Raw genomic sequence first — 57671 nt, forward strand, 5'->3', positions numbered from 1 at the left:
CCGCAGCTGATCCTGACGGCAGGTCAGCAGGCCCGTTATGACCGTGAACGCGTCACTGATCCGCAGCCCGTCGACACTGAAAGCCAATTGGCCTGGCGTCAGGGCTGGCTCAATTATTCCCGTACGCCCCTCGCCGATGTGATTAACGACCTTAACCGCTATTACCCGGGGCGAATCATGTTGCTTAACGATGAGCTGGCCGCGAAGACCGTCAGCGGCAGCTTCCCCAGCCGCGACCCGCAGGCCGTGCTGGCAGCGTTGAAGTCCGTCCTTGGTTTTGAGCAGTTCGAAGCCCTCGGGCGGGTCATTGTGATCCGTTGATTGCACGCGAGCGGTTGAGGTGTTTCGTATTCAAACGGGATTGATTGATGTGAAAAGGTGGTGTGGCGTTTCGGTGGTAGTGGTCTGGAGCGCATGCGCCCAGGCAGCCGTGCCGGCCTACGACTTTTCGATCCCGGCCAAACCGCTGCCTCAAGCACTGAGGGATTTCAGTCGGGTCACGGGGCAGGGCGTGATTTACACCCAGGATGCGCCCTACGCGGTCGATGCTCCTGCGTTGATCGGCTCATTCAGTGCGGAACAGGCATTACGCCTGCTCTTGAGTACGTCCGCCCTCACATTCCGCCGCGCCACCGACGACACCTTTACGCTGCAGTCCCCGCCAGCCGAGGGCGCGGTCACCCTTGGCGCGACGCAGATCGCGTCCACTCGTAGCGCCGTTTACAGCTATCAGCCGCCCGCCGTGGCATCAGTGATGCGCAGCACAACCCCGTCGCTGGAAAGCCCGCAGGCGGTGAGTACCGTTCCTGCGCAGGTGCTGAGCGATCAGGCTCCGCGCAACCTCGACGATGCGCTGGCCAACGTGAGCGGCGTGACCCAGGGCAATACCCTGGGCAGCACCCAGGACACGTTGATGAAGCGCGGTTTTGGCGACAATCGCGACGGTTCGATCATGCGCGATGGCATGCCGGTGGTGCAGGGCCGCAACCTGAATGCGACGGCCGAACGCGTCGAAGTCCTCAAAGGGCCGGCGTCGCTGTTGTATGGCATTCAGGACCCGGGCGGGGTCATCAATGTGGTCAGCAAGCGCCCGCAGTTGCCGTCGGCCAACGCCCTGACGGCCCGAGCTTCAAGCTACGGCTCAGGCAAGAACGGCAGCGGGGCAACGTTCGATAGCACCGGCGCCATTGATGGCGCTGAAGGGGCGTCGGCCGGGCTGGCGTATCGCCTGATCGTTGACCACGAAGACGAAGATTACTGGCGCAATTACGGCGTGCACCGTGAGTCGTTAGTGGCGCCGTCCCTTGCCTGGTATGGCGATGACACCGAAGTGCTTGCGTCCTACGAGCACCGGGAATTTCTCTCGCCGTTTGATCGCGGCACGGCAATCGACCCGCGCACCAACCGTCCGTTGAACATCCCCGCGACCCGCCGTCTGGACGAGCCCTTCAACAACATGGAAGGGCGCTCGGATCTGTATCGATTCGAGGTCGATCACAGCTTCGATGACACCTGGAAAGCCCACGTCGGTTACAGCTACAACCGTGAGACCTACGACGCCAGTCAGGTGCGGGTGACCGCCGTCGATCCGGCCACCGGCACACTGACCCGCTCCATCGACGGGACCGGCAACGCCCTCAGCACTGATCGCTTCACCACCCTGACCCTGAATGGCGATACGTCATTGGCCGGCATGCGGCATGAACTGCTGATCGGCGTCGACGACGAATACCGAAAAGTCGCGCGCGGTGAACTGATCCGCCAGAAAAGCCAAAGCACGTTCAGCTACGTGAATCCGGTGTATGGCCGGGAAGCAGAGGGCACTCAGGTCAGTGCGGCGGACAGCCATCAGCTCGACATCCTGCGCAGCGACTCGGTGTTTGCTCAGGACTCCGTGCACCTCAGCGATCGCTGGATTTTCGTCGCGGGCGCGCGTTACCAAGTGTTTGATCAGCAGGCTGGTAAAGGCTCGCCGTTCACACGCAACACCGATTTGAACGGGCAGAAGTGGATTCCGCGAGCGGGCCTGGTTTACCGCTACAGCGATGAACTGTCGGTGTATGGCAGCTACACCGAGGCCTTCAAGCCCAACTCCAGCATCGCTACGCTGGCGGGCGGCACCGTTCTGGATTCGGCGACGCTGCCTGAAGAATCGAAAGCGTGGGAGCTGGGCGCCAAGTGGGATTCTTCCGATGGCATCAGTGCGACACTGGCGCTGTTCGACATCAGAAAACGCAATGTGCTGGTGGCGAATTTCGACTCGCTGACGGCGAACACGGTGTATACCACGGCGGGTCAGGTGCGCTCTCGGGGGTGGAACTTGACGTGAGCGGGCAGCTGTCAGAACGCTGGAGCCTGATTGGCGGTTATGCCTTCACCGACGCCTGGGTGGTTGAAGACCCGACCCTGAAAGGCAACCGCTTGCAGAACGTACCCCGGCACAGCGGCTCGGTCTCGGCGGTGTACGACTTTGGCGCCGTGCTGGGCGCGGACCGGCTGCGCGCGGGAGCAGGTGCCCATTACGTAGGCCAACGCGCCGGCAATCCCGACAACGACTTCGACCTGCCGGGCTACACCGTCGCCGATGCCTTCGCGACTTACGAAACCCGTCTGGATGGGCAAAAAGTGAAGTTTCAGCTGAACGTGAAAAACCTCTTTGATCGCACTTATTACAGCTCGGCGGTAAGTCGTTATTTCGTGTCGCTGGGGGATTCGCGGCAGGTGGTCATGGCGACGACGCTGGAGTTTTAACGCGACTCAAACGCAGCCCGGTACTCGCCCGCCGTTGCGCCGACTGACTGTTTGAAGCGGTTGCTGAAATGGCTGGCGCTGGCAAAGCCGCATTCAAGCGCAATCTCGCCCAACGGCTTGCGCGGTGAGCGCAGCAGTTCCCGTGCCCGGTTGAGGCGCCGGGCGAGCAGGTATTGATGGGGCGGGAGGCCGAAGCTTTCGCGGAACATCCGCGCGAAGTGGTATTCCGACAGCGCGCACATGCCCGCCAACTGGCCGAGGCTCAAGGGATCGGCAAGATTCTGCTCGATAAACTCCACCAACTGACGGCGCAAGTGTGGGGCCAACCCGCCCTTCAATCGCAACCCTTCGCGCAGTCCTACCTGGCGCAGGACCATGTGATCGAGCAGTTCATAGGCCAGGCTGCTGGTGAGCATGCGTTCGCCCGGCTCGCACCAGTCCATGCGGATCAGACGATGAAAGCGCTCGGCCTGCAGCGGATCGTCCAGAAACGTGTGCTCCTGCAACGCCAGCTGGCGCGGCTCGCGATCCAGCAGCGTGACGCAATTGAGGGCGAACTGTTCGGGGCTGATATACAGATGCGCCAGACGGATTTCACCGTTCACTACCCAGGAAGATTGATGGCCGGCGGGCAGTGTGCAGATCTTGTCCGGAGCGCCTTTTCGGTCTGGCTGATCGCGGCGGAAGGTTCCGGTGCCGCCGTCGATGTAACACGACAGCGTGTGGTGCGTCGGCGCGTGATAGTTCTGCGCGTCATGGCGGTTGTTCCACAGGGCCGCCATCACTCCGTCGCCCAAGGGCGCGCACTTTTCCAGCTGCGCGTGGGGCGAGCTGTTCAGGGATTGAAAAACCTGGATGGTTTCGAGTGACGACATAGGGGCTCCTCTACGACTCGCATCCTACTCCGAGCGCTGCCACCTGCCAGCGGGGCGATGATCAAATGCGCAAGTTTCTGCAAGTGGGCGCATCGGCGCGCCGCCAGACTGAGGCTTCACTGGGGAGCCTGACATGAACATCACGTTGTATCTGCTGACCGTTTTGATCTGGGGCACGACCTGGATTGCCTTGAAACTGCAACTGGGCGAAGTCGCCATTCCCGTGTCGATCGTCTACCGTTTCGGCCTTGCGGCGCTGATCATCTTCGCGTTGTTGCTGGCGACCGGGAAATTGCAGAAGGTCAATCGTCGCGGCCAGCTCATCTGCCTGGCGCAAGGGCTGTGCCTGTTCTGCGTCAACTTCATGTGCTTCTACACCGCCAGCCAGTGGATCCCGACCGGTCTGGTGGCGGTAGTGTTCTCCACCGCGACACTGTGGAACGCCCTCAACGCCCGGATATTTTTCAAACAGAAAATCGCGCGCAACGTCGTGTTGGGCGGGACGCTGGGGCTGATGGGCCTGGCGTGCCTGTTCTGGCCGGAGTTGGCCGGGCACAGCGCCAGCCGCGAGACCTTGATCGGCCTGGCACTGACCCTGCTCGGCACGCTGTGTTTCTCGGCGGGCAACATGCTTTCCAGCCTGCAACAGAAGGCCGGCCTCCGTCCGCTGACCACCAACGCCTACGGCATGCTGTATGGCGCAACGATGCTGTGCGTGTATTGCGTGCTGAGCGGTACGCCGTTCGGTTTTGAGTGGAACGCGCGGTACATCGGCTCGTTGCTGTATCTGGTGGTGCCGGGGTCGGTGATTGGCTTTACGGCTTACCTCACCCTGGTCGGCCGCATGGGGCCGGAGCGCGCGGCGTATTGCACGGTGCTGTTTCCGGTGGTGGCGTTGAATGTGTCGGCGTTTGCCGAAGGCTACCAATGGACCGCCCCGGCGTTGATGGGGCTCATGCTAGTGATGGCCGGGAATGTGCTGGTGTTCAGGAAATCGAGGGTGGTTACGCCGGTGGGTGCGAAACTGGCCTGAGAGGCTGGCTGGCACGGAGCGCCGGGAGCGGCATTCCCACGGGGGCCGTGTGAATGAGCACGGACGGGCCTGAGAGCGTTGATCGTTCCCGCGCTCTGCGTGGGAATGCAGCCTGTGACGCTCCGCGTCATCCCCGCTGAAATGGCGCGGAGCGCCGGGAGCGCCATTCCCACGGGGACCGTGGGAATGATCATCAGAGCTGTGACACTCAGCCCTTCCACACCTGCGCATTCACCAAATCCTGCGGTTTCTCGCCGAGCAGCGCGGCGCGCAGGTTTGTGTAGGCGCGGTCGGCCATGGCCTGGCGGGTTTCGTCCGTCGCCGAGCCGATGTGGGGCAGCGTCACCGCGTTGCTCAGGGCGAACAGCGGCGATTCAGACAGCGGCTCTTTCTCGTACACATCCAGCCCGGCGCCACGAATGGTGCCGTCCTGCAGCGCCTTGATCAGCGCCGGTTCGTCGACGATCGGGCCGCGGGCGATGTTTACCAGAATGGCGCTCTTTTTCATCAGTGACAGTTCGCGCGTGCTGATCATGTGCTGGGTCTTTTCGCTGAGCGGCACCACCAGACAGACGAAATCCGACTCGGCCAGCAGTTGGTCCAGCGTACGAAATTGCGCACCCAGTTCCTGCTCGAGGGCGGTCTTGCGGCTGTTGCCGCTGTACAGGATCGGCATGTTGAAACCCAGACGACCCCGTCGCGCGACCGCCGCGCCGATGTTCCCCATCCCCACGATGCCCAGCGTCTTGCCGTAGACATCGGTACCGAAATGCGGCGCCTCGATGCTGCGCTTCCAGTTGCCGGCCTTGGTGTAGGCGTCCAGTTCGGCGACGCGGCGGGCGCTGCTCATGATCAGCGAGAAGCCCAGATCGGCGGTGCTTTCCGTCAGCACGTCGGGGGTGTTGGTCAGCATGATGCCGCGTTCGGTGAGGTAGCCGACGTCGTAGTTGTCGTAGCCGACCGAAATGCTCGACACCACCTCCAGCTGCTTCGCGCTCTCCAACTGCTCGCGGCCCAGCGTGCGACCGGCGCCGATCATGCCGTGGCTGTGGGGCAGGGCTTCGTTGAACTGCTCGTTCAGATCACCCTTTTTCGGATCGGGGATGATCACGTTGAAGTCTTGCTGCAGGCGCTCGGCCATTTCCGGGGACACGCGGCTGAAGGCAAGGACGGTCTTTTTCATCGGATAGCTTCTCTCGGCAGGTCAGAAGGGCAATGCGTAGCACGCTAACATTCTTGCCGAGGGATTGGCAGGGTCACCGCCGTTGCGCATGGATGATGACTAAACCGTCTCCGGCAACACATGGGTCTGAAGGTCCGCTTCATGGGCGGCCATGATTTCCGGCAGCGAGCCGCGCAGGTACTCGACCCAGGTTTTGATCTTCGCATCCAGGTACTGCCGCGACGGGTAGATCGCGTACAGGTTCAGCTCGTGAGACCGGTACTGCGGCAATACCCGCACCAGCGAGCCATTACGCAAACCTTCGATCGCCGAGTAGATCGGCAGAATCCCGATGCCCATGCCGCTGCTGATCGCCGCCTGCATGGCGTCGGCCGAGTTCACCAGAAACGGCGAGTTGCCGATGGTCACGGTTTCCTGACCTTCGGGGCCATCAAACGCCCACTTCTCCAGCGGGAACACCGGGCTGACCAGACGCAGACAGGCGTGATTGAGCAAGTCAGCCGGTCGATGCGCCATGCCGAATGCCTTGATGTACGCGGGCGAGGCACACACGATGCTGTAGGTGATCCCCAGTCGCTGGGACACGAAGCCCGAATCCGGCAGCTCGCTGGCGAGGACGATGGACACGTCGTACCCCTCTTCGAGCAGGTCCGGGACGCGGTTGGTCATGGTCAGGTCGAACGACACGTCCGGGTGATTGCGCCGATAGCGGGCAATCGCGTCGATAACGTAATGCTGACCTACGCCGGTCATTGAATGGACTTTCAATTGTCCGGAAGGGCGCGCATGGGCGTCGCTCGCTTCGGCTTCTGCTTCTTCCACGTAGCCGAGGATCTGCTCGCAACGCAGCAGGTAACGCTTGCCCGCTTCGGTCAGGGCGATGCGTCGCGTGGTGCGGTTGAGGAGTCGGGTTTGCAGGTGTGCTTCGAGATTGGAGACAGCGCGCGAAACGTTTGCGGTGGTGGTGTCCAGTTGAGCGGCGGCAGCGGTGAAGCTGCCCGCTTGCGCCACGCAAGTGAAGGCGCGCATGTTTTGCAGAGTGTCCATTGGCCGTTCTCAGGTGAGATAGCAAATTGTGACATGAAGTAACTGATCCATGTCAGCCATACCAAAGGATTATCTCCTGTTCGGTAACAAAGATTCGCAGAAGTCCCGGCTTATCGCCGGACTAGACGCCCCCTAGAATCGCCGCATCATCGATTCCCCTCCATTAGGTAATTGCAGCAGTGCCGCGTCGTCTCGTCAGAGGGCTCAAGCCCCTCAGTGTGTGGGCTTTAACGTTACTCATCAGCGGCTGCATCGGAACTGGCGGAATCGCCCCACAAGGCACAGCGTTGTCGTCCGACGCGCTGGCCACCGACGACGCCATCAAGGCGGCCGACAAAGACGCCCACTGGCCGGCCGGTCAGTGGTGGCGCGCCTATGGCGACGAACAACTCAATCGCTGGATCGAACTGGCCGCGCTGGGCAGCCCCAGCCTGGCGATCGCCGCTGCGCGCGTGCGTCAGGCCAAGGCCATGGCGGGCATCGCGGAGTCGGCGGAATCCCTGCACATCTCCGGTGACAGCACCCTGAAACGCCACAACTGGCCGACGGATCAGTTCTACGGCCCGGGCGAGCTGTCGAACACCAGCACGTGGGACAACAACGCGTCGCTGGGCCTGAGTTATTCCCTTGATCTGTGGGGTCAGGAGAGCAATCACTCCGAACAGGCGATGGACATGGCGCACTTGAGCGCGGCCCAGGAGCGTCAGGCGCAGCTGGAATTGCAGGACAACATCGTCCGCGCCTACATCCAGCTGTCGCTCAATTACGCCCAGCGTGACATTGCCGAAGCGACCCTTGCGCAACAACAGCAGATCGTTGAACTGGCCCAGCGTCGTCTGAAAGGCGGCATCGGCACCCATTTCGAAGTCAGCCAGGCGCAAACCCCTTTGCCTGAAACCCATCGTCAGATTGACGCCCTGAACGAGGCCATTGCCCTGAGCCGCAATCAGATCGCCGCGCTGGCGGGCAAAGGCCCGGGCGAGGGCGCGAGTTTGCAGCGCCCGACGCTGTCACTGAACGCGGCGTTGAAGTTGCCGTCGGCGCTGCCCGCCGAATTGCTGGGGCAGCGCCCGGATGTGGTCGCCAGTCGCTGGCGAGTGGCGGCGCAGGCGCGGGGCATTGATGTGGCCCATGCCGGGTTTTATCCGAACGTCGATCTGATGGGCAGCCTCGGTTACATGGCCACCGGCGGTGGCATGCTGGAGTTCCTCGCCGGCAAGAAATTCAATTACAGCGTGGGCCCGGCGATCACCTTGCCGATCTTCGACGGCGGGCGTCTGCGTTCGGAACTGGGCGTGGCGTCGGCAGGCTATGACGAAGCCGTCGCGCAGTACAACCAGACCCTGGTGATGGCGCTGAAGAGCATTTCCGATCAGCTGATTCGTCGCGAATCGATGGACAAGCAGCAAGCGTTCGCCGATCAATCGGTGGCCGCCGCGCAGAAAACCTACGACATCGCGATGGTCGCCTATACACGCGGCCTGACCGATTACCTCAATGTGCTCAACGCGCAGACGCTGTTGTTCCATCAGCAGCAGGTCCAGCAACACGTCCAGGCCGAACGCCTGACGGTGCACGCGGAATTGGTGGTGGCGCTGGGCGGCGGCTTGATGGCCGGCAATGACTCGCCGACGCCGGAAAAGACCGCTGCGCCGAAAACGCCTGTGTCGCTGGCGGTGTTCGATAAATGATGCGCTTCGGCAGGGCCTGGCGATGAACGCTACATTTAACTGGCTCAAATCCCTCGAATGGCGGCGCGGCCTTAATGACTGGGCGCGCAGCGATGGCGTGACGTGGATCTACATCGCCAAAGTGCTGACCGCGGCATTTCTGACCTACTGGATCGCCATGCGCCTGGAACTGCCGCAGCCGCGTACGGCCATGATCACCGTGTTCATCGTCATGCAGCCCCAGAGCGGTCAGGTGTTCGCCAAGAGTTTCTACCGCTTGCTTGGCACCGTCGCCGGTTCCGTGGTGATGGTCACGCTGATGGCGCTGTTCGCGCAAAACAGCGAGCTGTTCCTCGGCAGTCTGGCGATCTGGGTCGGCTTCTGCTGCGCCGGGGCCGCGCGCTATCGCAACTTCCGCGCCTATGGTTTTGTGCTGGCCGGCTACACCGCCGCGATGACCGGATTGCCAGCGCTTGCTCACCCGGACACCTCGTTCATGGCAGCAATGTGGCGTGTCCTGGAAATTTCTCTGGGCATCGTCTGCTCGACATTGGTCAGCGCCGCGATCCTGCCGCAGAGCGCCGGCGCAGCGATGCGCAACACCTTGTACCAGCGCTTCGGCACCTTCGCCCAGTTCGTCATCACCGGCCTGCGCGGCGAGAGCGATCCGGCGTCGTTCGAAGCCAGCAATGTGCGCCTCATCGCCGATGCCGTCGGGCTCGAAGGCCTGCGCGCGGTCACCGTGTTCGAAGACCCGCACATGCGTCGCCGCAACGGTCGACTGAATCGCCTGAACAGCGAATTCATGACCATCACCACGCGCTTCAACGCCTTGCATCAGTTGCTCGAACGCTTGCGTCGGCGCGGTCTGACGCCGGCGGTTCAGGCCATCGACCCCGGCCTGAATTCCTTGACTGGATTGCTAGAGCCTTTCGCCGGGCGCGCGCTGACCAACGCTGACGCCGCGTTGCTCGCCAATCGATTGAGCGTGTACAAGGCCGACCTGCCCGAGCACGTGCGCAGCCTGCGCGCCGCGTTCGTCAAGACCGAGCCCGGCGACGACGACCTGCTGGATTTCCACACCGCTTACGAGTTGCTGTATCGCTTCGTCGACGACATGCACGACTACGCTCAAACCCACGCGTCCCTGGCCGATCACCGCCATGCGCGGGAAAAGTGGGTCGAGCCCTTCGTGTCCACCACCAGTTGGCTGTCGTCGCTGGCCTCCGGTGTGCGCGCGACTTTCATCCTCGCGGTCATGTCGGTGTACTGGGTGGCCACGGCCTGGCCGAGCGGTGCGTCGATGACCCTCGTGTCCGCCGCCACGGTGGCGCTTTCCGCGACCACGCCGAACCCGAGGCGCATGTCGTTTCAGATGGCGTGCGGGACATTCCTGGGCGCCGTGCTGGGCTTTTTCATCACCTTTTACGTGCTGCCGCGCATCGATGGTTTTCCGCTGTTGTGCATGGTACTGGCGCCGGTGTTCGTGCTCGGCACGTTCCTGACCACACGGCCGCAGTGGGTCGGCTACGGACTGGGGCTATTGATTTTCTTCAGCATCGGTTCGGCGCCGGACAACCTCACGGTCTACAACCCCTATGCGTTCATCAATGACTACATCGCCATGGTCCTCGGCATGCTGCTGTGCGCGGCGGCGGGGGCGATCATTCTGCCGCCGAACAGTCGCTGGTTGTGGCAGCGGCTGGAAGGCAATCTGCGTCAGCAAGTCAGTTTCGCCATCAGCGCGCCGCTGCGCGGGATCCGTTCCAGCTTCGAAAGCCGCACCCGCGACCTGATGCATCAGGCCTATGGCCTGGCCGCCGGCAAACCCGAGGTGCAGCGCAACCTGCTGCGCTGGATGTTCGTGGTGCTGGAGATTGGCCACGCGATCATCGAGTTACGCCGCGAGCAGGACATCCTGCCGGTACACCCCAGCTACGCCGAATCGCAACCCTGGCGGCAGGCGATTCGTGCCATGGGCCGCTCGCTGATTCGGCTGTTCATCCAGCCTGATCGCCACAATCTGGCGCGCAGTCTGTCGGCCGTCGACCACGCCATCGTCTGCGTGCAGAACACTGACGAGCCCTTCGCACCGCACTTCGACACCTCGGCGTTGCGCCGGGTGAAAAGCTACCTGCACTTCATCCGCACCTGCCTGCTGGATCCGCAATCGCCGCTGGCAGGCGCCACGTCAGAGCAGGCATCTGTGGCCTCGCCGCAAGGACAACTCAATGCCTCGTGAACTCGCCTTCCACGGCGTTTACATGCCGACCGTGACCGTCATGTTTCTGGTCGCGATGGTGCTTTCCTGGGCGCTGGACCGCTTCATGTCCGGGCTCGACCTGTACCGTTTTTTCTGGCATCCGGCGCTGCTGCGTCTGAGCCTGTTCAGCTGCATTTTCGGCGCCATGGCGCTCACTGTTTACCGTTGAGGCACGTTGGTTGAGATGAAAAAGCTCTTCAGTCTGATCGCAACTTTGTTGATTCTGGCCCTGGCCATCTGGATCGGCCGGCTGCTGTGGATTCACTACATGGACACGCCGTGGACCCGCGACGGCCGGGTGCGCGCCGACGTGATCAACGTCGCCGCCGATGTCAGTGGCGTGGTAATCGATGTGCCGGTGAAGGACAACCAGCCGGTGAAAAAAGGCGACCTGTTGATGCAGATCGACCCCGAACATTATCAACTGGCGGTGAAGCAGGCCGAGGCGATGGTGGCGTCGCGCAAGGCGACGTGGGAGATGCGCAAGGTCAACGCCAATCGACGCAAAGACATGGACGCCCTGGTGATCTCCGCCGAAAGCCGCGAAGACGCCAGCAACGTCGCCACCTCCGCCCAGGCGGATTACCAACTGGCGGTCGCGCAGCTCGAAGCCGCGCAGTTGAACCTGCAGCGCACCAAGGTGCTGGCGGCGGTGGACGGCTACGTCACCAACCTCAACGTGCATCGCGGCGACTACGCGCGCATCGGTGAGGCGAAGATGGCCGTCGTCGACAGGAATTCGTTCTGGGTGTACGGCTTCTTCGAGGAGACCAAGTTGCCCCACGTCAGGATCGGCGATCCGGCGGACATGCAGTTGATGAGCGGGGAGGTGATGAAGGGCCACGTCGAGAGCATCGCCCGGGCCATCTATGATCGTGACAACCCAGAGAGCCGCGAACTCATCGCTGACGTTAACCCGACCTTCAATTGGGTGCGGCTGGCCCAGCGCGTACCCGTGCGCATTCACTTGGACCACGTGCCGGAAGGCGTTGTGCTGGCGGCGGGGATCACCTGTACGGTGATTGTGAATCCTGAGCAGGAAGGTTCGGTGCAGTAGCGCCTGAGATCCATGGAGGCTGAACGTAAGCCTTCGCGAGCAAGGTGGAGCGCCACCCCGGTTGCTCTCACAGCCTCGGGGTGGACTCGGCATCTCTTACCAGCTCACAGCTTCGAGTAGACGCAAGACTTGTGGGAGCGAGCTTGCTCGCGAAGACTTCAGCCCGACAGCTAAAAATGCTGCGGATGTACTGGCCCCTTCGCGAGCAAGCTCGCTCCCACAAGTCTTGCATCGACCTCAGGTTAGTACGCGCCTGAGTGGGCTTGCTGTGGCAGCTAAGCCTTCTTATCCAGCTTGAAGCGCTTGCTCAGAATCCATTCGAGCAGTGCCTTGGGCAGCAAATGTTCCATGAGTGGCAGCGCGCGGCTGCCGTTGCCGGATCGCAGCAGACGCGGTGGATGGCTGCGTTGCACGGCGGTAAGCACGTCGCGGGCGAAATCGGCGGCGGGTGTCGGATTGCCCTGTGACGCATTGGCTCTGGCGCGGATGCCTTCACGCCACGGCCACCACGGTGAATGTTCGTGAATCACCTGCTCGGCCTCGTGGCTGGCGTTTTGCGCGAACCGGGTGTCGATGGCGCCTGGCTGGACTTCCATCACGCGGATGCCGAAAGGCGCCAGTTCCATGCGCAGCGCGTCGGTCATGGCATGGACGGCGGCCTTGGACGCGCAATACGCACCCGCGAACGGCGTCACCAGCACGCCCGAAACGCTGCCGATATTCACCACCAATCCCTTGTTGCGGCGCAGTGTTGGAAACAGCGCGCGCGTCACGCCGACCACGGAAAACACGTTGGTTTCGAACTGCCTGCGCATGGCCTCGACACCGCCATCCAGCAACGGGCCAATGCCACCGTAGCCAGCGTTGTTGATCAGCACGTCGAGCCCTTTGCCCTGTTGATCCAGCTCGGAGACGAGTCGATCAATCGCAGCGCTGTCATTAACGTCCAGCGTGACAGCGCGGAAACCCGCAGCGGTCAGTGATTCCACATCCGCCGGCTTGCGTGCGGTTGTCCAGACTTCATGGCCTGCCGCTTTGAAGGCATCCGCCATGGCGCGGCCGATGCCGCTGGAACACCCGGTGATCAACACCACAGACATGGTTCAGTCCTTGAATAAAGGGAAGGGCGGCGCTCAGCCGGAGAACGTGCCTTGCAGGCGTTCGGCACGAAACTCCAGGGTCTGCGGCCGATAACCCGGGCGCAGCGGCGGCATTGGCAGACAATCTTGCCATTGGCTGCCGGGCAACAAATCGCCCGGCCCGCGATAGCGCGGCGCGGTGTAGGTGTCTTCGGCCAGATTGACGGTATCGCCCGGCGCGTAGGCCGCGATTTTCCAGCGCAGTTCGGTCAGCGAAACCTTATTGCCGTTATCGATCAGCACCAGCAACGGCCGACCTGTCGGGCACTGCTGCGGCATATAGTTCACGCGCAGTTGCAGACGCTCCAGGCGCTGCCCATCGCGGCTGTCTTCCCAGACCACAAACGCGGCCACCACGCCCAATCCGACCGCTGCTGCCAGGGAAACGGGCAGGGCTCTGGAGGGGTAGCGCAAAAGCAGGACCAGCCAGGTGAACAGGAGTACGGCGCCGAAAATCATCGTGTCGATCTCGCGAGTGCAGATGCGGGCATCGTACCGAAAGGGGAGGGGATTGGGCTAATGGATATAGCTCAACCCGAACCGTCCAGCGCAACCGTCCAGTCGGACCGGCGGTTAGTCAGAAATCCGGAGCCACACTAGTCTTACGGTATTCCTGCAACGGATTGCACAGGTCATGGCTCATTCCTGCCCGCTACATACCCATACTCCGACACTCACGGTAATAGAGCCGCGCAGGCTGCCGGTTCGTACGGTGTCCTTTTATCGGGCTCAAACGGATGCGCCCATGACCGCGCGGGTTGACCGCCTTGCCTATGACCCCGCAGGAAGGCAAACGGCGCGTTGGGACCCACGACTATGGGCTGCCGCCGATCTGGCATCGGACGCGACGAGCAATGTGAGTGTGGTCTTGTCGCTCAGCGGGGAGCGGCTGCTTTATGAGAGCGTCGATGCGGGGTGGCGCCTTCAATCAGTGGGGGAAGGTGGGCAGCGTGACGGGGGCTGGGACGGACGCGGAATGGTTCAGCGGGTCGACTACGACCAGCAGCTGCGGCCGATCGCCTTATTTGAAGAACAGTGCGTACGGGACAGTACGGCACGAACCTGCGTCGAGCGCTTGAGCTATGGAGGGCCGGATGACCATCACGCCAACCAATGCAATCAACTAGTCAGGCATTACGATCCGGCCGGCTCGCTGTGCAATACGTCGTTCGATATAAACCGGAATGCACGCTCGCAGGCGCGGCGTTTTCTCAATGATCCGAACATGTCCAGTTGGCCTGACTCCGACGAAGCTTGCGACCAGCTTCTGGAGCCCGGAGACGGCGCCCGGATGGCCTGGCGATTCGCTCCCACAGGCGAAATGTTCGAACAACGCGATGCCATGGGAAACACCCGGTTTTTTGCCCAGACGGTCGCCGGGCTGCTCAAGCAAACCCGCTTGCAGCTGGCCGGCCTGCCAGCGGAAACGCTGGTGGGCGATATTCAATACGACGCTTTCAATCGCGCGGTTTCAGAAACAGCCGGAAATGGCGTGGTCACCTCTGCGGCGTATTCAACACAGGACGCTCGTCTGGTGAACGTCCAGTCGACGCTTCCCGGTGGAGAAAGACTGCAGGATCTGCATTACGCCTACGATCCGGTCGGCAACGTGATCAGCATTGAAGATGCTTCGCTCCCTAAAAGCCATTTCATCAATCAGCTCACCAAGCCCATCAGCACATTCACGTACGACACGCTGTATCAGCTCATCGAGGCCACCGGTCGGGAGCTGGCGTCGGTCAATCGAGGCCCGGATCGTGCGGTGTTTCAATCGCCGATAGACCCCTCCCGACTGACGAATTACCGGCAGCACTACGAATACGATGCGGGCGGCAATTTGCTCAAGCGCAGTCACGTTGGCGTGCAAAATCATTCGCAATGGCTGGCGGCGGCCCAAGGTAGCAACCGGTGTCTGGCTCAACTGACTGACACGCCGCCAACTGACGCCGAGATTGCTGCCGCATTCGATGCCAACGGTAATTTGCAGCGGCTGGAGCCCGGGCAAAACATTGAGTGGAACCCGCGTAACCAGTTGCGCAGGGTAACCCTGGTGGCCAGGCCTTCGGGACTGGATGACAGTGAGGTTTACGTCTATGACGCGACCGGTCTGCGTGTGCGCAAGATTCGGACTGTTCGGGCTAGAAACGTCGTCCATTTGAACGACGTACGTTATCTGCCGGGCTTGGAAATCCGCGCCAATAGCGCGACTGGCGAAACGCTGCACGTCATCACCGCTCCTGGCGGACGCAACGCGGTGCGGGTTCTGCACTGGGCAGAGGGCAAGCCGGAAACGATAGACAACGATCAGATGCGTTACACGCTGAGTGATCACTTGGGGTCAAGCCTGTTGGAGTTGGATCAGCAATGCCTATTGATCAGTCAGGAAAGTTATTACCCCTTTGGAGGCACAGCCTGGTGGGCCGGCCGATGCCAAATTGAAGCGCACTACAAAACCGTGCGTTATTCAGGAAAAGAGCGGGACGCGACCGGGCTTTACTACTATGGCCTGCGGTATTACGCACCGTGGCTGATGCGCTGGATCAATCCGGATCCGACGGGTGAACAAGGCGGGGTCAATCTGTTTTGCTTTTGCAGTAACTCACCGATCCGCTATCGCGACTCCCAAGGCGCAGCCCCTTACGATGTTCCTCAGGTCGTGGTGGTAGCCGCAGGAATGGGGGATTTCAGCCAGGTACATCTGGCGAAAATGAGGCAGGCGCTGGACGCTGCAGGTTATCTGGTGGCTGGAACGCGTGATCAACTTCGCGAAGTGTCACCCAGCCAGGATGTAGTCGAGGCGTTCGACGCGACGTTTGGTGAACTGCCGGCACCCATTCGCGCTGAAACGAAAGAGGCCGTCGCAGAAAGCCTCGACAGTTATTGGAACATGTTGACGGCATTTGGTGAGCCGCACGCGGAGCTGGATATCGAGCTTTTTGACGGTCCATCCATGCTTATGGGACGTACTTCATTTGGGGGAGAGTTTCAGGATGATGTCCAGAGCTTTGGCGTTTCACGCTCCCATCTTGACCAGGATCATGTGCTTGAAGTTGCATGGACGTTGATCCATGAAACTACCCATGCAGTCAATTTCACCGTTGATACCCATTATTACAAGCACCCAAAACTTGAGGCCAATGCTAACGCTAAGGCTGTGCGAGGCTGGAGCAAACAAATAAGAAAGTCCTTGTCGCGAGTTGTCAAATCAGGTCCTTCCGAGAAGCATGGCACTGTTCCTGTTTACGCGACCAGCATGCAGGGGTTAACAGATGACGCGGCTAACCGGCATCAACGCAGGGCCACCTTTGTGGGCAATGGCGGCGTGAGATCCTCGCTGTTACAGATGAATGCAGACACTTTTCCCGCGTTGGTCAACGCAACCCGATTTCCTGAAAGATGGTTGCGCAAGCAGATCTGACAAATACGCAGATCAAGACGGGAGGAGCTCGACGCGCGCCCCGATCAATCATGTCAGCCCGGTGAAGCGGATCATCACTGGGATGGGCGTGGAAATCGAAAGCAGGTTTAGTACGATCAGTTGCCGCGCTCACAGGCGCTATTCGCAGGCGACGGCACTGCCGAGACGTGCATCGAGCGCCTGAGTTACGGCGGACCCGAGGCGCCGTGGGCCAATCAATCATGCCAGTTGTTGCGTCATGATCCGGCGGGCTCGCTATCGGGCATCGCATTCGACCTGAATGGGAATCTGTTCGAGCAGTGCGATGCGAAGGGCAACATTCAGTCATTTCGCGTGACTGTGGCCGGTCAGCCCAGGCATGTTCGTTTGCAGTCGGCAGGGACACGGGCAGAGGTTGGAGGGATAGCGCAGAAGCAGGACCAGCCAGGTGAACAGAAGTCCGGCGCCGAAAGTCATCGTGTCGATCGCGCGATTGCAGATGGTGGCATCGTACCGAAAGGGGAAGGGATTGGGCTACGGTGGTTCTTCTGCTTCCACTTCAACCTGTATGGACTTCTAGCATCGGTCATCCCTTCGTCTACGAACAAAGGCGGACGGGGCCGAGCAGAGGCCGGCTTGCCGCCCGGTGTCAACAGATTACTGCACGCCTACAAGTTATTTTGCTCTTCACGCAACTACGTCATAGCTCTGGGAGAAGGGCGTTTCAACAATGCCGATATAAGGTTCTTGTGGATCCTGAACTATGTACCAGAGCCTGGCACGCACCCTTACCTTATCGCCGACCTCAAACAATTTGAATGGAGCCACCTCAATCTGAATAGGCTTGTTTGGGATAAAGGGTCTCTGTTCAGAATAGGGCCCTAGGTCGTCTTGATTAAGAAGAGAGAACTCAATTAAGTATGGAAGCCCGTAACCTGAGTCGCCTAAGTCATATTCAACGGTTATTGTCTTCCCCGAGACTATTCTGCCGTCCGGCAGCGAGGGGGCCGGATAGACTTTTTTGCTTCAGCTCGTGTAATCATGATCATTCCTTGGTAGCGAAGGTTTAGTTTCAGCGCTTCTAAGTTAAAACATCGGAGTGATTGTGTGTACTGTCATAAATGACAGTACTCAATACCATTTCGCGATGAATATACAAGCTGCTGGAAGAATCCTGTCATATGCGCACAGCGAACGTTCATCCTTGCGCGTCCGCCTTCTCGGTCTGCACAAAAAAGCCCCCGAAAACCCTCTGCGGATGGGGAATACGCAGAGGATTGACGGGGGCTAGTATTACGGGGTGAAGCGGTATTAACGCGCGATGGTCTGGGTCTTCACGCCGGCTTCGATGCCTGGGGTGGAGCGGCCGTAGACGTCTTCGAAACGTTCGATGTCATCTTCGCCCAGGTAGCTGCCCGACTGGACTTCGATGATTTCCAACGGGATCTTGCCCGGGTTGCGCAGACGGTGAACCGAAGCAATCGGGATGTAAGTCGACTGGTTCTCGGTCAGCAGGAACACGTTGTCGTCGCAGGTGACCTGAGCGGTACCCGATACAACAATCCAGTGTTCAGCGCGGTGGTGGTGCATCTGCAGCGACAGGCTGGCGCCCGGCTTGACGGAGATGCGCTTGACCTGGAAACGGCCGCCCATGTCCACGGAGTCGTACGAGCCCCACGGGCGATAGACTTCGAGGTGGTTCTGGGTTTCGCTGCGGCCTTGCTCGTTCAGCGTGTTGACCAGTTGCTTGACGCCCTGAACCTTGTCTTTGTGCACGATCATCATGGCGTCTTTGGTTTCGACGACAACGATGTTGTCCAGACCGATCACGGTCACCAGTTTGCCGTTGCCCTGAATCATGCAGTTGCGGCTGTCCTGAATAACGACATCGCCTTTGGCAACGTTGCCGTTCTCGTCTTTGGCGTGCACGTCCCACAGGGACGACCAGCAGCCGACATCGCTCCAGCCCGCATCAAGCGGTACGACGCACGCGCGCTGGGTTTTTTCCATGACGGCGTAGTCGATGGAGTTGTCCGGGCAGCAGGCAAAGCTTGCCTCGTCCAGGGAGATGCTGTCGCCTTCGTGTTTGCTGCGCTCAAGGGTCAGCAGGCAGTTGTCGTAGATGTCCGGATCGTGCTTTTTCAGCTCTTCCAGATAACGGCTGGCGCGGAACAGGAACATGCCGCTGTTCCAGTAGTAACCGCCGGCCTGGACGAATTCCTGGGCGCGTTGTTCATCAGGCTTTTCAACGAACTGCTGCACGCGGCTGACGCCTTCTGGCAGCAGGGCATCGGCGGTGGACTTAATGTAGCCGTAGCCGGTTTCAGGCTTGGTCGCCGGAATACCGAACAGCACCATTTCGCCGCGTTCTGCAGCGACGGTGGCCAGGGCCAGTGCGCGTTGCAGGGCTTTCTGATCGTCGATCACGTGGTCGGCTGGCAGTACCAGCATCAGCTCGTCGCGACCTTCATTGGCCAGCATCATCGCGGCGATGGCGACAGCAGGCGCGGTGTTGCGACCAAACGGTTCCATGATCACGGCCTGAGTTTCCAGACCCAATGCACCGAGCTGCTCGGTGACGATGAAGCGGTGGTCCTTGTTGCACACCACAACCGGGTGCTGCATGCCGTCAAACTGCAGACGCTCGACGGTTTGTTGGAACAGGGTGTGTTCGCCGGTCAGCGCTAGGAACTGTTTTGGAAACTGTTTACGCGAAAGAGGCCAGAGTCGGGAACCGCTACCACCTGACAAGATCACTGGAATCATTTTGTTTCTCCGTTAAGCAAAAATCGTTCGAATGGGCTGTAGGTCTTTTCGGTCTTTCTGGTTTTTGTCTTGCATCGCTCGGCATCCTCTTGGCTGTCTGCTTGCTCCGCAGTGCCTGACGCCGAACGCTTAATTCCGTAAATCCGTGGCTGCGCGCGGTTGATCACGCGCGCTGCCGGCGGCCTCTCGGCCAGATTCAACGCTTACTGAGTGCCCGTCGGGCGTTTGACCCAGACTGGCGACAAGCTGCTGCCGCTGCCGGTGACGTAGAGAACGGCGGCTTCACCGCGCTCCAGTGCAACCGGCTTCAGGTCGGCCACTTTCTTGTCGCCGTCGAACAGCGCGAAGCTGACTTTGACCGGGTTGATTTCACGCTCGCCGGTGCCCTTGGCAGACACAGCCTTGACCACGTCGGTCTTGCCGTCAGCGGTTTTCAGGGTCAGCGACTTGTCACTCAGGTTCTGTACGCGAACCAGGGACTTCTGCTTGTTCTTGAACGGAGGCTCTTCAACCAGCTGCGGCGCGCCCGAAGTGTTGTTGACGATGGTGTAGTAGTGGTCGCTGGCCAGTTTCACCGGCAGGGACTGGCTGCCGACTTTGGCGGTGTAGTCGCCCTGTGGCATGAAGCCGAAGTCACTGCTGGCCAATGGGCCGATTTCGTTGAGGCTGGTGTTGCCAACGCTGGCGGAGATTTCGCTGCTGCTGGCGTTGTAAACACGCACGAAGGTCGAGCCTTTTGGTGCGGTCGGGCCATACAGCGCGGCGTCGCCACCGGCGAATGCGGAAAGGGATACGAAGCCCAGGCTCGCGGCCAGCACGCAGGTTTTCAGCAGGTTGGTTTTGCTCGAACGAACTGGCATTGGGTTCTGCGAAGTCATAGTCAAAGAGTCCTCTCAGTTTTGCGCCCGGGTGGGCGACTTGGAGTTGTTGGCGTTGTCCGCCAGATTCTGTTGGGGGTCACGGGCCTTTTTGAGTTCAGCGATCCACTGTGGGTCGAACTCGGTCAGGTCGTTGTGAGCGGGCAGGTAGCGTTCCGGGAATTCCCAGATCAGCACCTGCGGCGGGCTGCTTTTGAAGGCGTCGGTCTGCAGATACTTGAGCATCGGCAGGATCGGGCCATGGCCGTCTTCGGCGTAATTCACGACGTCTGCGTGCAGGGCCTGTTTGAGCGCACCGGCGAAGTTCCAGTTCGGGTTGGCGCTGTAGCTGGTGCCGACCAGACCCACCGCAACCGAGTTGTCCGCGAACAGGGCATCACCGCTTTCGGCGTCAGCCTGGGCCGGGTTGGTGCTGCGCTGCTGCAGGTCATCCGGCTTGGGCAACAGGTTGGTGAACAGCGGGTCCAGCGGCAGGAAGTTGGTCAGATCGCCCTTGTAGGGTTCGGTCGACTTGGCTTCGGTGACGAAGTTCTGCGGTTCAACGTTCAGCGGCACTTGCTTGCTGATCACGTCCCCCAACTGCTGGGCGACGATTTCCGCGCCCATTGGCGTCCAGTGAGTGTCGGTGCGCAGGAATACCTGGCCCTTCTCCTTGGCGCTTTGCAGCGGCGTCAGCAGATCAGGGGCAAGGATGCCGGCCTGATTCACCTGGGCGTGGAACTGCTGGTACAGATCGGTGTGCAGCGTGGCCGGTTTGTTGTCACCGACGTGCTCGGGGTACAGACGGGTCTTGGCCGGAACAATCGCCAGCACCAGTTGCGTGCCTTGCTTTTTCAGGGTGTCACGCACGCCCTGAATGATCGCCAGGTTGTCGGCTTCGTTCTGCTCGCTGTTGGCAACGGCGTCGAACTCTTCGTCGGTGTACAGCCACTGGTCTTTGCCCAGGATCACGCCCGGACGACCTTCGTTGAACACCTTGTAGTCCAGCGCCGCCCAGAGGTTGGTGCCCAGGCGCTTGATCGGGAATTCTTCGTCGTAGTGGGTTTCCACCGCTTTGGTCCAGTGGCCATTGAGCACGGTGGTTTCTTTCGACGTCGAGAAACCGACGAAGCTGCGCAGCGACCACAGGCCCAGCACCAGCAGAATTGCCAGGAACAGGAAGATGTAGAGGAAACGTAATGAACGGGTCATGTCAGGCTCCTCAGAACTGGAAGTAAAGGAACGGCGAGAAACTGGCCGCCGAGAGTTTCAGGATCGATGCAACGAACATCAGCAGGATCAGGGCGCGCATGACATAGCGCGACCAGTCGACGGTCCAGTAGGCAGGCTGAACCTGCGCTTCGGTGCCGACGATGTAACCCGGTTGATGAATGCTGCCTGGCTTGTCGCCCGGCACGGCCTTGATCAGGCCTGGCTCGGCAGCGGCAGGGCCATCGGCCTGCACGGCTTTGTCAGTCGGCTTGGCCGGGGCGCGGTTGCGGTAGAAGTCACGCAGGCCGAAGAAGGCCAGAGTGATGTACGCCACGACCAGGGTTGCCACTTGCAGGCCGGTGAGGCTGGCACGGTTGAGTTCCGACAGACCGAGATCGCCGAAGCTGAACATGGCGCCATACATACGAGCGGCTACGTGCAGGTTTTCCGAGCGGAAGATGACCCAGCCCATGACCACCAGCAGGAAGGTGAACGCCCAGCGAACGACGTTGAACGTGCGCGGTGCCGTGTTCAGGCCGATGGCCTTCTCGATCGCCAGCCACACACCGTGCCAGGCACCCCAGACGATGTAAGTGATGTTGGCGCCGTGCCACAGACCGCCCAGCAACATGGTCAGGAACAGGTTGCGGTAGGTCGCGACCTTGCCGCCACGGTTGCCGCCCAGCGTGATGTACAGATAGTCACGCAGCCAGGTCGAGAGGCTGATGTGCCAGCGACGCCAGAACTCGGTGATCGACTGACTGATGTAAGGCTGTTTGAAGTTTTCCATGAAGCGGAAACCCATCATCAGACCCAGGCCGATGGCCATGTCGCTGTAGCCGGAGAAGTCGAAGTACAACTGAGCGGTGTACGCCAGCGCGCCAAGCCATGCGTCACCCGTCGTCGGATTCTGGAGGGCGAAGCAATGATCGGCGACCACTGCCAGCGTGTCGGCAATGAAGACTTTCTTGATGAAACCCTGCATGAACCGCGTGCAGCCTTCGGAGAACTTGTCGAGGGTGTGCGTGCGGTTGTTGAACTGATCGACCAGGTCGCGGAAGCGCAATACCGGGCCTGCAATCAGGTGCGGGAAGATCGCCACGAACGCTGCAAAGTCGATGAGGTTGCGCGTTGCCGGCGTGTCGCCACGGTAGACGTCGATGATGTAGCTGATGGACTCGAAGATGTAGAACGAGATCCCGATCGGCAGCAACACGTGGGTGAGGATGAACGGCTCAAGGCCGATCGACGTCATCATTGCGTTGATGCTGTCCACGCCGAAGTTGGCGTACTTGAAGTAGCCAAGAATGCCCAGGTCGACCACCACGCCGAGCAGCAGCCAGCGCTGTGCGGGTTTGGTTCTGACCCCGGCGGCACCTACGCGCAGGCCGATCCAGTAGTTCCACAGCGTCACACCTGCGAACAGTGCCAGGAAATCCACTCGCCACCACGCGTAGAACACGTAGCTGGCGACCAGCAGCAGCAGGTTGCGATAGCGTTGCCCGCTCAGGTAGTACAAGCCGAGAAACACCGGCAAGAACAGGAACAGGAACACGTTGGATGAGAAAACCATCCTTTATCTCTCCATTTGTCCAACATCAAGGGCCGAAGCCCCCCAAACCCCCCACGAAAAATGGAGGGGTGAAACATGTTCGGTTTAACCCGGAACTACCCTGTGGGAGCGAGCCTGCTCGCGAATAAATGGGTGCCTCTCAAGGCCCCTTCGCGAGCAAGCTCGCTCCCACTTCAGCCTCTGCTGCTCTTACGAACCACCCTTGTCGCCCTTGTCACCCTTGTCGTGCGTTGGGTCATAAGTGCGGGTCAGGTCGCCGCCGAGGCGGAAGTTCTTGAACGGTTGCATCTTGTGTTTCTGCTCAAGGACATCCGGGCCGCAGTCGTACAGCGAGCAGTACGGTTCAAGCCAGGCGAATTTCATGTCGGTTTTCAGGTCCGTCATGTCCTGCTTTTCGCCATCGCGGGCGGCGAATTCACTGCCTGAGTTCTTCACGCCAGCCAGCACGCGATCACCCAGACGCTTGAGGGCCCCGTTGTTTTCCTGACGCAGATCGACACCGTTGGCCTGGGCGAAACTCGCGATCATGGCCAAAGGCGGAAGTGCGTAGTTGTGGTACGCCAGCGCACGCTGTTTGCGCTTCAGTTCGTTCGGCAGGAACCCTTGCGGATCGACCTGATTGGCGCCGATCTTGAATTCCTTCACCGCCCAATCGAACAGGTCCTGGCGATTGGTCGCGACTGCCGTGGACATCACGGCCCAGGCCGCCCAGTACGAGTGGTTGTTAGTCTTGTCGAGCGGCAGATTGTTCCAGTCGCTGACGACGTGATCCGCCAATTTGCTGAACCAGGCTTCGATCACCTGCGCTTCCTGCTGGCGGGTGGCCAAAGGATGCGATTCGGAGAACTTCAGGCGCAGGTAGGCGGACGACATGCTGCCCAGTGCCCATTTGCGCATCGACTTGCCGGTGTGGTTGAAGTCGGTGGATTCCAGCGCATCGGCTTTGGCCCAGGTGGTCAGCATGTTGAGCGCGCAATCGAGCTGCTCCGGACGACCGTCGCGCATGTACTGCATCACCACTTTGCTGGTGGCGCGCTCCATGCTCGTGATGTCTTTGGTCGCGTCACGGAAGGCCTGGTCCGAAACCATGTTCAGCGTGGCGCGGGCCTTGTCCGAGCCTTCGTATTTGCTGCGAAACTGCAGCGGGCCGGTATAGGGTTGCGGGATCGAGTCACAGCTGAACTTGCCCTGGCCCGTCTTGAATTTCTCGACACCTTCGTAGTAGCCCTGCGGCGGCACGAGTGTCGACGCAGCGCTGGCGCCTGTGGCGAACAGCGCCGAAGACATCATCGCCAGCGACAGAAGGGTAGGGAGCATCAGTTTTGGAGTGTGCATAAGAGCCTCATAACCCGGCTTGCGCGGTTTGATGCGCGACATTCGGGAACACGTTGCGTTTGCATACTTTCGCTTCGACCTGCTGTGGCGCAGTGCCCGCTTCGGGACCCTGCACTTCCAGTGCGAGCAATTGCTGGTCAGCCCAGTCCTTGTCGTCGCGCAGTTCGAAGGAGAAGCGCCCGTCGGTTTCAGATGTTTCAGGTTTTTCGATCTTCAAGTCTTCATGGCGACCGTTCATGTACCAGAGGCGCGCCTGAAGGGTTTTCACCGAGTTGTCGGCGAACTTGATGTCGATCTGATTACTGCCGTTGCGCACATCCTTGATGCCGTTTTTGCCGTTGACCAGCAACTCGTTGATCCCTGGTTTAAGGGTGGTGCTGGCGCTCATGACCGCCGGTTTGCCTTCACAGCCGTTGTCCAGCAGCGACATCATCTGGCGATAGATGGTCTCCTGGTCCAGGCGGTAAAGCGGCGAAAATTCCCAGATGAGAATCTTCGGTGGGTGTTTCTGGAAGTCTTCGCTGCCCAGGTACTGCAGCATCGAACCTTCAAGGCCGCCGCCCGGGAAGGCGACGTTCAGCACATCAGCACCAATGTATTCCTGCAAAAAGCCGGAGAAGTTGTAGTTCTTCCCGCTGTGACTGGTACCGACCAGCGTGATTTCCGGGTTACCGGAGTCACCAAACAGGTCGCCGTCGGCGGCTTCGCCTTTGGGTTCCGTCTCGAACTGGTCCATGTACTGGATGGCATAGCTCGTGCCGCACAATTGACCGGCCATATTGTGAAGAGTGCCCTTCTTGCCCATGCGACCTGACAAGTGGGTCTCGAATTCCCGGCGCGGAACGCCTGCAAAAGCCTGCATCTTCTTCACGGAGTCAGCGACGATTTTTGCTGTGCGCTGAGCGCCATACGGCGTCCAGTGCTGGTCACCGCGGAAGTAGAAATCGTGGGCCTGTTGCTCGTTGGTCAACGGCGACAGGTCCGGCACGGTGTAGCCCATTTTTGCGAAACGGCCGAGCATGGCCTGGTAGTTGCGCAGCGCAGTGTTGTAGTCGAACTTGTCACGCTCAGCCGGGAACAGCTTGTTGCGATCAACCAGCCCGCGGGTCGGCTGATACACGACCACCAGCTCCACACCCTTGCTCTTGAAGGCATCGTGCAGCATTTGCATGCGGCGATAGCCTTCAGGCGTGGTGTCGAATTCGGTGCGCAGATCTTCACGGGTCCGGAACAGCCAGTCGCCCTGCGCCTGGACCAGGGTGGTGAAGTTTTGCTGATAACGGCTGACGTAGTTCTTCTCGTCATGTGCCTCAGGGCACAGGCTGCAGCAAGGCTCGGCCGTGAAGCTCGGGGCAGTGGTGTCCGCTGCATACGCGCCATTGCTGGCGGCGAACAGTGCAGCGGTCAGGCCCGAGAGGCTGAGCAGTTTGATCAAATGTGCGTGCATAGAAATATCTTCCTCAGTCCCGGAGTTGTTTCTGGCTTTCGACCGGGTCGATCAACACGGCTTTCTGTTGGCGCACCAGCAGATCGAGGATTTCGTCCTGACGTTCGCCCAGTACACCGTTGAAGCTGATCCCGCTGGATTTGGTCGGTGCAAGCATCGAGACCTTGTACAGCTCGACACTCAGAGGCGAGTCGATGGACAGGGGGCCTGAACCGTTGGAGGTCAGTTCGCCACCGACGAGGACCAGCGAGACTTCAGCATCGAACGGGTCGAGCTTGATGTCGCGGTCAGTGTCCGACAGGTCCTTGATGTGGCCGTAGACGCCCATCAACCCGTTACCGATGGCCAGGTTGTCGTACAGCTTGATGTTGGTGCTGTTGCGAACCCGGATGCCGTGACGCTTGTTGGCGAACACACGATTGCCCCACAGCAGGTTGTCGGCACTTTCATACAGGGTGATGCCGTCGGTGTGGTTGCGGTAAATCTCGTTGTATGCCACCAGATTGTTCACGCTGTTACGGTCTAGGACGATGCCGGACAGGTGGTTGTCGTAGGTTTTGTTGTTGATGATGAAGCTGTCGTTCACCTCACGGGAGACGATGATCCCGTGCTTCTTCTTGGTCCCGTACACCGTGTTTTCGGCAATGATCAGACCGTGGGAACGGTCATGGGGGTCGATGCCATAAATGATGTTGTCGTGGTAGGTGCTGCCCTTGACCACGAAGTCGCGGGTTTCATAGCAGTAGAAGCCGTACCACATGTCCGAGAATTCAGAATTCACGATCCAGCCGGTTGGCTCGGCGCGGTTCATCTGAGCCTTCATGTTCGGCGTGTACTGGGAAATACTGATGCCGTACGACTTGCTGTTGTTGTAACCCAGGCTCGCCACTTTGGTGTTGAACATGTAGGTCTGGGTGCCGCCCCAGGACAGCAGAAACGGACGGAATTCCTTCGGCGCCTTGAACGTCGACGGCCCGTTGGCTTTCTCGCTCCAGCCGGTCAGCTTGGTATCGGACATGAACAGCAGATTGTCGTTGACCAGAAACGCACCGGCGTCCTGAGACAGGCGCAATTCGGTGGTCTTCTTGTCAACTTCCAGGATGCCGTTCTTGCCGACGACGATCGGCAGACGCGCCAGAAACACGCCCGGCGAGGTTTCGCTCAGGTACTGCTTAGGCACCTTCTTCGCCAGTTCCTGCAGGGTCATGTAGCCGTCTTCGATGAAGATCGCCTGTGGGATCCCGTGCTGACGGGCTACCCATTCGGCCATCTTGTTGTCACCGCCAACGAACTCCTTCAGCGAGTCTTCCAGCATCATGCGTTTGATCGCGACCTTGCCCGGTTTGCTGCGCACGATCTTCTTTTGCATGGCCTGCAGGGTGTAACCCGACAGGTCAGGCAGCTTTGGTTTGTCCATCAACAGTGGCTCGACGGGCGGGCTGCTGATGGAGTAGGTCTTGGCCTCATGCAGGCCTTTGACCACTTCTTCCTTGGTGTCGGTCGGATGCGCCGCAGGGGCGGGGACCGGCAGCGGGCTATTGGCCATGGCCGCAGTGCTGGCGAGCAGCAAGGCGCTGCTCAGCACAGCGCTTTCCAGCAGGGCATACGGCCATGCCCGGTGACGCAATCTGCTTGCTTGACTGTTCATCTCATTGCACTCCTATCGCGGCTTGCATCAGAAGCGCCAGATGACGTCGACGATGGCGCGGTGCATGTAATCGTCCACACCGCTGTGATACGCATCGCCCGGTTTGAACACGCCCGCACGCAGACGAATCAGCGCCGATGGCTCGTCGAACGATTGGCTCACCGCAGCCGGTAGCAGGCCTTGCTTGAAGTACTTGGTGACGACAAGGTCCATTTCCTGGCCCAGGTCCTTACGGCCGTCTTCGAGCGGCAGTGAGGCAAAAGTACTGACGCCATCGGCGTCGACATTTTCCTGAGCAGGGTTCACACCCGCGCCGCCGATACCCGAGTGGCCGTCAACGCGACGGAACTTGTGGTAGATCAGCGAGGCGTCGTATTCGTCCTGCATCTGCCAAGAAGCGAACAGCGAGCCGGACTCTACGTTGGCCATTTCGCCCTGGAACGCTTCGCCGAAGCGATGCACGCGCGAGCGGGTACCAGTCCAGTTGGAGCGGTTGCTTTCAAGCCCGTTCTGCTCGTAGTTCTTGCTGGCGCGGGAGTAGGCGCCGCCCACCTGCCACATCGGGTCCAGTCGGAAACGCAGGCCCAGGTCAGTCGCCCAGCCGTTGACGTTTTCGTTGTTCTTGTCACCTGCCACGTACTGATCGCCAACAGGGTCGTAAGTGGTGCCGATGCGGTCACGATCGCCGGTCAGCCAGGTCAGGCTGCCCCAATAGTTGACGGTGTTCAGGTTGCGATAGTTGTACGCATCGCTATTGGCCTGCAGACCCAGCCAGGTCAGGTCGCCACGGGTGGTCTTGTCCAGATCGTCGATGGCTTCGCCCTGACTTTTCAGGCTGCCGCCGTCATGACTGTGGTGAGCACGAATGCCTGCCCATTGTCCTGGCGTCCACTGGTACTCCACGTCGCCATAAAGGTGCGAGCGATCTTTGTCCTGCGCCGACAGATCGGTCAGGTCGGTGCGGTATTCACTGAAACGCTGTGCGGCACCCACTTCTGCCTTGAGCAGGGTGGTGTCGAAGGTCCAGTTCACCGCTTCGATGTTGACGTCGTGCCACTGGCCATCGTCATTACGCAGGCGCTGACGACCGACTTTGAGTATCTCGCCAGGGTAGGGCGTGAAACCGCTATAGCCGATCCAGAACTCACGCAGCGCAGCGTAACTGTCGTCAACCTTGCGGCTGTTTGAGGTGCTGCGCGAACGCTGAGCGCTCTGACCGTTTGAGTCAGTGACCTGCTGATCCAGCGGGTCGGTCTGAATGGTGTCGGTCGCGGTGACGACCTGGCCCATCGCGTAACCGCTCCAGTTGCCCCACTCGCCATATGCCCACGGGCGCAGATCCAGACCGACACCGTTGACGTCGCCACCGCTGCGGGTGCCGAGGTCACGGTCGTCTTCCATCTGGCCCGTCGCTTTGACTTCGATGCCGAAATTCTGAGTGTCGGTCAGGGCCGCCAGTGTCGGCGTGGCCCAGATCAGGGAGAAGCCCAGACCGAATCCGGCCGCCATCAGAGGGTTCAACTTAAGCTTCATAGAGGTGCGTCCCCGCCGTCTTTTTCTTCTTGCAGTGTCTGCAAGGCCAACGCGTTTTGAGCGGTTGTGCCGCGGACCTGCTGTTCTCGCTGGAGAAGGCTCTGCGCCTGGGCGCGCTTCTCAGGCGGCAATTGTTCGTTCAGTTGTTGCGCAAGATCCGTCGCTTGCGGCGTGCCTTGAGCCAGTGCCAGTTGGCCGAAGACCCATGCGTTGACCGGATCAGGCTTGATACCTTTGCCTTGCGAGAACAACTGCGCGAGGGCGAAGTCGGCGCTGTTCTGGCCACCGCGTGCGGAGGTCAGCAGTTGGTCGACAGCTTTCTGCGGGTCTGGATGGCCCAGATAACCCCGACGATAAAGCTGACCCAGGTAGTAATGCGCGGAGATTTGCGTCGCAGCCGCCTTGGTCAGGTGCTCTTCGGCTTTCTTCGCATCCGGCAAGACCAGCTTGCCTTCGTAATACAGTTTGCCCAGCAGCAACTCGGCGCGCGGTTGATCCGCAGCACGGCCGTTGTCCAGGTATTCCATCATCTTGTTGACGTCACCCAGTTCGGGGAAGTCGTACAGCAATTGCGCCAAGCTGACCCACGAAGCGGGGTAACCGGGGGCAACTTTCTCCAGCAGCGACTGCGCGGTCTTTTCGTCCGGCTTGCCGAGGGTCGAATCTGCCAGCACGCGAGCGACGCTGTCGACCCGCATGGCAGGCACGCTGCCCATGGCGTAGCCGCTTTGCATTTGCTCGATCAGCGCAGCCTGTTTGTCGGCTTCGCCGCGCTTCTGGTAGACCGTCGCCAGCTCGGTGTAGCAAACGTCAGTGGTGCGCAGCGCTTGCTTGCAGATGCTTTCGACTTCACCCAGATGCTGGTCGTAGGTCCCTTGGGTGCGATACAGCAGCACCTGGGCCAGACCCGCTTCCGGATAACCGCCAGCGCGCCATTCGTTGATCTTCTGCTGCGCGTTCACGTTAGGGAACGTGTGCGGGTATTGCAGATAGAGCATCGCCAGGGGAATCAGCGTGCCGGCTTCGCCATTGGCGAAGGCCTTCTTCAACAAGCCCTCGGCTTCACGTTGCTCGGCTTCGGTGGAGTTCGGCTTGACCGCCAGCAACTTGCCCAGGCGCGATTGCGCCCGTGGCGAAGTGGCCGCTGCAGCGCGATACGTCGCCTCGGCCTGCTTGATCAGCTCCGGATCGCGGGTACCCACCTGGATATCCGCGAGGCCGACCTGTGCATCGCTATAGCCCAGGTCCGCCAGTTGCCGATAGTTTTGCTCCGCCATCGCGGTGTCGCCGCGTTTCAGGGCTTCGTTTGCCAGGCGCTGATCGGGCAGGCCGGCACAGCCGCCCAAACCGATAGCGATCGCCAGGCTCAACAATGTAGGGGCTGACAAGCTTCGTAGTGGGCTAGCCATGTTTAGAAACCTGCCGCCGTGGCTTTATCGATCAACCAGTTCAGCGACGGGCCACGAGTGCTCACCACTTCAACCGGGCGACCGGCCAGGTTGCTGTTGATGGCTTCATCAGGCTGGATCTGAACGCGGATGTCGGAAGACAGGTCAGCAGGGCTCAGGGCCGTGGCGCTGACGATCTTGCCGCTGTGGTCGCCGTCTTCGCCAGCGACCTGGAAGGTCACGCGAGCGCCCGGCTGTACATCGGCGAACTGACGGTAGGTAAAGCGAGCATCGACATTGGCGGCGACGTTGCGCGGGACCATCTGGAAGATCACCTGACCTTTGCTCGCGTACTGACCGTCGGCGACCAGTTGCTTGGCCACGACGCAATCGCATGGGCTGGTCATGGTGCCGGCCAGTTGACGACCGAACAGCTCTTCGATTTTGGCCGGCTGCATTTCGTCCGGGTCCAGGTTGCCTTTCAACATGTCCAGCATGCTGGTGTTGAAAGTCGCCAGCGGAGCACCTTTGGCGACGTTGCCGTTCGGAGCGACCAGGCTGGTCACGGTGCCTTCGCGGGGCATCGTCACATCCAGGCTCGGCACGCTGACCAGGCCAGACGTGGAGTGGCTGACGAAATACATGCCGTAGACCGATTTGGCGACGAAGCCGAAAGCAATCAAACCGACGGCGAAGATACCGACGCTGAAGGTCACGGCGCGCAGACGACCGAAAGCGCTCAGGCCGCTGCCGCTGTCCTTGGATTTGCGTGCCTTGGTGAAGTTGTCGCGCTGCAGGGTCGCAAGCACTTCACCCATGCTGATGAGATCGCCCGACAGGTGCGACGTGATCAGGTGACGCAGGGTCGAGATGTCCTGGGTATCCAGATTCTGGAACTGGCAGCCGACACGGCCGGTGCTCGAATCGATCGTGCGGACCTGCAGGGCCACGTCCATTGCCAGACCGAGGTTATCGATCAGGAACTGCAGGCGACCCTTGATGACCTCACCGACGCTTGGGCGCAGGTTGGCAGGAGCAACAAAGCTCAGACCGCCTGCAGAAAGGTCTTCGACACGCACCAGCGGAGCGTTCGGCTGACCATTGAGCAGTCGCAGTTTGGCCGGGATCTTGACCCGTGCGTGCTGACGCTGGGCTTCGGATTCATGTACGACATTGGCATTCACGGCTGTATTCATGGTGGTAATTCCTGATTAATCGAGTTGATCCATTGTTTCGGTCAGAGGCCCGGTCAGACCATTGTCAGCAGCACGGCAACGAAGATGCTGCCAGCCGAGAAAGTCATGGTCCGCGACGACCAGGTGTTGAACCAACCCTGGAAGCTGGCCATGTCGCGGCTCAGTTTTGTGTCCTGGCGGGTCCAGGACTGTCGGTCCAGACGGAAGAAGACGTAGATCTTCATCAGTGCGCCGACGATCTGGTTGTAATAGAGAATCATCGGATAGGCAGGACCGATCTTGTGTCCGCTGCAAGACAGCAGGAGCGTCAGGATCAGACGGGTGATGCCGATCCACAGCAGGTACGCCAGCAGGTATTCGATACCGAATTTCAGGCTCGCCAGCATGGCGACGGTCAGGCCGAGGATCGACGTCCACATCGACACGCGCTGATCGAACAGCACGATGCTGGTGAAGACGCCGAGACGACCAACGCCAAGACCCAACGCGCGGGAGTTCTGTCGAAGGTTGTTGCCGTACCAGCGGTACATCAGCTTGCGGCTGGCCTTCAGGAAGCTTTTTCCGGCGGGTGCTCAACCGTGTTGATCGCGGCATCCGGCACGTAGAACGTGTCGTAGCCAAGGCGCATCAGGCTGAACCAGCTGGATTTGTCGTCGCCGGTCAGGAACTTGAAGCGGCCCAGACGCCAGTGCTGCAGCGAGTCGCTTTCCACGTCGGCGATAAACGCCGGGTCCGTCACCACGGTGGCGCGGAACACCGACATACGGCCGGTCATGGTCAGCACGCGCTTGGACAGCGCCATCGAGCACATGTTGATGTGGCGCTGAGCGAAACGCAGCTTGTGCCACTCGCTCATGATGTAGCCGCCACGTACTTCACAGAACTCGTTGGTGGTCAGGCCGCCGACGTTGCCGAACAGCTGGAACCACGGCACGGTTTTCTGCACCACGCCCTCAGCCAGAACGGTGTCGCCGTCGATCACCGCAACCACGGCGCGGTCGTCCGGCATGTGGCGGGAGATGGCGCGGAAACCGAACGCCAGACCGTCACGCTTGCCGGTACCGGCGATGCGCACGAAGTCGAGCTTGACGTGCTCCGGCGGGTTGTACTTGGCCCACAGTGCCTTGACCAGCAGCTCGTCGGACATTTCCACCAGGGAGCACACGATGGTGGTCGGGAAGCCGCAGTTGATGGCTTCGCGGATCACCGAGCTGTACACCTGAGCGGTGGTCAGCGCATCGATACGAAAGCTGGTGACCATCAGGAACACGTGGGACGGATCGGCTGCCTTGCCCAGCTTGCGCACTTTACGGCGCAGGTGCGGGTAGACGATGTACAGGAAGATCATGCCGCGCACGAAGTGCGTTGCGCCCATCGAGTAGCGCCAGATGCCGACGATACCGATCAGGAAAATGAAATCTTTGGAATGCGAGTCAAACAGCGATGCAGGCAGCGCCATGGCAATGGCAGCCAGCAAAGTTAGATAAAACAGCCAACCTGCGGCCTGGAGGAAGCCGTGCTTCAGCCTTTGCATAGTGTGTATCCCTAAGTCAGTTGCAACCTCAAGCCGCAAGCTTCAAACCTCCCGTCGCAGGCGCTGACGCCCGGGACGGGAGGGATGAAGCCTGAAACTTGCAGCTCGTGGCTTGCAGCTCGCTGTGTGTTACCAGCAGATACCTTCGATTTGACCGTTTTCGGTGGTGGTGCCTTTCATGAAGCCCACCAGGTCAATGACACGCTTGCCGGCTGGCGCGTTGTTGGCGAGTGCACGGAAGCGCTCGTCGCGGTTACCCAGGATGATCACGTCGGAGTTGTTGATGACCGCGTCGAAGTCCGAGTTCAGCAGGGACGAAACGTGCGGGATCTTGGACTCGATGTAGTCTTTGTTGGCGCCGTGAACGCGAGCGTATTCGACGTTGCTGTCGAAGATGCTCAGGTCGTAGCCCTTGCCGATCAGCATTTCTGCCAGCTCGACCAGTGGGCTTTCGCGCAGGTCATCGGTGCCGGCCTTGAAGCTCAGACCCAGCAGGGCAACCTTGCGAGTGTTGCTGGCAGCAACGATGTCGAAAGCGTTCTGAACCTGGGAAACGTTGCTGCGCATCAGGGAGTTGAGCAGGGAGCTTCAACGTCCAGGGTGCTGGCGCGGTAGGTCAGGGCGCGGACGTCCTTCGGCAGGCAGGAACCGCCGAAAGCGAAGCCTGGGCGCATGTAGTACTGCGACAGGTTCAGAGCCTTGTCCTGGCAGACCACGTCCATCACTTCACGGCCGTCGACACCGACTGCCTTGGCGATGTTGCCGATTTCGTTGGCGAAGGTGACCTTGGTCGCGTGCCATACGTTGCAGGTGTACTTGATCATCTCGGCAACGGCGATGTCCTTGCGGATGATCGGTGCGTCGAGTTCTTCGTACAGGGACTGCAGAACGTCACCGGACGCTTTGTCGAATTCGCCAATGACGGTCATCGGAGGATGGTCGTAGTCGGCGATCGCGGTGCTTTCACGCAGGAATTCAGGGTTGACCGCTACGCCGAAGTCGACGCCGGCTTTCTTGCCCGAGCAGTCTTCGAGGATAGGGATAACAACGTTTGCGACGGTGCCCGGCAGAACGGTGCTGCGCACGACGATGGTGTGACGGGTGCTCTTGTCACGCAGTACGAAGCCGATTTCGCGGCAGACGGACTCAATGAAGTCCAGCTCCAGATCGCCGTTCTTCTTGCTTGGCGTGCCGACGCAGATCATCGACAGGTCAGTGTCGCGAATGGCTTCGGAGAAATCGGTGGTGCCGCGCAGCTTGCCGGTCTTGATGCCGGTTTCCAGCAACTCGCCCAGACCTGGCTCAACGATTGGCGACTTGCCTTTGTTGATCAGGTCGATCTTGGCGGCGGAGATGTCCACGCCAACAACATCATGACCACGCGCCGAGAGGCAGCCTGCGCAGACTGCACCGACATAGCCCAAACCAAAGATGCTGATACGCATAGTAATCTCCTCGATGTTTACGCCATTAGTTGGCCGAATATAAAAACTGTCTTACAACTTTCGCGCACTCGTACGCACGGCAAATGAATGTCGCGTGACAAGCACAGGCAGAATTAAGGGGTGAGTTACCTATATGAAAGGCAAACCCGAATGTTACAGATCAAAAGTGTCGAGTGGCCCATACATATTTATATAGGTTCCCGATCTGGGATGTGGCAGGCACTCCAGCGGATGGTTTGCGCGTCATGCTCAGGCGGTCAAGGACAAGGCTTTTGGCCGTCTCCCGATGAATCAGCCCCGATTCACGACTGCGGGCACCCGAATGGTGCTAGCTCAATTCACTTCAACTAGTTTGGTGCGTGACTCCTTGTACGTACCACTTGACCCACGGGTCTAACTTCGTTGAGAAGCAACTTCCAGATCTGTCCATGTGCCATGTAAGAGATGTCCTACATGGGGGACGAGAATTGTTACGGGATGTAGGAGCGTGGGCATTCCCCATAAGTTCCGGGCCGCTCGTCCTCTTTTTGAGATTTTTCGTAACACTGAGCGGTTTCAGGCAGGTTCCGACGTGCCGGCGATCCTGGTCCGAGCCTTAGTTTGCAAGGCTTTCGTCGGTATGAAACTGGTAGTGACTAGCGTTCAATCAGCGGGGCGAAAATCTGCAAAAAAAGTTGTTAAATTTTTGAGAAAAAAAGAACGCGTTAGATTTTGACTTTTAGTTGGCGCCAATTAGTCGGCAGCACTACCGTTCGTCCGCGCAAACTGTAGGTTATGAACTAAGTTAGTGTGGGAATTTGCGAACAACGTCACTGTATTTCTTAGCTTCCGGTTGGATGGATGGACGCATTCGAATGATGGGATCACGGCATGCACACTAAAATGGTGACACTTGTGTCTTGGGAAGTGCACCGAAGTAGGGATTGAATGCCGTCGCGTTGCCCGTCATGAAGTGGAGACGGGCGACGCTGACTGGCGAACGTTCAGGGCGGTGCCGCTCAGGCGTCTTGCTCATCCCGCAGGAAAATAAGCTTGTCCGGAGAGGACTGCTCTTTGCTGTAGCGATAGCCGTGGGCATCGAACTGCATCAGGTCCTTGGGCGTGCTGATGCGCTCGGAAATCACGAAGCGAGCCATCATGCCCCGGGCCTTCTTGGCGTAGAAACTGATGATCTTGTACTGACCGTTTTTCTGGTCGCGGAACTCGGTTTCAATGACGCGGGCATTGAGTGCCGGACGCTTGACCGCTGAAAAGTATTCGTTCGACGCCAAGTTGAGCAGCACGTCGTCGCCTTGTTCTTTCAGCGCCTCGTTGAGCCATTCGCTGATGCGGTCGCCCCAGAATGCGTAAAGATCCTTGCCCCTTGCGTTCGCCAGCTTTGTACCCATTTCCAGCCGATAGGGTTGCATCAAGTCTAGAGGACGCAGCAGCCCATAAAGCCCGGACAACATACGCAGGTGCTTCTGAGCGTAAGTCAGCTCGGGTCCGCTCAGGGTGTCGGCGTCGAGTCCGGTGTAGACGTCACCCTTGAAGGCCAGCAGCGCCTGTTTGGCGTTTTCAGGCGTAAACGCTGGATTCCAGCTGCCGAAGCGGGCGGCGTTTAAGCCGGAGAGCTTGTCGGACAGGTGCATCAGCTCACCGATCTGTGCTGGCGTCAGGTCACGCAATTGGCTGATGAGTTCCTGGGAGTGATCCAGAAATTGCGGCTGGGTGTAGCGTTTGGTGGTGGGCGGCGTTTCGAAGTCGAGGGTTTTGGCTGGGGAAATCACCATCAGCATGGGCAGGGCTCCTTTGATCGTCGGGCGATTCTAGGGGTTGCGTGCGTATCACTCCAGCTATGGTGTCGATAGGTGCCATCCTACGGAAGCGGTGCCGGAATCCGGCATTCTGGTCTGAGGCAAATCCGCTATAGTGCCTCGCCGGTTTTCGGCCTCGTTATCAAGGATTGGGAGCACGTCGTGTTGCGCATGCTGGTATTGATTGGAGCCTGTTTATTGGGGCTCAACGCACAGGCGGCCACGGGCGAAATTGCGACGCTGGATCGCGCAGTCTGGCCGGAGGCACTGGAAACGCCGCAGCTGTTCGACGTCGCTTCGCGCGCGCAAATTCTCAGCTTCGCCCATCAGCTGCTGGAGAGCGAAAACCTCAGCGACGCCCAGCTGAGTGCGCGCCTGGGCCTGCGCCAGATCAACCTGCCGACGGTGAACCTGATCCGCACACGCTTATGGACGCGCCTGTTCGAGAACTGGACATTCGCGGAAAAGACCTGCGGAGCCGACGCGTCTTTCTGTGTACTGGTTGATGACGTGCCGATGCTGCGCCAGCGCGCCGCCGAGTACAAAGTGGCCGATGATTCCTTCTATGCGCAGTGGGCCGCGCCGGCCGATGCCTTCAACCAGCGTTACCTCAATGAACTGTTGCGCATGGCCGCCTTGTTCCCGCAGACCAGCAGCGAGATCGAGCGCTACAACTCCGACGAGCTCAGCGGCGAGGAAATGCCGGACCGGACCTTCCTGCTCAATTTCGAGAGTGGTCCGACCGTTGCCGATGGCGCCACCGACTGGCTGGCTGATTTCATGCGCCAGCAGAAAATCACCGCGACCTTCTTTGTTCTGGGCAAAAGCCTGCAGAGTCGTCTGGACAGCACCTCGGCTCAGGCGCTGCAAAACGTCTACCGGCAGCAATGCGTCGGCTTGCAAGGCTGGGAGTTCAGGTCCCATGCCCACTGGCGCGACTGGCAAGACTCCATAGAGCGCACCGCCGCACTGGTCCAACAAGTGCTGCCGGACAATTTCGTGCCGCTGTTTCGCCCGCCTTACGGCCATCGTCGTACCGACAGCGCGTCGTTCTTCCGGGATCAGCAGCTGCGTGTTTCGCTGTGGAACATCGATTCCCAGGACAGCACCGGACGCATCAGCGCCGAGCAGGCTGCCAATCGGGTGCTAACGCTGATGCTGTTGTGGCGGCGCGGGAACGTGGTGTTCCATGACAGCACGGACAAGGCGCAGCAGGCGGTGCCGTGGCTGATGGCCAATACCGCGCAAAGCGGTGTGATGTGGGAAGACTGCCATATCTATCCGCAGCAGTTGGCCGACGAAGAAGATGGGCCGGATGAGGAGGATGACACGCCAGACGATGACGCCGCAGAAGAGCCTGTCGAGCAGCCGGGTGCAGCGGTTGAGCAGGCAGTGCCGCCAGTGAAAGAAGGGGAATGACAAGGGGGAGGTGGGAAATTTCTGAGGATTTGTCCCGGACCGGACTTCCGACTTTAAACGCGGCTGACCCATCCGCCAAGGCCTAATGTGCCCCTTGAGAAATAAACCTCAAAAAGCGCCGAAACGCGTTTTTATGTCATCGGTTTTGCGGTATTACGACAACAGACCGCCGAACCCTGCAACACAGGTGGCGTCATCCCAGACCCCACTTTGCGCAATTTTCTCCTGCCTCAAGGGGAAAGCCTCGGCGGCCTTTTCGTGGCGCAGCATCGCTGTGTGTTGCGTCACTTGGCTACTATAAAGGTGAGCGAGTATGGATGACCACGGACGCACCCCTTCCTCTAACCAGCCAATCCTCTACGTGCTCGATACCAACGTATTGATCCATGATCCAAACGCGCTTCTGAATTTCGAAGAACATCACGTTGCACTCCCCATGACGGTCCTGGAAGAACTGGACAAGCTCAAGGCGGGCAAGCACTCGGTGGCTGCTGAATGTCGGCAGGCGATCCGGTTGATTGACAAGACACTCGGCGAAGCGACCCCGGAGGAGGTTGAAAAAGGCGTACCGATCGATCGCGGTACAGGCGTATTCAAGGGTTATCTGTCCATCCTCATGAACAAGCGGCAAGAGCCCAACCGGGTCCTGCCTGACAACCTCAATGACAACATCATCATCAATCAGTTGATCGACCTGCATGCGCGGAAAAAGGACACGCGCATCGTACTGGTCACCAAAGACATCAACATGCGCCTCAAGGCGCGGGCCTGCGGCATCGAGGCCGAGGATTACAGCACCGACCAACTGGTTGACGACGTGTCGATGCTGTCCCGCGGTTATCACAACATGACCGGCTCTTTCTGGGACCGGGTGAGCAAAGTCGATACCCGTCAGGATCACGGCCGGACCTGGCACAAAGTGCAGATGATCGAGCAGATTCCGTCTGTGCACATCAACGAGTTCATCATTGATGAGCAAGGCTTCGTCGGTTGGGTCAAAGGCGTCAAGCCTGACGAGCTGCTGTTGCTGGACATGCATCAAGAGCCGCTGCTGCACCAGGAAGCGTGGGGGCTGAAACCGCGCGACATTTATCAAGGGCTGGCGCTGTTCGCGCTGCTCGATCCGGATATTCATCTGGTCAACCTGTCCGGCGCGGCAGGTTCGGGCAAAACCATTCTCGCCCTGGCCGCGGCCATCGAGCAGACCATGGTCAGCAAGCGTTACCGCCGTATCATTGCCACCCGTAGCGTGCAGGGGCTCGATCAGGAGATCGGCTTTCTGCCCGGTACCGAAGCGGAAAAGATGGAACCATGGCTTGGCGCGATCACCGACAACCTGGAAGCGTTGCACATGGATGACGAAAACACCCATGGCAGTGTCGATTACATCCTCAGCAAGGTGCCGCTGCAGTTTAAATCCCTCAACTACATTCGCGGTCGAAGCTTCCAGCAGAGCCTGATCCTGATCGATGAATGCCAGAACCTCACACCGCACCAGATGAAAACCATCATTACCCGTGCAGGCGCCGGTTCCAAGGTGGTCTGCCTGGGTAACCTGGCACAGATCGACACGCCTTATCTGTCGGCCACCAGCTCGGGGCTGACTTACCTGACGGAGCGTTTCAAGGACTTCCCCAACGGCGTGCACATCAGTCTGCAAGGTGTTCCACGCTCGATCCTGGCCGAATACGCGGAGAGCCATTTGTAACGTGGCAGCAGCTTCAAGCCTCTAGCCTCAAGCTGCAAGCCGACGTCCGCTCAGGGTCCTCAGCTTGTAGCTTGTAGCTTGTAGCTTCTAGCCCTAACTCCCTACAATCCCCGCTCCTGTTCAGGAGTCATCCCGTGCTCACTCATCTCGATTCCCAAGGTCGCGCCCACATGGTCGACGTCACTGAAAAAGACGTGACGTTCCGTGAAGCCGTGGCCGAAGCGCGCGTACGCATGCTGCCCGAAACCCTGCAAATGATCGTCGCAGGCGGACATCCCAAAGGGGATGTATTTGCCGTCGCGCGCATCGCTGGCATCCAGGCCGCGAAGAAAACCAGCGATCTGATTCCCCTCTGCCACCCATTGATGCTCACGGGCGTGAAGGTCGAACTCACCGCTGAAAGTCCTGACACCGTGCACATCCTTGCCCGCTGCAAACTCTCCGGCCAGACCGGGGTGGAAATGGAAGCGCTGACCGCCGCCAGCATCGCGGCCCTGACCATCTACGACATGTGTAAGGCGGTTGACCGCGGCATGACCATCGAACACGTCCGGTTGCTTGAAAAGCTCGGTGGCAAAAGCGGACATTTCATCGCTGATGAGCAGGTGAACGCCCAATGACCATTCACGTACAAGTCCAATATTTTGCGCGTTTTCGCGAAACCCTCGGCACCGAGAGCGAGAACCTCGAAGGTGCATTCGCCACCGTCGATGCGGTGCGCCAGCATCTGCTTGAGCGCGGCGGTGTGTGGGAGGTGCTGAGTGAGAAGGGCATCATGTGTGCCCGCAATCAGGAGCTGTGCTCGCTGGACACGGCTGTCGAGCCAGGCGATGAAGTGGCGTTCTTCCCGACCGTCACCGGAGGCTGATATGAGCGTGCGAGTGCAACCCGATGCGTTCGACCCGGGGGCTGAAGTCAACGCCATGCACGACGCGAACGTCGGCGTAGGTGCGGTGGTCAGCTTTGTCGGCTACGTGCGGGACTTCAACGATGGACGTGACGTGGCGGGGATGTTCCTTGAACACTATCCCGGCATGACCGAGAAAGCGCTGCTCAAGATCGTCGGTGAAGCGCAGCAGCGCTGGCCGTTGCTCAAGCTGGAAGTGATTCATCGGGTGGGCGAGTTGGCGCCAGGCGAGCCAATCGTGTTCGTCGCGGCCGCCAGCGCCCATCGCCAAGCCGCGTTCGAGGCCTGCGATTTCGTCATGGACTACCTGAAAACCCGCGCGCCGTTCTGGAAGAAGGAAAACACTTCAGAAGGGCCGCGCTGGGTGGAAGGCCGCGACAGCGATCACAAGGCTGCGGATCGCTGGAAATAGGCCGAGGGCTCAGCCTTCATAGCAGCGTGGCGTCACTCCGCCGCAGGAATCGCCCGCTGCACGCGTACTACCGGCCGCAACAACACGGTTGGCGGCGTTTCGCAGCTGATCTTGCGACCCAGCTTCTCTTCAATCGACGGCAGCTGATACGAGTCGTCTTCACCGGCGAAGCTGATCGACACGCCATCAGCGCCTGCACGACCGGTCCGTCCGATGCGGTGTACGTAGTCGTCCGGTACTTCCGGCAGAGTGAAGTTGATCACGTGGCTGATGCCGTCGATGTGAATCCCGCGACCCGCCACGTCAGTGGCCACCAGCACGCGAATCTTGCCTTCGCGAAAGCCTTCGAGCGTCTTGATGCGCTTGTGCTGCGGCACGTCGCCTGACAACTGCGCGGCATTGATGCCGTCTCGCACCAGACGCTCTTCGATGCGTCGCACTTCATCCTTGCGGTTGGCGAAGACCATCACCCGCTCCCAGCCGTGATCATTGATCAGGTTGAACAGCAGCTTGTACTTGTCGGCGCCGGCGACGGCATAGATGTGTTGCTCGACCGTGTCGCTGGCGACGTTCAGCGATTCGATCTCGACGATCGCAGGATCCGTCGTCCACTGCTTGGCCAGGTTCATCACGTCTTCAGTGAAGGTGGCGGAGAACAGCAGCGTCTGACGCTCGCCCTTGTGCGGGGTCTGGCGAATGATCGAGCGGACCTGAGGGATGAAGCCCATGTCGAGCATGCGGTCGGCTTCGTCCAGCACCATGACTTCGACCATGTCCAGGTGCACTTCGCCGCGCTGGGCGAAGTCCAGCAAACGGCCAGGCGTGGCGACCAGGATGTCGCAGTGGCGGGCTTCGAGGTGTTTAAGCTGCTTGTCGAAATCCATGCCGCCGACGAACGTCATCACGTTGAGGTCGGTGTACTTGGTCAGCGCCTCGGCGTCCTTGGCGATCTGCACCACCAGTTCACGGGTCGGCGCAATGATCAGCGCACGGGGCTCACCCATGTAGCGCTCCTTCGGCGGAGGCGTCTGGGTCAACTGGGTAATGATGGAAATCAGGAAAGCGGCGGTTTTGCCAGTGCCGGTCTGGGCGCGGCCGATGGCATCGCGGCCTTTGAGGGTGTAGCCCAGAACGCCGGCCTGGATAGGCGTGCAGTACGGGAAGCCCAGGTCCTGGATGGCGTGCATCAATTCAGGGGCGAGGGGGAAATCGTGGAAACGGGTTTTGCCTTCCTGGGGTTCGACGACGAAGTCTTCGGGTTTCCAGGGAATAACGACAGGCTTGGGTGCACGTTCGCGGCGCGGGCGTTCCGCCCTGGTGGGCGAAGTGACGGGCGGTGCAGTGACTGCCGAATGCTCTGGCATTGGCACGTGCACTTCTGCTGCTGACGGTTCCCGCGAGACGCTTTCGGTCTGGCGCTGGGGGACGGGAAGGGGAGCAGCAGGCGCGAGCGGCTCAGCCTCGCTTTTTCCGAACATCTTTTTAAGTGCTTTGAGCACGGTCATCTCATCGATTGATTTAGGAATGTACGCCGGGGAGTGTAAAGCAAGAACCCGGCGCGGCGTAGTGTCCTAGCAAATCCGCAACGTAATTGGAAGGATCAAATGAGTGGACTAGCGAAGCTTATCCGCGAGCCAGACACCTATGTCGGAAATTTCCTGCGGTAACACTTCGTGCTCCATTGGGTATTCCTGCCATGTCACGGTGACGCCTTGGACCTTCAGATGCTCGTAAGCCGCTCGCCCCATGGCATGCAACACCACCGGGTCATTGCTGCCGTGCAAGCAATAGGCCGGGATGCGTTGCTGGCTGGCGGACAGGCTCATTTCGTCGCTGAACGTCGGTGCGTAAGTGGACAGCGCGAGCACGCCACCGAGGGGGCCTTCCCAACGCAGGAAGGCAGTGTGCAACACCACGGCGCCGCCCTGGGAGAACCCCGCCAAGAAGATTCGCGCCGGGTCGATGCCGCCGTCGCGTTGTTGTTCGATCAGCTTGATGACGTCTTGCGCCGAGCCTTCCAGCTGGTCGCTGTCGATGGCGCGGGCCGGGCTCATGGCCTTGATGTCATACCAGCTGGGCATCGCGTAGCCACCGTTGATGGTGACGGCACGGGTCGGCGCCTGGGGCAGGATGAACCGCGTGGTCTTCAACGCCTTCTGCAGCATCTCGGCGACCGGCAGAAAATCATAGCGGTCAGCGCCCAGGCCGTGCAGCCAGATCACGCAGGCATCGACTGCCAATTCCGGCTCGATGATCAACGGTTCAGTCATGTGTGCTCCATTAGTGTGCGACGCCTTTGGCGCAGCGCTTTAAGGCGGTGCGTCGGGTCGTGTGCGGATGTAGGAAAGATGTCGCAAGGTTACAAGTTTTGATCTTGACCTGTCGCTAATTCGACATTGCCAGCATGGTGGTACGGGCTTTGCTACACAACCCGCGGAGTGAAGGCGCTCACCTCGTGCGGTAACACTAATAGGCTATCAAACAGACAGCCGAGTGTTGCGTCAGGGGCAGCAAGGAATCATCGAGCAGGATTCCCGGCACGATTCGCTTTGAACCTCGGGGTTCAAGGACATCATGGGGCTTCAGTCTGCAGGACTCGCAACAGGCCGAACACGGGATGACCAGATGCGTGGCGCCGGTGGCGGCCAACGGGTTCAACGTCGCCTGACCCAAAAACAAGCCAACACGGGTCATGAATGCCTCACAAGGGTGCGACGGGGCTAAGGCTCCTACACAACAAAGAGCAAACTGGAGGTTTGAATGAAGATGTTGAAATCCACCCTGGCTGTAGTGGCCGCCGCTGCAGCGCTCGGCCTGACCGGGTTCGCTCAAGCGGGTGCCAAGCTGGACGCCATTCAGAAGAAGGGCTTTATTCAGTGCGGCGTCAGTGACGGTCTGCCAGGCTTCTCGGTTCCGGACGCAAGCGGCAAGATCCAGGGCATCGACGCCGACTTCTGCCGCGCTGTGGCTGCTGCGGTATTCGGCGACGCGACCAAGGTCAAGTTCAGCCAGCTGAACGCCAAAGAGCGCTTCACCGCGCTGCAGTCCGGCGAAATCGACATCCTGTCGCGTAACACCACCTGGACCAGCTCCCGTGACGCGAGCATGGGCCTGGTCTTCCCGGGCTTCGTCACTTATTACGACGGCGTTGGCTTCCTGGCCAACAGCAAGCTGGGCGTGAAAAGTGCCAAGGAACTGGACGGCGCGACCATCTGTATTCAAGCCGGTACCACCACTGAGCTGAACGTATCGGACTACTTCCGCGCCAACAACCTCAAGTACACCCCGATCACGTTCGACACCTCCGACGAAAGCGCCAAGTCGCTGGAATCCGGTCGTTGCGACGTACTGACCTCCGACAAATCCCAGCTCTACGCACAGCGCTCCAAGCTGGCCTCGCCGAAGGATTACGTCGTTCTGCCTGAAACCATCTCCAAAGAACCGCTGGGCCCTGTTGTCGCCCGTGGCGATGAAGATTGGACCACCGTTGTTCGCTGGGTGGGCTACGCCTTGCTGAACGCGGAAGAAGCTGGCGTGACGTCGAAAAACGTTGAAGCCGAAGCCAAATCCACCAAGAACCCTGACGTGGCACGCTTGCTGGGTGCCGACGGCGATTACGGTCCGCAGCTCAAGCTGAAAAAAGACTGGGTCGTGCAGATCGTCAAGCAAGTCGGTAACTACGGCGAAATCTTCGAGAAGAACCTGGGCGCAGCCACTCCTCTGGAGATCGCTCGCGGTCAGAACGCTCTGTGGAACGCTGGCGGCATTCAATACGCACCACCTGTGCGTTGATTGACCTGCGCCCGGCTGCGTGAATTGCAGCCGGGCGCTTTGTTGCATTTCTTCCGGGGCACTCCATGCAAAATCAAATCAGCGCACCCAAGCAGAGGCTCAGCCTCAGCGACCCTAAAGTGCGTGCGTGGCTATTTCAGATAATTACGGTTGTCGCCGTAGTCGCGATGGGTTGGTATCTGTTCGATAACACCCAGACCAACCTGCAACACCGGGGTATCACCTCAGGTTTCGGTTTCCTCGAAAACAGTGCCGGCTTCGGCATCGCGCAGCACCTGATTCCGTTCACGGAGTCGGACACCTACGCGCGGGTTTTCCTGATCGGTTTGCTCAACACGCTGCTGGTGACATTCATCGGCGTGGTCCTTGCGACCCTGCTGGGCTTCATCGTCGGCGTCGCGCGTCTGTCCAACAACTGGATCATCAACAAGCTGGCCACGGTTTACGTTGAAGTCTTCCGTAACATTCCGCCGCTGCTGCAGATCCTGTTCTGGTATTTCGCGGTGTTCCTGACCCTGCCAGGGCCGCGGGCTGCCCATGGCTTTCTCGGCTCATTCTTCGTCAGCAGCCGTGGCCTGAACATGCCGGCCGCGATTGCCACCGATGCGGCATGGCCGTTCGTGATCAGCGTAGTGCTGGCCATTGTTGCCATCGTGTTCATGACGCATTGGGCGAACAAGCGCTTCGAAGCCACGGGCGTACCGTTCCACAAGTTCTGGGCAGGCCTTGCGCTGTTCATCGTGATCCCGGCGCTCTGCGCGCTGATCTTCGGTGCACCGGTGCATTGGGAGGTCCCTGAACTGAAAGGCTTCAACTTTGTTGGCGGCTGGGTACTGATCCCTGAACTGCTGGCGCTGACGTTGGCCCTGACAGTTTATACGGCGGCGTTTATCGCCGAGATCGTACGCTCGGGCATCAAGTCGGTGAGTCACGGCCAGACCGAAGCGGCACGTTCGCTGGGCCTGCGTCCAGGGCCGACACTGCGTAAGGTCATCATTCCCCAGGCACTGCGGGTGATCATCCCGCCATTGACCAGCCAATACTTGAACCTGGCGAAGAACTCGTCGCTGGCCGCCGGTATCGGTTACCCGGAAATGGTTTCGCTGTTCGCCGGTACCGTGCTCAACCAGACCGGTCAGGCCATCGAAGTCATTGCCATCACCATGAGCGTGTACCTGGCGATCAGTATCAGCATTTCCCTGCTGATGAACTGGTACAACAAGCGCATTGCGCTGATCGAGCGGTGAGGAAACGCGCATGACATCCCATACTTTCAAACCCGACATGCCACCGCCGAGCAAAGTCTTCGGCCCCGTGGCATGGATGCGCCAGAACCTGTTCTCAAGCTGGATCAACACGCTGTTGACCCTGTTCGCGATCTACCTGATCTGGCTGGTTGTTCCACCGTTGCTGAGTTGGGCCATCTTCGATGCCAACTGGGTCGGCACGACGCGCGAAGACTGCACCAAGGCCGGCGCCTGCTGGGTGTTCATCGAACAGCGCTTCGGCCAGTTCATGTACGGCTACTACCCGCAGGCACTGCGCTGGAGGGTTGATCTGACCGTCTGGCTGGCGATCATCGGCGTCGCGCCGCTGTTCATCAAAGTGATGCCGCGCAAGGCGATCTACGGCCTGTCGTTCCTGTTCATCTACCCGATCGTTGCGTACTTCCTGCTGCACGGCGGCGTGTTCGGCCTCGACCTCGTTGCGACCAGTCAGTGGGGCGGCCTGATGCTGACCCTGGTGATCGCCACAGTGGGTATCGCCGGCGCGTTGCCACTGGGTGTAGTGCTGGCTTTGGGGCGTCGCTCCGAAATGCCGGCCATCCGCGTGATGTGCGTGACGTTCATCGAGTTCTGGCGGGGCGTTCCGTTAATCACCGTGCTGTTCATGTCGTCGGTGATGCTGCCGTTGTTCCTGCCTGAAGGCATGAACTTCGACAAATTGCTGCGTGCGCTGATCGGCGTGATCCTGTTCCAGTCGGCGTACGTGGCCGAGGTGGTTCGAGGCGGCATGCAGGCCATTCCCAAGGGTCAATACGAAGCAGCTGCGGCCATGGGCCTCGGCTACTGGCGCCGCATGGGCCTGGTCATTCTCCCGCAGGCCTTGAAGATGGTCATTCCGGGTCTGGTCAACACCGTGATCGCGTTGTTCAAGGACACCAGCCTTGTGATCATCATCGGCCTGTTCGACCTCCTCAACAGCGTTAAACAAGCTGCCGCCGACCCCAAGTGGCTCGGCATGGCGACCGAGGGTTACGTGTTCGCGGCCCTGGTGTTCTGGATCTTCTGTTTCGGCATGTCCCGCTACTCCATGCATTTGGAGCGTAAGTTGGACACAGGCCACAAGCGTTAGGAGTTTTGTGATGAGTGAAGCTATCAGTAAGCCTCTGGGCGCCGAAGGCATGATCCGGATGGAAGGCGTACACAAGTGGTACGGCCAGTTCCACGTGTTGAAAGACATCAACCTGAACGTGCGTCAGGGCGAGCGCATTGTGTTGTGCGGCCCGTCGGGTTCGGGCAAGTCGACGACCATCCGTTGCCTCAACCGTCTGGAGGAGCACCAGCAGGGTCGCATCGTGGTCGATGGCACCGAGCTGACTTCGGACCTGAAGCAGATCGAGACGATTCGTCGCGAAGTCGGCATGGTGTTTCAGCACTTCAACCTGTTCCCGCACCTGACCATCCTGCAGAACTGCACGCTGGCGCCGATGTGGGTGCGCAAGATGCCCAAGCGCAAGGCCGAAGAAATCGCCATGCATTATTTGGAGCGCGTGCGTATTCCCGAGCAGGCGCATAAATATCCTGGCCAGCTCTCCGGCGGTCAGCAACAGCGTGTGGCGATCGCCCGCGCGCTGTGCATGAAGCCGAAGATCATGCTGTTCGACGAGCCGACCTCGGCCCTCGATCCGGAAATGGTGAAAGAGGTGCTCGACACCATGGTCGGCCTGGCGGAAGAGGGCATGACCATGCTCTGCGTGACCCACGAGATGGGTTTCGCCCGGACCGTCGCCAACCGCGTGATCTTCATGGACAAAGGCGAGATCGTCGAACAAGCCGCGCCGAACGACTTCTTCGATAATCCGCAAAGCGACCGTACAAGGCTGTTCCTCAGCCAGATCCTGCACTGAGTCAGTAGCTGCGATGCAAAGAACCCGGGCCTAGTGCCCGGGTTTTTACTTTGTGGGAGCGAGCTTGCTCGCGAAGAGGGACGTCATCGAATAAGGAGTGGGCGCGTACTCCACTGCAAAACTGTACCCAATCCTCGTAAAACTTGTGTTCTCTGCCGATCTCCAACAGGATTACTCCTTTGCGCAATGCGCTGTTACATCCTCCTGCCCCCACGAGAATCCCATGACGACCAAGGCGCCGACGGCGAGCAGTTCCCGTTCAAATGCTTCGACACCCCATGAAATTGACAAACTGCTGATCGACGCGGAAGCGGATGACGAGCAGGTGCAGCAGCATCATCCCGTGCTCAAGCGCCCATGGTTCCTGTTGTTGGGCCTGGTGCTGGTGGCGCTGAATCTGCGTCCGGCGTTGTCGAGCATGGCGCCGTTGTTGAGTGAGGTGTCACGAAGCCTGGGACTTTCTGCGGCCACGGCCGGGTTGCTGACCACGCTGCCGGTGTTGTGCCTGGGCCTGTTCGCGCCCCTTGCGCCGATCCTTGCGCGGCGATTCGGCAGTGAGCGCGTGGTACTCGGCATTCTGCTGACTTTGGCCTGCGGCATCATTCTGCGCAGCTCGTTGGGCGAGTTCGGTCTGTTCGCCGGCAGCATCATGGCTGGCGCCAGCATCGGCATTATCGGGGTTCTGCTTCCCGGCATCGTCAAACGCGACTTCGCCAGGCAGGCCGGTGCCATGACGGGCGTTTACACCATGGCGCTGTGCCTAGGCGCCGCCGTTGCGGCCGGCTCCACGGTGCCGTTAAGCGAGGCGCTGGGTAACGGCGACGGCCGCGACTGGACACTGGGCCTGGGTTTCTGGATCGTCCCGGCGATTCTTGCCGCGATCTTCTGGTGGCCGCAGACGCGTCAACGTCATGGCCAGCATCAGGTGGCTTATCGGGTACGCGGTTTGCGCCGCGATCCTCTGGCCTGGCAAGTCACCCTTTATATGGGCCTGCAATCGTCACTGGCCTACATCGTGTTCGGCTGGCTGCCGTCGATCCTCATCGGGCGAGGACTGACTGCCGTTGACGCCGGCCTGCTGTTGTCCGGTTCGATCATGGTGCAACTGGTCAGCTCGCTGACCGCGCCGTGGCTGGCCACTCGCGGCAAGGATCAGCGCATCGCTATTGTGCTGGTGATGCTGCTGACACTGGCCGGTCTGTTCGGCTGCCTGTATGCGCCACTTGAACAGTTGTGGGGCTGGGCCGTGGTGCTCGGCGTGGGGCAGGGCGGCACGTTCAGCCTGGCACTGACCCTGATCGTGTTGCGCTCGCGGGACTCCCATGTCGCCGCCAACCTGTCGAGCATGGCTCAAGGCTTCGGCTACACCCTCGCGTCGCTCGGGCCTTTCGCGGTCGGCGTCGTGCATGACTGGACCGGCAACTGGGACTCGGTGGGCTGGATCTTCGGGATCATCGGCATCGCCGCGATCATCGCTGGTCTGGGTGCCGGGCGCGCGCTGTACGTGGGCGTGACCAGCGAGAAAGTCTGAGGGGAAGCATTTGTGATGCGAATGCCCGTGGCAAAACGCGGTGGGGCCGCTTATCGTGCAGGCATCCTATATCCATGGACGGCGTTCCCATGAGCGAGACCTTTACCAGCGAACACAACAGCGCGGTCATCACGCGCTTCTACGAGGCGTTCAGCCGCCTGGACGCCGAGGCGATGGCTGCGTGCTACAGCGAGGACGTGGTGTTCTCCGACCCGGTGTTTGGCGAGTTGCACGGGCAGGATGCCGGCGACATGTGGCGCATGCTGACCTCCCGGGCCCGTGACTTTTCGGTGGTGTTCGATCACGTTCGTGCCGATGCCACAACTGGCGCGGCGCACTGGGTCGCGACCTACCTGTTCAGCCAGACCGGCCGCACGGTGGTCAACGACATTCAGGCGCGGTTTGTGTTTCGCGACGGCAAGATCTGCGAGCACCACGATCAGTTTGATCTATGGCGCTGGTCGCGTCAGGCGCTCGGCACGATGGGCCTGTTGCTGGGCTGGACGCCGTTGCTGCGCGCAAAGGTTCGTCGTCAGGCAGCTGAAGGGCTGAGCAAATTCCGCCAGGCGCAATAACCTGGCGGGTTTGATTCGCTTACTGCGGCTCACTCACGGCCTGATCCGAACTGCGATAAATGAACGTGGCGTTTTGCGTCTCATCGCGTGGCAGACCGATCTCGATGATCGGGACGATGCGTCCAACGGTTGTGTGGTAATCCGTCTGGTCATATCGGGCCTGCTCCAGGCCGCGTGGCATCCCCCTGATATAGAAAAACGACTGAATGGGCACGCCGTTACTTTGCGTCTCGTCCCAGGCCTGGATCAACATCTCGTTCCACGGGAAAGGCTCGCCGTTGAGTAAACGCATCGCTTTGAGGTTCTCCATAAACTCGCGCGCTGCAGCTCCGTCACGGGATGTGTGCATGTCGAACGCACATTGGCTGAAATAGCGCTCCGCCGGGTTTCCGGGGTGCGCTGATAGTTGACGATCCAGTCCTCGGCGCTTCGAATGCCTTGCTCGTGGCAGAAGGTTTCCACCTGCGCGGTCTGTTGGTTGTCGCCGCAGCCTCCCTGGTCACGGGTCCAGCTGTCGCCATCGGTAGGAAACGCACACAGGACCCTGTATTGCAGAGTATCCGCGGGCCGGTTGCTGACCGGCGCCAGGGTATAGCCACTGCGGGCATCCTCCGCCAGATTGCTGATGGGCGCGTCGGCCCGGAGGAAGGAAAACGCTACCCCTCCCTTGGCTTTTGAGTTCGGGCTGTGTTCCCACGAATGGTAAGCGGGTGAGGGCCGAGTGGACCGCAGGAAAATGCCCGAGCAGACGAACGCTGGCGACTGCGCTCCGCATGACTCTCGTGTGTCGTGGTACTGGCGAGTCATCGCCCTCGCGGTGTTTTCCCCTCGCTGGCTTGCACCGAACCGATCGTGAATGCAACTACGGCGAGGGTGCCGGTGATAGATAATGCCTTGAACATGTTGAATGGCTCCGTCCTTGGAATGAGTAATGAGCTTACTGATCTCGGATGGGGCGATGCTGTAGGCAACGCGCATTTTGGCTAAGGCGTTGTTGGATTGAATGCGTAGGTTCGTGGCCCTTGCCGTGGTTCGTTGGCGTCCATTCCGGGAAGGTCGACGGTAGGAAACTTCCTGTGTACCCTCCGCCAAACCTTTCGGAAACCTCGTGTGCCTGTCCAGACTCCCGCAGAACCTGTGGCTAAATCCTGGTTCGTGTACTTGGTGCGCGCGGCCAACGGTTCTTTGTACTGCGGCATCAGCAATGATCCGCAGCGCCGGTTCGCTCAGCATCAGAGCGGCAAAGGCGCGCGCTTCTTCAGTTCGAGCCCCGCGGTGGCGCTGGTTTATGTCGAAGCCTGCCGCGACAAGGGGGATGCCCTGCGGCAAGAAAGGCTGATCAAAAAGCTGCGTAAAAGCGCCAAGGAATACCTTGCCGCCAGCTATATCCAGCCGAGTGATGCCGCGCCATCAGGCCGAGCGGGTATGCCGTAAGCGCGCAGGAGGCTAAGCTGGGGCTTTATCCCTGCGGATGGCCCGAAGCATGTCTGAGTTGATTCTTCATCACTATCCAACGTCACTGTTCGCCGAGAAAGCCCGCCTGATGCTGGGCTTCAAAGGCCTGTCATGGCGCTCGGTCAACATCCCGTCGATCATGCCCAAGCCTGACCTCATGGCCCTCACCGGCGGCTATCGCAAAACCCCGGTTCTGCAGGTGGGCGCCGACATCTACTGCGACACCGCGTTGATCGCCCGGCGTCTTGAGCAGGAAAAATCGTCTCCCACGTTCTATCCCGAAGGTCAGGAGTTCACGGCGGCCAGCCTCGCGGCGTGGGCGGATTCGGTGCTGTTCCTGCATGCGGTCAGCCTGGTGTTTCAGCCGGCATCCCTTGCTGTGCGTTTCGCCAAAGTCCCGCCTGAGGCCGTGAAGGCATTCGTTGCCGACCGCGCCACACTGTTCAACGGCGGCAGCGCCAATCGCGTGCCGCTGGAAGTGGCGCAGCATCAATGGCCGACGCTGATGGCGCGTCTGGAAACCCAGCTTGAGCGCAACGGTGATTTCCTCCTGGGTGCGCCCTCGATTGCCGACTTCTCGGTGGCTCACACCTTGTGGTTCCTCAAACAAACCCCGGTCACGTCCCCGCTCGTCGACGCCTATCCGGCGGTGTTGAGCTGGTACGAGCGCGTTATTGCGTTCGGCCATGGTGCGCCGAGTGAATTGAGCTCGGGCGACGCCGTTGAGATCGCCCGTGCTGCTACCCCGGCGCCGGTGCCCGATGAAGATTTCACCGACCCCAACGGTTTCACCATCGGCCAGCAGGTCACTGTGTCCGCAGTGGATTACGGCGTTGACGCGGTGGCGGGCGAGCTGATTTTCAGCGGGCGCGAAGCGATCATCCTGCGTCGCGAAGATGAACGCGCAGGCGCCGTGCATGTGCACTTCCCGCGTTTCGGTTTTCAAATCAAGGCTGTTTAAACACCTCATGCGCAAATAAGCCCGGTGCAATGCCGGGCTTATCGCGATGCCGAATAATCGCTTTGTTTTAATTGCCTATTGATCTGGCTAACCAGCGCAAAGTTGTCGTGACTGTCAGTTGTGACAGTTGTTAAAAAAGCCACGCGGTTTACTCTCCTCTTTCATCTAAATAATGAAGCTGTCCGGTCAAGGAGAACGTTGGAGTCCCTGAGTGGCGCCAATGTCTTTCAATATTCCGTGACATTGGACGCCTTATTTCCAGGGACAGGAGAACACGTCATGGCCAACGCCAATGCGTTCGGGTTATCGCTACTTGTTGTTGCAATACAATGCGCTGATGTTTATGGGGCCAGTTGTGCCGATACGGCCAACGCGCTGAGACGTCAATATAACGATACGAGGGAAAACTGCGGCAAAGCCTCGTCACCTGCATTTTTGTGCAACGGAGTTATCTTTAGAGCCACCATCCCATCGGACGACTACAACTCGTGGGACCCTAGCCCGGCTTCGGTCAAAAGCGGCGGTACGTCGTTCTCTTATCTGCGTAAGGACGCCAGGTTTTCCCGCCTCGTCCGCTATGAAAACAATGGCTACGTGCTCTTTCCGATTCAGGCGCTGCCGACTGGCAAAAGCCCCTATAACGTGCTGTGCTCGTTCCCGATGGATGGCGGCACTGATTCTCGAGTCGACAAGGGCTGCGGCTCCTCTCCGGTGGCGACCGCGCCAGGCAAAGGCGCTGAGTGCTTTTCTCAAAAGATCGAGACCGGTCGCCAGTGGGCAGAGCAGTACAAGACGCAGACCAAGGGCGATAACCGCAATGAGTGCGGCTTTGATGTTCGCGATCCACTGGACCGGCACGCAACTGACAACTTCAATGCAAGTCTGAGCGCCATGCGTGAAATGGGAAAGACGTCGTTCAATAAACAGAATGAACTCAGGCTGGATACCTGGAGTGCTGAAACGCTTGATAAAGACTTGCCGATTCAGGCTTTTTTCTATTTGCCCGAACCTGGGGGCGGCAAGGACGATGCCCGGTTTGATCAACAACGTTATTACTCACAAACGGGTATCTGGGTGCCGATTATCGCAATGACACTTCCGGACTCCCCGTCTAAAGATGCAACGTTTGCCTGCGACGCCGATGATCAGGCCGTCTCCGAATCGGGCAAGACAATCGATCGCTATATCCAGTCCGCCACATGGGCGTTACGCCCTGACCCGGGCACGGGAGAAGAGGAGTGGTCACTGTCGGTCGTGCTGACCGAATTGGGCAGGAAGCAAACGGGTTCTTCAGGCTCTGACGCGGTGTATGCCGAACTGGTCCGCAAGTATAAAAACGATTTTCAATGGAAACAAAATGATGGCGGTGGCATGCGTCGTCAGTTGGTGTGCCACTTCAGCATTGCGCGCAATAAGGATGAATTCAATCTTGAGCCGTTCCGCCCCGATCTCTCTGAAGAGAAAGCCGAGGCGGCGGGTTGCAATCCGGTGTGACCCACCAGCAGCCAAGCGTCAGGTGTCACTTCAGCGCAGCGAGAATCTGCTCTTCGCTAAACCCCCTGATCAACGTGCCATTCACGTCGATCAGGGGAATGCCGCGGCCACCCAGGGCCTCATAGGCTTTGCGTCCGGCGGCGTCTTTCTCGATATCGAACTCGGTATAGCGGATGCCTTGGCTGTCGAGAAAACGCCGAGTCTGCTTGCAGTAGCCGCACCAGTCGGTGGCGTATAACGTCACCTTCGCGTTGGCTTGCGCATGCTCCGATAAAGTGGAGGAAGGGTGGACCAGGTTTTCGATCTTGCCCCAGTTCTGGTAAACGACTACCACCAGCATGATGAGCAAGAACTTCTTCACGGTACGAACGAACATTCGGGTCTTGGCGCCTCGGCAGAATCAGCGGCGTTTGAGCTGATCGGTCAATTGAGTGGGCAGCCCTTTGATGATCAACGTGCCTTTCTCCTCGTCGTACTCGATCTTGTCGCCCAGCAGGTGCGCCTCAAAGCTGATCGACAGACCTTCTGCGCGACCGGTGAAGCGGCGGAACTGACTCAGCGTACGCTTATCCGCAGGAATCTCGGGTGACAGGCCGTAATCCTTGTTGCGGATGTGATCGTAGAAGGCCCGCGGGCGGTCCTCGTCGATCAGGCCTGACAATTCTTCCAGGGCGATGGGCTCGCCCATTTTGCTCTGGCTGCTGGCGTAGTCGACCAGCGCCTTGGTCTTCTCGCGAGTGGATTCTTCCGGCAGGTCTTCGCTCTCGACGAAGTCACTGAAGGCCTTGAGCAGGGTGCGGGTCTCGCCCGGCCCGTCGACGCCTTCCTGGCAGCCGATGAAGTCGCGGAAGTACTCGGAAACCTTCTTGCCGTTCTTGCCCTTGATGAACGAGATGTACTGCTTGGAGGCCTTGTTGTTCTGCCACTCGGAAATATTGATCCGGGCCGCGAGGTGCAGTTGGCCAAGGTCCAGATGCCGGGATGGCGTTACGTCCAGCGCTTCGTTCACGGCCACGCCTTCGCTGTGGTGCAGCAGTGCGATCGCCAGGTATTCAGTCATGCCCTGCTGATAGTGAGCGAACAGCACGTGGCCGCCGACCGACAGGTTCGACTCTTCCATCAGCTTCTGCAGATGCTCGACCGCAATGCGGCTGAACTGGGTGAAATCCTTGCCCTGATCGAGATATTCCTTCAGCCAGCCGCTGAAAGGGTGCGCGCCGGACTCGGCATGAAACAGCCCCCAGGCCTTGCCCTGCTTGGCGTTATAGCTTTCGTTGAGGTCTGCCAGCATGTTCTCGATGGCCTGCGACTCGGCAAGTTCAGAGTCCCTGGCGTGGAGCACGGCGGGGGTGCCGTCGGGTTTTTTGTCGATCAGGTGGACGATGGCGTGACGGATCGGCATGGATTTCTCGGCTGCTGAAGGGGAACTGAACGGGACCAGACCAGGCCCGTGCGAAAGTCGGCAAGTGTACCGCAGACGGGCCTGGGAACGCTCTGGAAGGGCCGAAAACGCTGACCTGCGCCCATTAATATGACTTTTTTACGCCTCTCGGGCGATAAAGCTGACCAAATGGGTAGGTAGGGGCGGATATTTGCGTTGCGCTGTGCTAGTTTTGCCCGGTCCTGAGCGCCCAAGCGCGCCAGGCGTGCAGTTTGTGGGCGTTCGGCCGAACCAAAGGCCGTTTACAGTATCTACATTTCGCGTCTGTACCACACTCTGCAAACCATTCGAATTTGATAGGGAAGGAACACCACCATGGCTCTGACTAAAGACCAATTGATCGCCGATATCGCAGAAGCAATCGACGCGCCTAAAACCACCGCGCGCAACGCTCTCGACCAATTGGGTCAAATCGTCGCTGACCAACTGGAAAACGGCAGTGAAATCACTCTGCCAGGCATCGGCAAACTGAAAGTCACCGAGCGTCCAGCACGCACCGGCCGCAACCCTTCGACTGGCGCAGCCATCGAAATCGCTGCCAAGAAAGTGGTCAAGTTCGTACCCGCCAAAGTGCTGACTGACTCGGTCAACAAGTAAGCGAAAACGCTGCTTGGATGAGGAACCGTGTGACGGAGTGATCCGGACACGGTTTTTTTGTGCCCGCTATTTTTTGAAAGGGTTGCACCCGGCCGCTTTAGCCGCTGCCTCGGAAACCACCGGGCGGAAGGGCTCCAGGTTCCAGTCAGCGCGTTGCGGGTAGTTGCGCACGATGCAGGCGATTTGTTGCTTCATGCTGCCCGCGTCTTTTTCTTCGTCCCGCCATTGCGAGTCTGAACCGCGCAAGTCGTAGAGCTCCTGATAGACCACTTGCTGCTGACTCGCTTGTACTTTTTTCCGAGCTCCGTCAGCACGACATTTAGCGTCCACTCTGTTTTGCCGGTGCCTGGGTCCAGGCGCTGCTCCCAGTTGCTCTTTGCGATGTATTTCGCGCTTATAGTGCTGTTGAGGTTAAGCGAAACCCCTTGATCGGCGGCGCTGTAGGTGAATCGTTGCTCCGGCGACCTTGTGAAATCGATTTTCAGGATAGGTACTGCGTAGCCTTGCCCATAAAGTTTTCGTTGGAAGGTGCGCGCATTGGCCAGGCCGTCCTGCTGCACCGCGGCTTTGCCGTTGTCGCCTCGGACGGGGTAGTTGAAAGCGCTTTTACCTTGGTAAATAAACGCATCGATGTCATCCATGATGTCGCTGCCGCCGGCGGCATTCTTGAGCATGAATTCGTTGAAGAAGTCTTTGCGCGAATAAGGGTCGGCATTGGTGGTGGTCACTCTGGCCTCATGGGCCTGGATCATCGCGTCCCACTGCGCAGGCACTTCGGCGTTCCACGAGCACTGCGACGTCTGAATAGGCTGTCGGGCACCGCCCTGATATTTCTGTTTCCACTGCTCGGCCGTGTTGACGTTCTGATCGGCACAGGTGCCGTAGGCCCATTGAGCGTTCTTGTTCGCAGTCCTAGGTTGGGGAGGGGGCACGAAGGTGGCGTCGTTGAAGGGCCCGCAGCCGTACCACTTGCGATCCGGTCCGGTGTAACCATCGAACGTGTAGATACAGGCCCAGCCCTCCTGCTTGACCGGGAGCTGCAGCGCAAGCCCGTCCGTTGGCGTCCTGAGAATGAAGCCGGCAGGATGCACGAGCACTGTTGTGCTCAGGTCTCGGCGTATCCAGGTGTAGGACGTTGCCCCGGTTTGCAGGGCGTAGGGACTGTAATCCCAGGGATTGAAGTTGCCGTCATTGACCATGCGCAACGTGATGCCGCTGCAGTAGTAATGGCCCCGGGCGGCGCCGGTGTCCGGCTCTTTGCACTGGTTTTCGATGCGGTTGTAACTGGCGTTGATGCGCCGGACCGTTTCGACCGGATCGAGATTCGTCTTCAATTCAACTGCCCACGACGGGCAGTTCCAGACCGTCAATACGCAGATAACACAGGCTATAGCGCGCATGGCTGACCTCCTTGTGCTCGGACACGCGACGAGGAGTCAGCTTATGAACGGGGAGGTTGGCCGTCTACTGGCAGAAATGACACTACCGTTTGGGGCTCAGGGCTTGCGTGCGATCCAGCGCTCCTCCCGCCAGGCGTCCTGACGAGCGCTGTCGTGAAAGGTCCAGGCCACGAAGCGGCTCTGTTTCTGACCCTGGCCCATCTCCACCGTATGGCTTTCAACAGCACCGGCTTTTTTCAGCGCGCTCTGGATGAGAGGCAGGTTCGACGCCTTGGACACCAGCGTGCTGAACCACAACACCTGGGCCGCCACCTGAGCACTCTCATTGATCAACTGCGTCACGAATCGTGCCTCGCCACCTTCGCACCACAGCTCCGCCGCCTGGCCGCCGAAATTCAGCACCGGCAATTTGCGTTTGGGGTCTGCCTTGCCTAGGGCTCGCCATTTGCGCTGGCTGCCGCTTAACGCTTCCTCAGCCGAGGCGTGGAAGGGCGGGTTACATACGCTGATGTCGAAGCGTTCATCGGGCTGCAGCAAACCGTTCAAGATGTGCTTTTGGTTGGACTGCTCCCGAAAGCCGATGCTTTTGCTCAAGCCGTTGGCTTTGACGATGGTGGTCGCCGAAGCAAGGGCGATCTTGTCGATGTCAGAGCCCAAAAACGACCAGCCGTATTCGCCCTGACCGATCAGTGGGTAGATGCAGT

47 protein-coding genes and 3 pseudogenes (2 of these 50 only partly in view) are annotated in these 57671 nt (G+C 59.7%); 24 read left to right on the forward strand and 26 right to left on the reverse strand.

Annotated features, from left to right (window positions below):
* Together JN403_RS08890 and JN403_RS08895 are read left to right on the forward strand one after the other, a co-directional pair.
* Positions 1-321, forward strand: the final stretch of a protein-coding gene (locus tag JN403_RS08890) for a FecR domain-containing protein (RefSeq protein ID WP_240356870.1). It extends 675 nt beyond the left edge of the window; the window shows 321 of its 996 coding nt (coding positions 676-996); its start codon lies off the left edge, out of view; its stop codon occupies positions 319-321.
* Positions 322-394: 73 nt separating this feature from the next.
* A pseudogene (locus JN403_RS08895) lies at positions 395-2751 on the forward strand (TonB-dependent receptor).
* On the opposite strand, the gene JN403_RS08900 reads toward JN403_RS08895, so the two are convergent.
* Positions 2748-3626 (reverse strand): AraC family transcriptional regulator, encoded by an 879-nt coding sequence (locus JN403_RS08900; RefSeq protein WP_205486762.1) that lies wholly within the window; start codon positions 3624-3626, stop codon positions 2748-2750. The pseudogene JN403_RS08895 and the gene JN403_RS08900 sit on opposite strands and share 4 nt — an antisense overlap.
* Before the next feature lie 133 nt (positions 3627-3759).
* On the opposite strand from JN403_RS08900, the gene JN403_RS08905 reads away from it, so the two are divergent.
* The gene (locus JN403_RS08905; protein ID WP_122535309.1) at positions 3760-4659 is read left to right on the forward strand and encodes a DMT family transporter; all 900 of its coding nucleotides are present in this window, start codon (positions 3760-3762) and stop codon (positions 4657-4659) included.
* 208 nt (positions 4660-4867) lie between these two features.
* Here the strand turns inward: JN403_RS08905 and JN403_RS08910 are convergent, their stop codons facing one another.
* Positions 4868-5842 (reverse strand): D-glycerate dehydrogenase, encoded by a 975-nt coding sequence (locus tag JN403_RS08910; RefSeq protein WP_205486763.1) that lies wholly within the window; start codon positions 5840-5842, stop codon positions 4868-4870.
* A 99-nt stretch (positions 5843-5941) separates the two neighbouring features.
* Complete coding sequence (locus JN403_RS08915; protein WP_122535312.1) at positions 5942-6889, reverse strand: LysR family transcriptional regulator; 948 nt, start codon at positions 6887-6889, stop codon at positions 5942-5944.
* 179 nt (positions 6890-7068) lie between these two features.
* Between JN403_RS08915 and JN403_RS08920 the strand changes: the two genes are divergently transcribed.
* From JN403_RS08920 to JN403_RS08935, 4 genes are read left to right on the forward strand one after another with little or no spacing between them, the layout of a single operon-like run.
* Positions 7069-8580: an efflux transporter outer membrane subunit gene (locus JN403_RS08920; RefSeq protein WP_205486764.1), complete on the forward strand. Its 1512-nt coding sequence runs from the start codon at positions 7069-7071 to the stop codon at positions 8578-8580.
* 22 nt (positions 8581-8602) lie between these two features.
* Positions 8603-10801 carry an FUSC family protein gene (locus JN403_RS08925; RefSeq protein ID WP_205486765.1) on the forward strand — a complete coding sequence of 733 codons (2199 nt, stop codon included), beginning with the start codon at positions 8603-8605 and terminating at the stop codon, positions 10799-10801.
* Complete coding sequence (locus JN403_RS08930) at positions 10791-10991, forward strand: DUF1656 domain-containing protein (protein WP_065991906.1); 201 nt, start codon at positions 10791-10793, stop codon at positions 10989-10991. Before JN403_RS08925 ends, JN403_RS08930 begins: the two co-directional genes overlap by 11 nt.
* Positions 10992-11006: 15 nt before the next feature.
* The gene (locus JN403_RS08935; RefSeq protein ID WP_205486766.1) at positions 11007-11879 is read left to right on the forward strand and encodes an HlyD family secretion protein; all 873 of its coding nucleotides are present in this window, start codon (positions 11007-11009) and stop codon (positions 11877-11879) included.
* Positions 11880-12154: 275 nt separating this feature from the next.
* Here JN403_RS08935 and JN403_RS08940 read toward each other — a convergent pair whose 3' ends face one another.
* On the reverse strand, positions 12155-12979 hold the full coding sequence (locus JN403_RS08940; protein WP_205486767.1) for an SDR family oxidoreductase: 825 nt from the start codon (positions 12977-12979) through the stop codon (positions 12155-12157).
* 33 nt (positions 12980-13012) lie between these two features.
* Complete coding sequence (locus tag JN403_RS08945; RefSeq protein WP_205486768.1) at positions 13013-13477, reverse strand: multidrug transporter; 465 nt, start codon at positions 13475-13477, stop codon at positions 13013-13015.
* 286 nt (positions 13478-13763) lie between these two features.
* Here JN403_RS08945 and JN403_RS08950 point away from each other — a divergent pair, with 286 nt between their 5' ends.
* Both JN403_RS08950 and JN403_RS08955 read left to right on the forward strand, forming a co-directional pair.
* Positions 13764-16436, forward strand: a complete 2673-nt coding sequence (locus tag JN403_RS08950; protein WP_240356871.1) for an RHS repeat-associated core domain-containing protein — start codon at positions 13764-13766, stop codon at positions 16434-16436.
* Between the two features lie 120 nt (positions 16437-16556).
* Complete coding sequence (locus tag JN403_RS08955; RefSeq protein WP_205486770.1) at positions 16557-17300, forward strand: hypothetical protein; 744 nt, start codon at positions 16557-16559, stop codon at positions 17298-17300.
* A 426-nt stretch (positions 17301-17726) separates the two neighbouring features.
* Here the strand turns inward: JN403_RS08955 and JN403_RS08960 are convergent, their stop codons facing one another.
* From JN403_RS08960 to yaaA, 13 genes and pseudogenes are all read right to left on the reverse strand, one after another.
* On the reverse strand, positions 17727-19181 hold the full coding sequence (locus JN403_RS08960; protein WP_122535838.1) for a mannose-1-phosphate guanylyltransferase/mannose-6-phosphate isomerase: 1455 nt from the start codon (positions 19179-19181) through the stop codon (positions 17727-17729).
* 203 nt (positions 19182-19384) lie between these two features.
* The gene (locus tag JN403_RS08965) at positions 19385-20041 is read right to left on the reverse strand and encodes an alginate O-acetyltransferase AlgF (protein ID WP_205487279.1); all 657 of its coding nucleotides are present in this window, start codon (positions 20039-20041) and stop codon (positions 19385-19387) included.
* A gap of 33 nt (positions 20042-20074) precedes the next feature.
* The gene (locus tag JN403_RS08970) at positions 20075-21250 is read right to left on the reverse strand and encodes an alginate O-acetyltransferase (protein WP_205486771.1); all 1176 of its coding nucleotides are present in this window, start codon (positions 21248-21250) and stop codon (positions 20075-20077) included.
* Between the two features lie 10 nt (positions 21251-21260).
* Positions 21261-22823 carry an MBOAT family protein gene (locus JN403_RS08975; RefSeq protein ID WP_205486772.1) on the reverse strand — a complete coding sequence of 521 codons (1563 nt, stop codon included), beginning with the start codon at positions 22821-22823 and terminating at the stop codon, positions 21261-21263.
* A 189-nt stretch (positions 22824-23012) separates the two neighbouring features.
* Positions 23013-24158 (reverse strand): mannuronate-specific alginate lyase, encoded by a 1146-nt coding sequence (locus JN403_RS08980; protein ID WP_122536133.1) that lies wholly within the window; start codon positions 24156-24158, stop codon positions 23013-23015.
* Between the two features lie 7 nt (positions 24159-24165).
* Positions 24166-25605: an alginate O-acetyltransferase gene (locus JN403_RS08985; RefSeq protein WP_108120673.1), complete on the reverse strand. Its 1440-nt coding sequence runs from the start codon at positions 25603-25605 to the stop codon at positions 24166-24168.
* 13 nt (positions 25606-25618) lie between these two features.
* Positions 25619-27253: a mannuronan 5-epimerase AlgG gene (gene algG / locus JN403_RS08990; protein ID WP_205486773.1), complete on the reverse strand. Its 1635-nt coding sequence runs from the start codon at positions 27251-27253 to the stop codon at positions 25619-25621.
* Positions 27254-27280: 27 nt separating this feature from the next.
* Entirely contained in the window at positions 27281-28786 is a 1506-nt protein-coding gene (locus JN403_RS08995; RefSeq protein WP_205486774.1) for an alginate export family protein, read from the reverse strand.
* Positions 28783-30195 (reverse strand): alginate biosynthesis TPR repeat lipoprotein AlgK, encoded by a 1413-nt coding sequence (gene algK / locus JN403_RS09000; protein ID WP_122535844.1) that lies wholly within the window; start codon positions 30193-30195, stop codon positions 28783-28785. Before algK ends, JN403_RS08995 begins: the two co-directional genes overlap by 4 nt.
* Before the next feature lie 2 nt (positions 30196-30197).
* Complete coding sequence (locus tag JN403_RS09005) at positions 30198-31370, reverse strand: PilZ domain-containing protein (protein ID WP_122622542.1); 1173 nt, start codon at positions 31368-31370, stop codon at positions 30198-30200.
* Between the two features lie 53 nt (positions 31371-31423).
* Positions 31424-32904: pseudogene (gene alg8, locus JN403_RS09010) on the reverse strand (mannuronan synthase).
* Between the two features lie 129 nt (positions 32905-33033).
* Positions 33034-34349: pseudogene (locus JN403_RS09015) on the reverse strand (nucleotide sugar dehydrogenase).
* 998 nt (positions 34350-35347) lie between these two features.
* The gene (gene yaaA / locus JN403_RS09020; RefSeq protein WP_205486775.1) at positions 35348-36127 is read right to left on the reverse strand and encodes a peroxide stress protein YaaA; all 780 of its coding nucleotides are present in this window, start codon (positions 36125-36127) and stop codon (positions 35348-35350) included.
* Positions 36128-36310: 183 nt separating this feature from the next.
* On the opposite strand from yaaA, the gene JN403_RS09025 reads away from it, so the two are divergent.
* The 5 genes from JN403_RS09025 to moaE all read left to right on the forward strand — a co-directional run bounded on the left by JN403_RS09025 (position 36311) and on the right by moaE (position 40591).
* Positions 36311-37564 (forward strand): polysaccharide deacetylase family protein, encoded by a 1254-nt coding sequence (locus JN403_RS09025; protein WP_205487280.1) that lies wholly within the window; start codon positions 36311-36313, stop codon positions 37562-37564.
* A 313-nt stretch (positions 37565-37877) separates the two neighbouring features.
* Positions 37878-39272 carry a PhoH family protein gene (locus JN403_RS09030; protein ID WP_122535850.1) on the forward strand — a complete coding sequence of 465 codons (1395 nt, stop codon included), beginning with the start codon at positions 37878-37880 and terminating at the stop codon, positions 39270-39272.
* Positions 39273-39406: 134 nt separating this feature from the next.
* The gene (moaC, locus tag JN403_RS09035; RefSeq protein ID WP_205486776.1) at positions 39407-39892 is read left to right on the forward strand and encodes a cyclic pyranopterin monophosphate synthase MoaC; all 486 of its coding nucleotides are present in this window, start codon (positions 39407-39409) and stop codon (positions 39890-39892) included.
* A gap of 2 nt (positions 39893-39894) precedes the next feature.
* The gene (locus JN403_RS09040; protein WP_172612967.1) at positions 39895-40140 is read left to right on the forward strand and encodes a MoaD/ThiS family protein; all 246 of its coding nucleotides are present in this window, start codon (positions 39895-39897) and stop codon (positions 40138-40140) included.
* A 1-nt stretch (position 40141) separates the two neighbouring features.
* On the forward strand, positions 40142-40591 hold the full coding sequence (gene moaE / locus JN403_RS09045) for a molybdopterin synthase catalytic subunit MoaE (protein ID WP_205486777.1): 450 nt from the start codon (positions 40142-40144) through the stop codon (positions 40589-40591).
* Positions 40592-40623: 32 nt separating this feature from the next.
* Here the strand turns inward: moaE and rhlB are convergent, their stop codons facing one another.
* The gene (rhlB, locus tag JN403_RS09050) at positions 40624-42096 is read right to left on the reverse strand and encodes an ATP-dependent RNA helicase RhlB (RefSeq protein ID WP_205486778.1); all 1473 of its coding nucleotides are present in this window, start codon (positions 42094-42096) and stop codon (positions 40624-40626) included.
* A gap of 108 nt (positions 42097-42204) precedes the next feature.
* Positions 42205-42861: an alpha/beta fold hydrolase gene (locus tag JN403_RS09055; protein WP_205486779.1), complete on the reverse strand. Its 657-nt coding sequence runs from the start codon at positions 42859-42861 to the stop codon at positions 42205-42207.
* A 490-nt stretch (positions 42862-43351) separates the two neighbouring features.
* Between JN403_RS09055 and JN403_RS09060 the strand changes: the two genes are divergently transcribed.
* The 6 genes from JN403_RS09060 (at position 43352) to JN403_RS09085 (ending at position 49619) form a co-directional block, all read left to right on the forward strand.
* Complete coding sequence (locus JN403_RS09060; protein ID WP_172609639.1) at positions 43352-44383, forward strand: amino acid ABC transporter substrate-binding protein; 1032 nt, start codon at positions 43352-43354, stop codon at positions 44381-44383.
* Between the two features lie 65 nt (positions 44384-44448).
* A complete protein-coding gene (locus tag JN403_RS09065) occupies positions 44449-45630 on the forward strand; it encodes an amino acid ABC transporter permease (RefSeq protein ID WP_205486780.1) in 1182 nt (393 codons plus the stop codon).
* Between the two features lie 10 nt (positions 45631-45640).
* Positions 45641-46738: an amino acid ABC transporter permease gene (locus JN403_RS09070; protein ID WP_205486781.1), complete on the forward strand. Its 1098-nt coding sequence runs from the start codon at positions 45641-45643 to the stop codon at positions 46736-46738.
* Between the two features lie 10 nt (positions 46739-46748).
* Positions 46749-47513 carry an amino acid ABC transporter ATP-binding protein gene (locus JN403_RS09075; RefSeq protein WP_037014923.1) on the forward strand — a complete coding sequence of 255 codons (765 nt, stop codon included), beginning with the start codon at positions 46749-46751 and terminating at the stop codon, positions 47511-47513.
* A 223-nt stretch (positions 47514-47736) separates the two neighbouring features.
* Positions 47737-49044 carry a CynX/NimT family MFS transporter gene (locus JN403_RS09080; RefSeq protein ID WP_205486782.1) on the forward strand — a complete coding sequence of 436 codons (1308 nt, stop codon included), beginning with the start codon at positions 47737-47739 and terminating at the stop codon, positions 49042-49044.
* Between the two features lie 89 nt (positions 49045-49133).
* The gene (locus JN403_RS09085) at positions 49134-49619 is read left to right on the forward strand and encodes a nuclear transport factor 2 family protein (protein ID WP_205486783.1); all 486 of its coding nucleotides are present in this window, start codon (positions 49134-49136) and stop codon (positions 49617-49619) included.
* Between the two features lie 19 nt (positions 49620-49638).
* Here the strand turns inward: JN403_RS09085 and JN403_RS09090 are convergent, their stop codons facing one another.
* The gene (locus tag JN403_RS09090) at positions 49639-49911 is read right to left on the reverse strand and encodes a hypothetical protein (RefSeq protein ID WP_205486784.1); all 273 of its coding nucleotides are present in this window, start codon (positions 49909-49911) and stop codon (positions 49639-49641) included.
* A gap of 818 nt (positions 49912-50729) precedes the next feature.
* On the opposite strand from JN403_RS09090, the gene JN403_RS09095 reads away from it, so the two are divergent.
* The 3 genes from JN403_RS09095 (at position 50730) to JN403_RS09105 (ending at position 53529) form a co-directional block, all read left to right on the forward strand.
* Entirely contained in the window at positions 50730-51053 is a 324-nt protein-coding gene (locus JN403_RS09095) for a GIY-YIG nuclease family protein (protein ID WP_205486785.1), read from the forward strand.
* A gap of 49 nt (positions 51054-51102) precedes the next feature.
* A complete protein-coding gene (locus tag JN403_RS09100; protein ID WP_205486786.1) occupies positions 51103-52035 on the forward strand; it encodes a glutathione S-transferase family protein in 933 nt (310 codons plus the stop codon).
* Between the two features lie 279 nt (positions 52036-52314).
* Positions 52315-53529 carry a DUF2599 domain-containing protein gene (locus JN403_RS09105; protein ID WP_205486787.1) on the forward strand — a complete coding sequence of 405 codons (1215 nt, stop codon included), beginning with the start codon at positions 52315-52317 and terminating at the stop codon, positions 53527-53529.
* A 25-nt stretch (positions 53530-53554) separates the two neighbouring features.
* Here JN403_RS09105 and JN403_RS09110 read toward each other — a convergent pair whose 3' ends face one another.
* Both JN403_RS09110 and yejK read right to left on the reverse strand, forming a co-directional pair.
* Positions 53555-53905: a glutaredoxin family protein gene (locus JN403_RS09110; RefSeq protein WP_205486788.1), complete on the reverse strand. Its 351-nt coding sequence runs from the start codon at positions 53903-53905 to the stop codon at positions 53555-53557.
* A 24-nt stretch (positions 53906-53929) separates the two neighbouring features.
* Complete coding sequence (gene yejK, locus JN403_RS09115) at positions 53930-54931, reverse strand: nucleoid-associated protein YejK (RefSeq protein WP_074884246.1); 1002 nt, start codon at positions 54929-54931, stop codon at positions 53930-53932.
* Between the two features lie 354 nt (positions 54932-55285).
* Here yejK and JN403_RS09120 point away from each other — a divergent pair, with 354 nt between their 5' ends.
* Positions 55286-55567 (forward strand): HU family DNA-binding protein, encoded by a 282-nt coding sequence (locus tag JN403_RS09120; protein ID WP_037014905.1) that lies wholly within the window; start codon positions 55286-55288, stop codon positions 55565-55567.
* A gap of 66 nt (positions 55568-55633) precedes the next feature.
* On the opposite strand, the gene JN403_RS09125 is transcribed toward JN403_RS09120, so the two are convergent.
* From JN403_RS09125 to rlmF, 3 genes are all read right to left on the reverse strand, one after another.
* Positions 55634-55837 (reverse strand): DUF2599 domain-containing protein, encoded by a 204-nt coding sequence (locus tag JN403_RS09125; protein ID WP_205486789.1) that lies wholly within the window; start codon positions 55835-55837, stop codon positions 55634-55636.
* Positions 55759-56967, reverse strand: a complete 1209-nt coding sequence (locus JN403_RS09130) for a DUF2599 domain-containing protein (protein WP_205486790.1) — start codon at positions 56965-56967, stop codon at positions 55759-55761. Before JN403_RS09130 ends, JN403_RS09125 begins: the two co-directional genes overlap by 79 nt.
* A gap of 96 nt (positions 56968-57063) precedes the next feature.
* Positions 57064-57671: the 3' portion of a 23S rRNA (adenine(1618)-N(6))-methyltransferase RlmF gene (gene rlmF / locus JN403_RS09135; RefSeq protein WP_205486791.1), read on the reverse strand. 433 nt of this gene lie beyond the right edge of the window; 608 of the gene's 1041 nt are visible here — the last part of the coding sequence; its start codon lies beyond the right edge, outside the window; its stop codon occupies positions 57064-57066.

This window comes from Pseudomonas sp. 15A4 (genome assembly GCF_016925575.1).
In the GTDB taxonomy this organism is placed as follows: Bacteria; Pseudomonadota; Gammaproteobacteria; order Pseudomonadales; family Pseudomonadaceae; genus Aquipseudomonas.

Coding starts and splice junctions, on each gene's coding strand:
- JN403_RS08900 (WP_205486762.1), bottom strand. CDS start 3,626: ATGTCGTCACTCGAAACCATCCAGGTTTTTCAATCCCTGAACAGCTCG.
- JN403_RS08905 (WP_122535309.1), top strand. CDS start 3,760: ATGAACATCACGTTGTATCTGCTGACCGTTTTGATCTGGGGCACGACC.
- JN403_RS08910 (WP_205486763.1), bottom strand. CDS start 5,842: ATGAAAAAGACCGTCCTTGCCTTCAGCCGCGTGTCCCCGGAAATGGCC.
- JN403_RS08915 (WP_122535312.1), bottom strand. CDS start 6,889: ATGGACACTCTGCAAAACATGCGCGCCTTCACTTGCGTGGCGCAAGCG.
- JN403_RS08925 (WP_205486765.1), top strand. CDS start 8,603: ATGAACGCTACATTTAACTGGCTCAAATCCCTCGAATGGCGGCGCGGC.
- JN403_RS08930 (WP_065991906.1), top strand. CDS start 10,791: ATGCCTCGTGAACTCGCCTTCCACGGCGTTTACATGCCGACCGTGACC.
- JN403_RS08935 (WP_205486766.1), top strand. CDS start 11,007: ATGAAAAAGCTCTTCAGTCTGATCGCAACTTTGTTGATTCTGGCCCTG.
- JN403_RS08940 (WP_205486767.1), bottom strand. CDS start 12,979: ATGTCTGTGGTGTTGATCACCGGGTGTTCCAGCGGCATCGGCCGCGCC.
- JN403_RS08945 (WP_205486768.1), bottom strand. CDS start 13,477: ATGATTTTCGGCGCCGTACTCCTGTTCACCTGGCTGGTCCTGCTTTTG.
- JN403_RS08950 (WP_240356871.1), top strand. CDS start 13,764: ATGACCGCGCGGGTTGACCGCCTTGCCTATGACCCCGCAGGAAGGCAA.
- JN403_RS08960 (WP_122535838.1), bottom strand. CDS start 19,181: ATGATTCCAGTGATCTTGTCAGGTGGTAGCGGTTCCCGACTCTGGCCT.
- JN403_RS08965 (WP_205487279.1), bottom strand. CDS start 20,041: ATGCCAGTTCGTTCGAGCAAAACCAACCTGCTGAAAACCTGCGTGCTG.
- JN403_RS08970 (WP_205486771.1), bottom strand. CDS start 21,250: ATGACCCGTTCATTACGTTTCCTCTACATCTTCCTGTTCCTGGCAATT.
- JN403_RS08975 (WP_205486772.1), bottom strand. CDS start 22,823: ATGGTTTTCTCATCCAACGTGTTCCTGTTCCTGTTCTTGCCGGTGTTT.
- JN403_RS08980 (WP_122536133.1), bottom strand. CDS start 24,158: ATGCACACTCCAAAACTGATGCTCCCTACCCTTCTGTCGCTGGCGATG.
- JN403_RS08985 (WP_108120673.1), bottom strand. CDS start 25,605: ATGCACGCACATTTGATCAAACTGCTCAGCCTCTCGGGCCTGACCGCT.
- algG (WP_205486773.1), bottom strand. CDS start 27,253: ATGAACAGTCAAGCAAGCAGATTGCGTCACCGGGCATGGCCGTATGCC.
- JN403_RS08995 (WP_205486774.1), bottom strand. CDS start 28,786: ATGAAGCTTAAGTTGAACCCTCTGATGGCGGCCGGATTCGGTCTGGGC.
- algK (WP_122535844.1), bottom strand. CDS start 30,195: ATGGCTAGCCCACTACGAAGCTTGTCAGCCCCTACATTGTTGAGCCTG.
- JN403_RS09005 (WP_122622542.1), bottom strand. CDS start 31,370: ATGAATACAGCCGTGAATGCCAATGTCGTACATGAATCCGAAGCCCAG.
- yaaA (WP_205486775.1), bottom strand. CDS start 36,127: ATGCTGATGGTGATTTCCCCAGCCAAAACCCTCGACTTCGAAACGCCG.
- JN403_RS09030 (WP_122535850.1), top strand. CDS start 37,878: ATGGATGACCACGGACGCACCCCTTCCTCTAACCAGCCAATCCTCTAC.
- moaE (WP_205486777.1), top strand. CDS start 40,142: ATGAGCGTGCGAGTGCAACCCGATGCGTTCGACCCGGGGGCTGAAGTC.
- rhlB (WP_205486778.1), bottom strand. CDS start 42,096: ATGACCGTGCTCAAAGCACTTAAAAAGATGTTCGGAAAAAGCGAGGCT.
- JN403_RS09055 (WP_205486779.1), bottom strand. CDS start 42,861: ATGACTGAACCGTTGATCATCGAGCCGGAATTGGCAGTCGATGCCTGC.
- JN403_RS09060 (WP_172609639.1), top strand. CDS start 43,352: ATGAAGATGTTGAAATCCACCCTGGCTGTAGTGGCCGCCGCTGCAGCG.
- JN403_RS09065 (WP_205486780.1), top strand. CDS start 44,449: ATGCAAAATCAAATCAGCGCACCCAAGCAGAGGCTCAGCCTCAGCGAC.
- JN403_RS09070 (WP_205486781.1), top strand. CDS start 45,641: ATGACATCCCATACTTTCAAACCCGACATGCCACCGCCGAGCAAAGTC.
- JN403_RS09075 (WP_037014923.1), top strand. CDS start 46,749: ATGAGTGAAGCTATCAGTAAGCCTCTGGGCGCCGAAGGCATGATCCGG.
- JN403_RS09080 (WP_205486782.1), top strand. CDS start 47,737: ATGACGACCAAGGCGCCGACGGCGAGCAGTTCCCGTTCAAATGCTTCG.
- JN403_RS09085 (WP_205486783.1), top strand. CDS start 49,134: ATGAGCGAGACCTTTACCAGCGAACACAACAGCGCGGTCATCACGCGC.
- JN403_RS09090 (WP_205486784.1), bottom strand. CDS start 49,911: ATGCGTTTACTCAACGGCGAGCCTTTCCCGTGGAACGAGATGTTGATC.
- JN403_RS09100 (WP_205486786.1), top strand. CDS start 51,103: ATGTCTGAGTTGATTCTTCATCACTATCCAACGTCACTGTTCGCCGAG.
- JN403_RS09105 (WP_205486787.1), top strand. CDS start 52,315: ATGGCCAACGCCAATGCGTTCGGGTTATCGCTACTTGTTGTTGCAATA.
- JN403_RS09110 (WP_205486788.1), bottom strand. CDS start 53,905: ATGTTCGTTCGTACCGTGAAGAAGTTCTTGCTCATCATGCTGGTGGTA.
- yejK (WP_074884246.1), bottom strand. CDS start 54,931: ATGCCGATCCGTCACGCCATCGTCCACCTGATCGACAAAAAACCCGAC.
- JN403_RS09120 (WP_037014905.1), top strand. CDS start 55,286: ATGGCTCTGACTAAAGACCAATTGATCGCCGATATCGCAGAAGCAATC.
- JN403_RS09130 (WP_205486790.1), bottom strand. CDS start 56,967: ATGCGCGCTATAGCCTGTGTTATCTGCGTATTGACGGTCTGGAACTGC.